The sequence below is a fragment of the Clostridium sp. CTA-19 genome (assembly GCF_054767855.1).
In genome coordinates, this window is record NZ_BAAABH010000012.1 from 57,672 (window position 1) to 98,783 (window position 41,112).

Genomic DNA, 41,112 nt, shown 5'->3' on the forward strand with positions numbered 1-41,112 from the left:
TCAGTTTTAACTTTATTTGTAGCTACTTCGTTCATTTGATTTCTGAACTCTTCTTCATTTGTGTTAGTGAATTGGAAGTATTTTTCAAGAGTTAATCCTTGGTATTGTAATCTTGTTTCTAAATCTTTTAGCATTCCGCTTATTTCTCTATTTACCATTGATTCTGGGATATCTATTGTTGCATTTTCAACAACTGCAGATATAACAGCCTCTTCATATTCTCTTTCAGTTCTTAATTCATTTGATTTATCCAAGTTAGATTTTATATCATTTCTTAACTCTTCTAAAGTCTCAAATTCTGAAACTTCTTTTGCAAATTCATCATCTATTGCTGGTAACTCTTTTGTTTTTACAGCTTTAACTGCAACTTCAAATTTTGCTTCTTTCCCATTTAATTCTTCTATTCCATATTCCTTTGGGAATGTTACATGAACTTCTTTATTGTCTCCAGCTTTTAATCCAACTATCTGATCTTCAAAGTTGTCTATAAATGTACCTGAACCAATTTCTAATTCATAATCTTTTCCTTCTCCACCTTCAAATGGAACTTCTTCTACGAATCCTTTAAAGTCTATAACAGCTATATCTTCTTTTTCAATAGCTTTTTCTTTAACTTCTACTCTAGCATTTTTTTGTTGCATTTCTTTTATTTTATTTTCAACATCTTCATCTGTTGTTTTATATTCGTTTTTCTTAACTTCTAATCCTTTATATTCTCCAAGTTTTACTTCTGGAGCAACTGGTACATTAGCTATGTATATTAAATCTTTTCCTTCTCCAATTTGCTCTATTTCTATTTGTGGGTAATCTACTGGATTTATTTTATTTTCACTTAATGCTACTGGATATGTTTCTCTATAAACTATATCTAATGCATCCTCAAATAAAACTGACTCTCCATAATATTTTTTTACTATTGCATAAGGTGCTTTACCTCTTCTAAATCCTGGTATATTAAACTTCTTAGAGTTTTTTGCAAATGCTTTTTTTACAGCGCTATTAAATTTTTCTGCTTCTACTGTTACTGTTAGTTTTACAACGCTTTTTGGTAAATTTTCCACTTTAACGTTCATTTTTCTTTTTCCTCCTACTATATATAAATGAATATTAACCTAATAAATTATAACACATATTATTCAAATTAGGTAGATTAATTATTAACTTGTTCTAATTATAACAAACTAATATTATATTGTTTAATAGATTTTCTATTTATTTTTCAATCATAGTTTATAATTTGAAATTTATCAAGCTTTTTCAAATTATACAATATTTTTATATCTAATTACAAGATTATTTACAATTTTTCCTATTAATAAATTATATTACCTTGTGAATCTATAAATAAAACTTTATCATCTATGTTTATAACCAACCCTTTTTCTTGTATATTACCCATCTTTATATTTTTTCCATAAATTTCATAATGTGGATTTCTATTAAGAGAATTGATATCTAAAGTCCATATATATTGATTTTTTTCTGAAATTACCCAAGGTAGGTAACTTGTATATGCTATTAAATTATTATTTATAAACTTTGGATTATCAGCCCAAATATAATCTTGATTTTCTGATATAACTTTATCTTTTGAAAAAGATATATTTTCATCAGAAATATATTCCTTTTGGGTTACATCTTTAATGTTTCCATTCCAATCAACTAAATACATATTTTGACTATCTTTATTCAAAATAACTATATTTTTTCCATTAGGACTTACATCCCCTTTTAAACTTTCAATACCTTCAAAAGAAATAATTTTTTCTTTTTTACTATCTAATTTTAATTTTAATTTTTTTCCTTCTATTAATACATCTTTTATCAATTCTTTTTCATTCTGTGGACTATCCTCTTTGCTTACATTTTTATTAGAATCATCATTTTCTTTAACCACATCGTCTTTATTTTCGTCTTTATTTTCATCTTTAGATACATTAATATTGGATTTTACTATATTAGCAACTTTATCTTTTATAGGTGTGCTTAAAAAAATTATTGCACCAACTAAAAAAGCACAAGCTAATATTAAAATTATGTATTTTCTTCTTTTTATTTTTTTCATTTGCTTTTCATAATTTTTACTAAACATACTTGGCTTTCTTCTACCCAATTTTAATACCTCCTAAGAAATATTTAAAATTTATTTAAATATTCATATTATTCACTCATTTAATCAATGCTTATATTTAAGTTTTAAACTTTTCTTTTCTTATTATACCTTATTTTAATATAATTAGTATATTTATGTCTAAAATTTTATCTCTACACTATTTTACCCATAATAGATAAATTTAAAATAATATTAACATATATAAACTTATTACCAAATTACTTATATTGTGTTAAATTTTACTTATTTTTTTAACTGTTATCTCTTTTGAAATCAATAAAATTATTCTTTAAATATTATACTATTTTAAAATTTATCATTAGATTTCAAGGTAATACTTAATTCTAGGTTGAAACTTATTATTAAAAATAACTTTTACCTGTTATATTAATTGTATTAGTTTTTTTCAAACTGTTATATTTTTTTATTGCGTTTTTTTTAACAATCTGTTCATTTATCAAGCTATTCTTTTACATTTAAAAACATTTTTTCCTTATTTATGATTTAATTTAATAAATTTTGATATTACCTTTACTCCATTTTTCCCTATTTTCCTAAAGTTTTACATTGTTTTTGCATTGAATAATAATTGTTATTTGAAATTATTTTTTCTGACAATTTGAAAACATATTGATTTATTTCTGTATTAGTAATACAATTGTAACAGAAGCAAAACTTAAATATAAATTACAACAAAAAAAGTTATTATCATTATATTTTATTTCTTTAAAATGTGATGATTTAAACCGTAATCACTTGTAATATATTAAGGAGGAATAGTAAATGTTTAAACAATGGGAAAATTTCAAAGGTGAGCTTTGGAAAGAAGAAATTAACGTTAGAGATTTCATTCAAAAAAACTATTCATTATATGAGGGAGACGAGTCTTTCTTAGTTGGAATGACTCCAAAGACTGAAAAAGTTTGGGAAAAAGCTCATGCTCTAATAATAGAAGAAATAAAAAAAGGTATAATTGATGTAGAGGTTAATGAAGTTTCTGGAATTAACAATTTTGCACCAGGATATATCGACAAAGATAATGAAGTAATCGTTGGATTACAAACAGATGCTCCACTTAAGAGAATTGTTAACCCATTCGGAGGATTCAGAATGGTTGAGCAATCACTAGAAGCATATGGATACAAATTAAATGAAGATATTACAAAATACTTCAATAAATATAGAAAAACTCACAACCAAGGTGTTTTTGATGCTTATAGTAAAGAAACAAGAGCTGCTAGAAGTGTTGGTTTATTAACTGGTCTTCCAGATGCTTATGGTAGAGGAAGAATTATAGGTGACTACAGAAGAATTGCTCTTTATGGAATAGATTTCTTAATAGAGCAAAAGAAAGCTGACTTAAATGCTTTAGTAGGACCTGCTTTAGAAGAATTACTAAGAAAAAGAGAAGAAGTTAATGAGCAAATAAGAGCTCTTAGTGAAATAAAAGCTATGGCTTCATCTTATGGAGTAGATATATCTAAGCCATCTTCAAATGCTAAAGAAGCAGTTCAAGCTGTATACTTTGGATATTTAGCTGCTATAAAAGAGAATAATGGTGCTGCAATGTCTTTAGGCAGAACAAGCACATTCCTTGATATATACATGGAAAGAGATTTAGAAGCAGGAGTTATAACTGAAGCTGAAGCTCAAGAAATAATTGATCAATTCATAATCAAATTAAGACTTGCTAGACACTTAAGAACTCCTGAATATAATGAATTATTTGCTGGAGATCCTAACTGGATAACTGAGTCTATCGCTGGAGTATCTGTAAATGGTCAGCCATTAGTAACTAAAAACTCTTTCAGATACTTACACACATTAACTAACCTAGATCCAGCACCAGAACCAAATATGACAGTTTTATGGTCTGAAAAATTACCTAAGAACTTCAAAGAGTACTGTGCTAAAATGTCAATTCAAACTGGAGCAATCCAATATGAGAATGATGATATAATGAGACCAATATACGGAGATGACTATGGTATAGCTTGCTGTGTATCTGCTATGGAGATTGGTAAGAGAATGCAGTTCTTCGGAGCTAGAGTAAACTTAGCTAAAGCTTTACTATACACTATCAACGGCGGAGTTGATGAGAAAAAAGGAAAAGTTGTAATCGAAGGATTAAACAAAATAACTGATGAAGTACTTGATTACAAAACAATCAAAGCTGCTTACTTCAATGTTTTAGAATACATTGCTGAGTTATATGTAAACACAATGAACACAATTCACTTCATGCATGATAAATATGCTTATGAAGCTGGACAAATGGCATTACATGACACTGATATTAAGAGATTCATGGCATTCGGAGTTGCTGGATTATCAGTTGTTGCTGACTCATTAAGTGCTATAAAATATGCTAAAGTTAAACCTATAAGAAATGAAGAAGGAATAGCTATGGACTTCGAAATCGAAGGAGACTTCCCTAAATACGGAAATGACGATGATAGAGTTGACGATTTAGCAGTAGAATTATTAAATGTATTCTCTGAAATGTTAAAGAAACACCCAACTTACAGAGATGCTGAACATTCTTTATCTGCATTAACAATAACTTCTAACGTTGTTTATGGTAAGAAAACAGGAGCTACTCCAGACGGAAGAAAATCTGGTGAAGCATTTGCTCCAGGAGCTAACCCAATGCATGGAAGAGATTGTAACGGTGCTTTAGCATCATTAAACTCAGTTGCTAAATTACCATATAGAAATGCTTGCCAAGACGGTATTTCTAACACATTCTCTATAATTCCAGATGCACTTGGAAAAACTGAAGATGAAAGAAAAATCAACTTAGCATCAATCATGGATGGATACTTCTCTCAAAGTGCGTTCCACCTAAACGTTAACGTATTAAATAGAGAAACTCTATTAGATGCTATGGAGAATCCAGATAAATATCCAACTCTAACAATCAGAGTTTCTGGATATGCAGTTAACTTCAATAGACTAACTAAAGCTCAACAATTAGAAGTTATAAGCAGAACATTCCACAAATCAATCTAATTTAATATTACTATGACTATTATCAGAGTTGCTTGTATTTAAAGCAACTCTGATATATTAAAAAAGTTATTATATAAAGAAGCTAAAAACTTAGATGCTTTTAAGTTAAAATGGCTTTTTATTTTTTAAAATTTTTATGTATAAATGGATACTCTTTATCCCTACAATATTTTAATAGTTTTTTTAATATATCTCAATAACACATATAAAACTAATAAAGCCTTATAAGGAGAAGAATAATTATGGTAAAAGGAAAAATTCATTCAATTGAAAGTATGGGACTTGTTGATGGTCCAGGTATAAGAGTTGTAGTATTTATGCAAGGTTGTAAATTAAGATGTGCTTATTGCCACAATCCAGACACATGGACCTTAAATGGTGGCGAAGAAATGACTGCTGATGATTTAGTAGCTAAAGTTGAGAGATTTAAGCCATTTTTTCAAAGATCTGGTGGTGGCATTACATTTTCTGGTGGTGACCCTCTAGTTCAACCTGAATTCTTACTAGAAGCTCTAAAAAAATGTAAAGCTAAGGGTATACATACAACAATAGATACTGCTGGATATGGCAATGGAAATTATGAAGAAATTTTAAAGTATACTGATTTAGTTTTGCTTGATTTAAAACATGAAGATAGTGATGGATATTTAACATTGACTGGCTCTAACACCGAAGGAGTTAACTTATTTATAAAAGCACTTAAAAATAGTGATTGTAGAGTTTGGATAAGACATGTTGTAGTTCCTGGGTATACTGACTCAATAGAACATATGGATAAATTAGCTAAAATAATAAATGAGGAAATACCTAATGTTGACAGAATAGATCTTTTACCTTATCACCTTCTTGGAGTGAATAAGTACGAAGTTTTAGGTATAAAATATAAACTTGATGGTGTTCCTCCAATGGATAAAGAAAGAAATACTGAATTACAAAATTATTTAGTTTCTAAAGTTAATTTTGATAAAAAATAAAGGAGCATATCGCTTCTTTATTTTTTTATTTTAAATACCGGTTTAAGTTTTCCACATTATCAACAGTTTTATCCACATTTTGGTAATATTTTTTAATATTTTATAATATAATATTTATTTACTTATTTTATTCTTTATGAGATAATGATATAAATACATGCCCATTTTTTGAATAATCACATAATTTATTTCTACATTTAAGGGGGATTTTATTAATGAGAAATAATTCTACAAATTTTGAAGGTTTTCTTGAGACTAGAAAAATACCGATGAATAAAGGAATGAATATAGATAATGTAACTATTTTTTCTTTTCCAGAAAAATTAACTATAAATGGTGTTGAAAGACCGGTTTTAGGTGGAGGAATTGAAAAAAGAGCTGTTATTTCATTAACTGATGATGATACCTTAGCTGATATTTATATATTTCATATCACAAGTATCCCACAAGAAGATAACAAAATTGAACTTTATAAGCTATTTAATGAATTAAATTCAACATATAAATATATATCATTTTATGAAAATGATAACGTAGTTAATGCTAAATCTAGCATACCTTTTAACAATAATTTCAATGCAGAAATAGTTTTTGAAACATTAACTGTAATGTTCCATGCAATCGAAGAAGAATATGAAAAAATAAGATCTTCTATTAATTTAAAAAGTAAAATAGTAAACTTAAAGCAATAAAAGGGAGGATAATCCTCTCTTTTATTGCTTATTTTCTGCCATAAATTCTTCAATTTCCTCTACTTCTTTTATTATATCTTTAGATAAATTAATACATCCATCTTTAGTTATTAATAAATCATCTTCTATTCTTACTCCTATTCCTTCTTCTTCTATATAAATTCCTGGTTCATTTGTTATAACTGTACCTTCTTCTAAAACTTTGTCATATGTTCCTACATCATGAGTATCTAAACCTAAGTAGTGTCCAATTGAATGGAAATAGTATTTTCTTACTTCTGACTTATCTTTTATGAGCCCTAACTCTACACAACCCTTTCCTAGTTCATCCATAGCTACTTTTTCTAAATCAGCCATTTTTATTCCTGCTTTAGCGGTTGCCTCAACCTTTTTCATTGCACTTAATACTGCATTGTAAACTGCCTTTTGTCTTTCTGTAAACTTACCACTGGCTGGAAAAGTACGTGAAATATCACCATTGTATAATTTATATTGTGCTCCTAAATCTAGCAACACTAGGCTATCTTTTTCTATTTTACAATTATTTTCTACATAATGAAGTATAGTCCCATTTATACCTGAACCTATAATAGTATCAAATGCAGTATGTCTTATACCTCTTTTCCTTAGCTCATAATCAAAATGTGCTTCTAATTCACATTCTGATATTTCTTCTTTACTATTCTTAAATATAGAATATATACCTTCTTTAGTTATTTTTATGGCTTCTTTTATTAACTCCACTTCTTCTGGTTTTTTTACAACTCTTAAATCTGCTATTTTGCCGTATACATTTTTCACTGTAAGATAAGGATATTTTTTTATAATGTCTATAGCAAACTCATTCGATTTTGTAGATATTGTATCATACTCTCTTTTTTCTAAATCTAAATAAATTGTTTCATAGCAGCAACTACTTACACGACCTATCCTTGAAAAATCTTCTTTAAAGTTATCATTATATTTAATGTTGTCTATTCCTGTTATTTCTTTACTTTCTTCTATAGTAGGTTTTTTTCCTATCCATTTAATCATTTCCGGGTCTTGTCTTTCAATATAAAAATTTTCTATAATTTTACCATTTTCTTTTAATACCATGTAAATTGCATTTTCTCTTTGGAACCCAGTAATATAGTAAAAATTTCTATTAGGTTCAAATCTATACTTATAATCTGCTGATTTAAAAGGAGAATCTCCTGAGAATAGTACTGTTATTGAATTATCATTCAATTCTTCTAAAAATTGTTTCCTATTTTTTTTAAAAAATTCTTTATTCATTTTAACCCTCCAAATACAAAATATAATTTTCTAAATATACTTTATATTTAATTATAACACTATGTATTCGTTAAATTAACAGAAAATTTTTTATTTTATAAATTACTACATTTATGCAATAAAAAAACATCTTAAAATAAATTATTTTTATTTTAAGATGTTTTTATTAAATTTAAATTTTAAATTAATTCACTAATAAAACATAACAAAGTCTGGTATTTCTATAACTTCGTTTTCTTTTCCTTTTTCATATTTTTTCTTTAAGTCTATTATTTTATTATAATTTTCCGTTATTGTTTTTACTGTATATTCATCATGCTCTTCTTTTAAACTTTTAAATGCTAATTCTATATTTTTAAATGATTTTTCTATATCCCCTTCTACAGTAATATAATAACAACCCAAGTTATTTAAAGTTAATATATTACTTTTATCTAATTCATAAGCTTCATTAATTTCTTTTATAGCCTCATCTTGTCTCTTTGATATAACATAAGTAGTTCCCAATGTTCTATGATATTTTATATTCTTACTATCCTTTTCAATACATATATTTAACATCTCTATAGCCTCATTATAATTATGATTTGATAAATATACTAATGCTGTTTGATATTTAAGTTCTAAATCATCTTCATTAAACACCTGAGCTATTTTAAAGTGTTCTAAAGCATTAACACTATTGTTCATACTATATAAATTATAATAACCACTATTAACATATGTTAAGGGATTATATGGTTCATAGTATATTGCATAATGTAAATATGGAATTGCTTTATTAGGTTCACCTTTCATTTCTAATATATCCGGAGCTAATTTAGTATATAGTGGCAAATATTTTTCATTTTGTTTTATTGCGATCTTAAAATATTTAATTGCCTTTTCTATATCATTTTTGTTTAACCAATAACAAGCTGTTAAATAATTTACTTTATAATTATCACTATGATTATTTAATAAATCATATATTATCTTCTCTTCTTTATCAAATTCGCATTTATTATTTAAAAGTTCTACCATTAATAATTGAGGAATTATAAAGTTGTTTTCTATCTTCATACCTCCTATTTCATTTAATAAATCTTCACCTTTATTTAAATCAATATTTGATACATATATTTTAATCAATGCTAATTTATAAAATAATTCACTATTATTTTCATTTGCTAAATTGATAAGTTCATTTAAAAGATTTCCATTAGACATATATGCCTCATATACAACATCATATATTTTCATCTCATTTTTATCTAATTCATAAGCTTCAATTAATGTTGAAAATGCACTTTTTGAATCATTTAGCTGAAAATACATCATTGCCTTATCACAGAGCTCAGATGCTGTAAAACTTTTAGTAGCATAACTATCTATTATTTTTTTTGCATTTATACTATCTCCATGAAATAAATATATGGCAAAAGCCACTCTCTTTATGTCATTATTTTCAGGATACATATCTAAATCTTCTTTTGCATGCTTAAAAATTTCAGTGTAATCCTCTTCGCTAATTCTATTTTCAACAAATTTTTCTTTTAAATTTAAAAATTCATTATTTAATAAAATTGAGTGAGCATCTCCACTTTTATCTTCTTTTTCCATTGCAACTTTCATATATTTTTCGGCATTTTCATTGTCATCTTGTAGTAAATATAATTCACTTATCTTTGCTGGCCAAATTGCTGACCTTTTATCCGTTTTATTTATTGATTCATAAACTTTTATGGATTCTTCAAAGTTAGATGAATAAAAATATTCATTTCCTTTTTCACTATATTTTTTTAAATCGGTTTTATTTTTTACAATTAATACGATTAATATAGCTAATAGGCCTATTATAGCAACGAGTAGCATATTTTTATTGCCATATAGCTTTTTCCTCATAAAAAACCTCCTTATAAACATTAAATCAACATTATTTTACCAAAGCTACATAAAAAAATCCACTTGTTTAACTTACCATATACTATTGAGTGCATATTTTTTATTAGATGTTTAATTTTTATTAAACATTCTCAAAAACTTCATAGTATAGAAAAGCTTTTTATAAAATGTTATAATACTCGTATATATAATTTAGTTATCAATTATTAGTATTTTATTTGAAAATTTCACATTTTATTATTTACATATTTTTTAAAATAGTATATTGTAAAAGACAAATATAATTTGTAATCTAAAGATAATTTAAGTTAAGGGAGTGTTTAAAATTAAGATTAATTCTTTTTTAAGTATAATTACAGCGAAAACCGCTAAATTTCTTTCTAAGTTGCTTTCTAAAGGGGGTTCAAACTTTCCAGGTGCAGTTGCGCTAAAGTTTGACAAACACATTTTAAAAACAGTGGCTAAAGACTACAATGTTATACTAGTTACTGGAACAAATGGTAAAACAACAACTACTAATATGATCTATAACATAATAAAAAGTGATAACAATCATGTTATCACTAATAATACAGGTGCTAATATGGTTGCAGGAATTACTTCTTGCTTTATTGATAATTATAAATTCTTTAAGAGTAATAAAGATAAATATGCTGTTATTGAAGTTGACGAAGCTTATGTACCAATAGTAACTGAAGATGTTAAGCCTAAAATTATAACTGTAACTAATCTATTTAGAGATCAATTAGATAGATATGGTGAAATTCATACTACATTTTCTAAAATATTTAACGGTGTTGAAAAAACTCCTGATACTACTTTAGTATTAAATGGTGATGAATCTCTTTTTGGAAAATTAGATGTAAAAAACCCTGTTATTTATTATGGTTTTGAAGTTCCTATAAATAAAGATATAACTCTTTCTATGAACTCTGATAATAAATTCTGTAAATGTTGTAAGTCACCTTATAAATATGAATTTGTAACTTATAATCATTTAGGATATTATTACTGTGAAAATTGCGGATATAAACGTCCCGACCTAAAATATAAAGTTGAAGAAATTTTAGATTTAAATCCAAAAGGCTCTACAGTCATTGTAAACAATAATCAACTTACTATAAATCAAGCCGGAGAATATAACATTTACAATGGTCTGTGTGCTTATTCTATCGGAAAAGAATTAGGTATAGATGATAAAATTATATTTTCTTCACTTGAAAATCAATCTACAAGTTTTGGAAGACAAGAAACAATAAACATAGATGGAAAAGAAGTCAAAATAATTTTAGTTAAAAATCCTGCTGGATATGATCAAGCGGTAAATACAATAATGTTAGATAAAAAAGAAATTAATCTTGCTTTATTGCTTAATGACAAGTATGCAGATGGTCGAGATGTTTCTTGGATATGGGATGTAAACTTTGAAAAATTAAATGAATTAGATATAAATAATATTTTAATTTCTGGAACTAGATTATATGATATGGCTGTAAGATTAAAAATAGCTGGATTTGATACTAATAAATTTACATTATGTGATGACGGAGATAGACTAATAGAACATATAAAATCTTTAGATACTGAAACTACTTATATTTTAGCTACTTATACAGCTATGCTTAATATAAGAAAAACTCTTCACAACAAAGGTTATATCGATAAAATATGGTAAGGCAAGGTGATTTAATGGAACTAAATATATGTCATTTGTATCCTGATTTGTTAAATGTTTATGGTGATGTTGGTAATGTTTTAATTTTAAAGCATAGAGCTAATCAAAGGGACATAAAAGTTAATATAATAAATGTTTCTGTTGGTGATGAATTTGAGGCAGATAAATATGATATAGTATTTTTTGGCGGTGGCCAAGACTATGAACAATCAATTGTATCCACCGATTTAATAAATTATAAAAAAGATAGTATTAAATCTTATATAGAAAATGGGAAAGTATTCTTATGTATTTGTGGTGGTTACCAACTTTTAGGTAAATATTATACAACACCTGAAGGTGACAAATTAGAAGGTCTAGGCGCTCTAGATATATATACTGAAGCTGGTAATACGAGATTTATAGGCAATACAGTTATATATAATGAAGAGTTTGATGAAACCTATGTAGGCTTTGAGAATCATTCAGGAAGAACTTATACAAATGGATTAAAACCACTTGGTTCAGTAAAAGCAGGTTATGGTAATAATGGTGACGATAAAAAAGAAGGTTGCATCTACAAAAATACATACTGCACTTACTTCCATGGTAGTTTATTATCAAAAAATCCTGAACTAGCAGACAGACTGCTTAAAATTGCTTTAGATAATAAATATAAAGATGCTGAAGTTGCTTTAACAAAATTAGATGATACTTTCGAAATTAAAGCTAAAGAATTTATTATTGATAGAGAACTAAACAAATAACAAAAAGCTATGAAATTAAATTAATTTCATAGCTTTTTCTAATTAAATTTTTTTCTCTAATTGCATTGCTAAATTTAAAAATTTTATTGATTCAGATACTTCCCCTAACTTATGATACATGTTTCCCATTTGTAAATATCTTTTATATATTTTATCCTTATAACCACACTTTAACAGTGCATCTAATGATAAATTCATATATGTTTCTGAAGCAGCATAGTCTCCTTCTAACTGTAATAATATAGCTTTATAATAATATGCACTCTCTATAAATTTGGAACTATCTAAATTTATAGCATAAGTTAAAAGTTCATTTGAAACTTCTTTTGCCAATCCTAACATTTTATTTTCAATTAATGCTTCTAAATTTGCTATTAAAAATATACATAGCTTTTCTTTATTTTCCCTTGGAAATATTTTCAAACTCTCTCTAATACAATTTTCTCCCAAATCTATTTTTTTATTTCTTATTAAAACTTCTCCAAAATTATGCAAACAACTAGCATATTTCTCGTAATCATTTTTATATAGCTTAAAAACCTTATTTTTATATGCCTCAAATTCATCATAATTTTCTAAATGTAATGCTAATAAGCTACATAAATTATATATTGCTCCTTCAATTTTTTTATTTTCACAATATTTAATCATAGATTTTAGTTCTTCACAAATTTCTGACGCCTTTTCATATTCACTTAACATCATATAAGCTGAACCTTCATTATAAGTTGTTCTTATAAGATCCAGTTTGTCTTCTACATCTAATTCTTTTAATCTAGTTCTTACGCTATTGTAATAGCTTATAGCTTGTCTTTGTTCTCCATTTAAAGATAAATACACGCCTACATCAACATAATATTTTAGTTGATATAATTCATTGTGCGCCCTTTTACAAAAATCATAATATCGCGGTATAAGTTTTCTTAACTCATCAAAATTACGTTTAAATATATGCGCAGAAAAGAACAAATGCATTATTTCACAACATAACTCATAATAAGCATATTTTTCAGCGTACTCTAGATTATATTCAATATCATCAAAATACTCGTCATAATAATTATTGGTTTCTTTACAGCTTCGAAAAACTTCAATATTGTCTATTAACTGCTTTTTTACATCATGTTTTAAATAGTTAATATCTAATTCTAACTTTTCACTTATATATTCTAATATCCATTCTTCAGCATCTACTTTATTATTCTCTATACAACTCATTTTAGAAACTGAAATTTTCTCTTCACAAATTTCTTTTAAAGTTAACCCCTTGTATATTCTTGACCTTTTTATTTTCTCTCCTATAGATAATATTTCTGATGTCATCTTCTCACCTACTCACTAATTCTCTAAAAAATTTAATTCATTTAAAACTTTTATACCATCATTTAAACATTTCTCAGCTTCATTTTCTCGGCCATTATCCACATAAAATTTCCCTAATATTAAAGATATTTCTGCATATTCTTTTAAGAAGTTCAATTTCTTTACGTAATTAAGAGTTTGAATCAAAGTATTTTCTGCACTTTCTAGCTTTCCTTCTAATAATTCCACTTTATATTTTAATAAGTAGTAATCACATAAAGATTTTTCTTCTCCTTTTTCTATGTGCATTAATATTTCATCTAAAGTTTCTTTTGCTTTAGTTTCATTTTTTAGTTTTATATAGTTATCACAAATATTACATAGTGTTTCTATTATTTTAGAATCTTTAGTCTTCTCCCTCATATCCTTTGCCCTATATAAATGATCAAAAGATTGTTCTAGACTATTAAAATCTGAAAATATTTTTCCTAAATTATTTTCTATTTTTGAAAAGTAATAATTATCCTTTAGCCCACTAAATATCTTTAAACTATATTCTGAATATTTAATAGCCTCATTAATATTATTATTTTCGCAATATTGTTGTGCTAACTCTAACATCTTTTTACCATACTTTTTTTTGTTGTCTAAATTTTTAAAGGTCTCCTCGGCTCTTAAAGCATATTCATAAGACTTGTCCATTTCTCCTATTTTAAAATACGTTAATGATATATAATAATTAATTTCTCCAATTAAAAAATCATTGCCTATATTACTATCTTCATACACTTTTTCTGCCTGTTGAAAATAACTATAAGCTGAATGATATGCTTTTAACTCTAAAGTTATTTTACCTAATAATATGAATGTAGCTATTATGTTATCTACTGAATTATTCTTTATAAAAATATTATTTGAAGTAAGTAAATCCTCTTGAGCCTTATCATACTCACCCTTTTTAGTATGAATGAGACCTTTTAAATATAAATTTTTCCCCTTTTGCATCTCTAATTTATATTCTTCTGCATATTTTATAGATATTTCTATATGATTTTGAGCCTCTTCTAATTCTCCAATTAATATTTTAGACTCAGCTATATTTTCATAATAGGTACATATTTTTTGAGCTTGTGTTTCCTCTGTTTCCATTAGATACTCTACTGTTACATCTAAAGCACTTGCTAAATATTCTAATAAATCCATGCTTGGATTAGACTTTCCTGATTCTACTAAACTTATCTGTCCTGCAGTTATTCTATCCCCTGCTAAGTTCTTTAATGTTAAATCTAGCTGTTTCCTTCTAAGCTTAACTTTCTCTCCCAAAGATAATATCTTCATAAATCACGCACCCTTTACAAGTAATTTATTATTGTTAATTGACCATTATTAACATAATTTTTAGTTATTTTATATTAATTTTATAATTTATTGAATTTTATAAATTTTCATATTTAATTATAACATATGTATAAAAGATTTCCTAAGAATATATAGAAATTTTAACAATTTTTGTAGATTTTCTGAACTTATTCTTTAAATTTATATTTTTATAAAGAAACATCTGATTTTTTCATAAAATTTATAGATAAACTATTATTTTATGAAATAAATATATTAAAAGATATATATTTATTACATAAAATATTATAGTAGCACAAAATATTTAATCCATTTTTAAGATTCTAAAATTAATTATAACAATTTTTTAGTTTTTTTTATGTTTTTTTACAAATTATAATTAAATTATAATTTATTTGTTATATTTATTATTATAAACTATTTTATTAACTTTTTGTTAATATGTTTAAAATTAAAAATACTTTTAAATTTTAAATTTAAAAGTATTTTTATTATATATGATATTTTTAATCCAATAATAGCATAGCATTATTATAAAATGTATCTATCATACTTTTAGTAACTTTCATACATCTTTTTATTTTTCTTTTTGTTCTTCTATTTATATTAGGTTTCATAGATTCTATAGCTACCATAGTCACTGTTGCAGTCAAAACCATTTTTGCCATCACTTTTATTAATTTCAACTTTATCCCTCCTAAAAAATTTAATACATATCAAATCTAATAGTACTATTTTGTACGATTTTATCAAATTAATTCCTAAATAAATAAAATTTAAAATTAATAACCTAAGTTTTAATTATACTATGATTTATTGAATCCAATATAAGCTAAACATTTCATATAATATTTAATTAGTAATTTTTTTATACACTTCAAATCCACCTTTTAAATTTTTTACATTAAATCCTTTATCTAAAAGAAAAAGTGTTGCTCCAATACTAACTTTTCCGCTATTGCAATAAACTACAATTTCTTTATCTATATCTAAATTATCTGCCTCTATAGCTAAATTGGACATGGGAATGTTTATCGCTCCTTTAATATGATCTTCATTATATTGAACTCTACTTCTAACATCCAATACAACTATATTTTCTTTGCTAATTATTTTTTCCATCAATTGTTTAACGTCTATATTATTCATATGTTACCATCCACCTTATACTTTTATTATTCATTATCTAATTTAACAAATTCTATTAGCAAATTAATTAGCTCCTGTTTTTTTAGTTTATTAAGTTTTGACTTTAATTTGTCTGTCCCTAAATTCAAATAAATTTCTTTTATTTCTTTTCTTTTAATTATTAACTCATTTCTATCTAACATATCTATTGAATTTTCTATTTCTATATTATTTTCTTTGGACGGTTCCTTAATATTTTTTATATTAAAATGATACCTTTCATTAGTTATCCCTTTTAATTTTATTTCTTCTTCTATACCACTTACAGCTATTTCATTTTCTTTTATATATTTATTTACTGCATCAGTTAATGGCACTCCAATTGCTTTTTTAGCTATACTATCAGTTATTTCATTGTATACATCCCCTGTATGGCTATCAACTTTTACAAATACAATTTCTATTTTATCTTCATTAATATATTTATTTATAGCATTATAATACTCTTTTGATGATGAATCTTTTCTCTCCCAAGTTCCTAATGCATGATGATATATTCCTTCATAATCATGAAATATAACTATTTTTTTTTCTCCTTTTAACTTAGCATATTCTACTGCTTGTATCGTAGCCTTTAGTTCTCCTGCAATTTGTCTTATTTGTTTTTGAGATGTATCCTCTGATGCACCACTTTCCATATACTCTATAACATTATTTTTAACTGCCACTAACCCATAAGAAAATTTTTCACTACTTGAATTATAACTTCCATCTACATATATATGTAATATATCCATTGGATATTTATCTACCCCTTTTTTTAAAAGTTTTTTATCATTACTCAAATAGTCTTTTGCCTCTTGTAATATTTCAAAACTCTTATACTGTGCTCCTTTTACGCCCTTTATTAACCTTGAACATTCATTCCAATTGTCTACTATGATGTTTTTCACTTCACAATTTTTCAAATTATCATATCCATATTTAATTGCATATACTTTTTTTATTTTTGCCATATTCTAGCTCCTTACTTATAACATTTTCTATATGGTATTTTAATATATTTACATAAATGCTCCAATAATAATAACATCAGTTTTCCTTAATAAGTTTATTTCATAATAACTTCCTAGTACTTTTTCATTATTTTCACACATAACTCTTATTATTGGTCTATCCGGAAACCCCTGATTTTGTCTTACTACAAACCCACTATAGCCATTAGAAAGTTTTACTCTACAGCCTAAGGGATAAATAGAAAATACATTTTTAAATTTTTTAACAACATCTTTATCAAAACTTGTTCCTGATCCTGATAATATCATTTCATAAGCATCTGCTGGATTAAATTTTTTTCTATAACTTCTATCACTAGTTAACGCATCAAACACGTCACAAACCGCTGTTATTTTGCTGTATATACTTATTTGTTCATCTTTTAACCCATATGGGTATCCAGAACCATCTATTTTTTCATGATGTTCTAATATAACCCGTAACGCTGAATTTGATATATTAAAGCTTTTTTTTATGGCCTCTCCACCATATATAGGATGCTTTTTTATTTCTTCAAATTCTTCCTTTGTTAATGGACCTTTTTTGTCTATTATATTTATAGGAACCTTTACTTTTCCTATATCATGTAATGTACTGCCTATAACTAATTCATTCAACATATCCCTATTCATTCTAAATGCTAACCCCATAAATGCAGCATTAGCACCTGTATCTACGCTATGAAGCATAGTATAATTATCATGTGTCTTTATCTCATATAGACTCTTATTTATGTCTTTTAACTCAACTATATAGTCTATCATTTCTTTAACACTTTCAACATATTCCTTCACATGTGTTTGGGGTAATGATCCCACATTTTTCATAACCTTCCCTAAACACTTAATTATATCTTGTTTTAACCCACTCAACATTGTATCTTCTATTTCTATATCTTCCAGTCTTTCATCTTTTACATATATATATATAACGCCTAAAGATTCAAGTCTATTTATATATTGATTTGTTAGTTTTACTCCTGATTTCAATAAAATCCTTCCACTTGTATCCAATATGCTTTTCCCTAATATTTCATTTTCTTTCACATTGGTTATTAACTCAAAACGCATACCATTCCCCTACTCATATTTATATATTTCACAAATAAAAAATAGTAAAAGATAGCAGTAACTCTACTATCTTTTATTGTCTATTATAATATGTCTAATAATTATTCTATTATTGTTTTCTTAACTTTTTTCTTTCAATAATAATTATTATAAAAGTTATTATTGCTCCAACGATTCCACCTATTATATGAGCTGTTATATCTATATTAGGCACAAAAAAACCTATTAATAAATTTACAACTATTACTTCTGTTATTCCTCTTAATACAGTTTTCCCAAAGATTTTTTTATTTAAAAATACAATAATTAATAAAGAACCTAAAAGTCCAAATATAGCTCCAGATGCACCTACAGATATACCTACTCCAAGTTTTACATTAGCAACTACATAACTTCCATATGATGCAAAAATCAAAGATAAAATATATATTATTATAAATTTGCCTTTTCCTAATATTTTTTCAACAATACTTCCTATGGCATTCAATGCAATCATATTCAATGTTAAATGCAATATTGATGCATGTAAAAATCCAGCAGTAAACAGCCTATAATATTCTCCATTTTTAACCAAAAGATTCACCATGCCACCAAGTACAATAATTGCTCTCGTATCTATATTTAATATTCCACCATGAAAATAATAAAAAGACGTAAATGCAGTGATAATATACATAATAATGTTTATCATTATCAGTAAATATGTTACACTAGGACCTTTTTTAAAATTTTCTAGGACCTGCTCTTTGTTTACTTTCATACACTCACTCCTAAATTTTGATATTATAATAAATCTTTATCCTATAAATGCTCTTTCAATAGAACATCATAACTAAACTACAGCTACAATAACTAAATTTAGTTCTTTTAATAAATCAATTTCATAAAACTTGATGGGCATTCCAGTTTTATAATCATATAACATCCTAATAATTGGTCTATCAGGAAAATTTTCATTTTGTTTTATTACATACCCTTCTCTTCCATCTGATAATTTTACACAACTCCCTAATGGATAAACAGAAAACACTTTTCTAAAGGTTCTTACAACATCTTCATCAAAACTTCTTCCAGAATCCGATAATATAAGTTCATAAGCCTCCTTAGGTGAAAATCTTTTTCTATAGCTTCTATCACTACTTACAGCATCATAAACATCACATACAGATACAATTTTAGCTTTTTTATTTATTTGTAAATCACTTAACCCATATGGATACCCTTTTCCATTAACTTTTTCATGATGTTGCTCTACAATTTTTAATGCACTTTCTGGTATAGCTATATTTTTTCCTAAGATTTCTATGCCATATAATGGATGTTTTTTTATTTCTTCAAATTCCTCTGCCGTTAATGGACCTTTCTTATCTATTACTGATATTGGAACTTTTACTTTCCCAACATCATGGAGTATACCACCTACTACCAAATCATTTAATTCATTTTTCTTAAGTCCAATACCAATTCCCATAAATGCCGCCATCACACCAGTATCTACACTATGTATCATAGTATAATTATCATAGGTCTTAATATCAAATAAACTTTTATTTATATCTCCATCATCTAATATATAGTTAATTAAATCTGTCACCCTATTTAAATATTCTTTTGTGGTTGTTTTATTAAACATTCCTACATTATTCATAACTTTATTCAAAGATTTAACCGTGTCTTGTTTTAATACATTTAATTTACAGTCTTCAACATCTACATCATCTAACCTTTTATCTTCAATGTATATATAATAAACTCCTAATTTTTCAAGATTCTTTATGTATCTTTTTGTCAATTTAACTCCAGATTTTAATAGTATTCTACCATCATTATCAAATACAGTTTTACCTAAAACCTCCGAGTCGGTTACATTTCCAATATACTCTAAACGCATCTTTCCCCTACCCTAACACCTTTAAATTTATTTTTAACCTATTTTCATAGTTTCTATTTCACTAAAAGCTTTCTCCATCTCTTGTTTTATTAATAAACATATTTTTTCTAATTTTTCTTTTATTATTTCATGTTCTTCATCATATTGGAATTTAATTATCCATGTAGGGTTATATTCTTCATCGTACACCTCTATATTAAATCCTTTCTCTTCAAATTTATCTTCATTAAAAACATCATATATCGCTGTGTATTCCCACTCTTCTACATCCTTTTGGGTATCGAAGTATAAATTTATTTCGTCACCATCATAAAATAATTTGGTAACATATTCAGCCCCTTCCCCCACTTCATAACTTCCTAATTCCTTAACTAAATAATTTGTTTCTTTTTCTCTTTCCATAAGTACTAAAGATGAAAATTCCATTTAAAATACCTTCCTTTATGCATATTTTGTATTATATTTAATATTATATTTAATGTGAAAATTATATTAGAGGTGATTTTTATACGTCTCAAACTTAATAACAGTTATAAATTAAATAAGTATATCCTTATAACATTATTTTTAATTGTAATACTATTTCTTTCATTAACTGTTTATAATAATTATTGTGAAAATAATTGCAAAGATATAAACTATGCCATAAAAAAATATACCACTAAAGGTCTATTTAATAAATATAAACTATTCAAACTTGAAAGTTCTACTATAGAGTTTATGGATAATCGTATTGCAATTGTTAAAGTAACAGGAATTATTGATAAAGCACCTTATAACATTATTGAATACAAACTAGAACTTCAACTAAATAAAAATGGTATATGGAAGGTAGTTCAATACTATCTTCCTTAAATAAATTTTTACTTCTCACTTATTTTATTACATTCCTTACATATTCCATTTTTTACATTTATACATTGATCTGTAATTATTACACCTGTTTTCAATCTAATATATTCCCTAAGCTTAGGCATAGGACATTCAATTTCAAAAGCTTTATTACATCTCTCACAAATTATAGTGTGCATATGAATATCCTCTTGAATAGAATAAACATATATATTATTGTCTAAAATATCTTTTTCAATTATATTTTTATTTACTAATACATCTAAATTTCTGTATACAGTTGATAAATCTATTCCTATTAATGTTTTTCTAATATTTTCCCATATTTCATTAGCAGATAAACATTTATCTGATTTAAAAAGCAACTCTAATATACTAACTCTAGCCTTTGTAACTTTTAAATTTTTTTCTTTAAGATCTTTACATACATCCAATATATCACCTTAATTCTTTTTTAAATATATTATTTAACTAATATACTTACAATAATTATATCATTTTAGACATATTTTAAAAATAACAGTTCAAAAATTCCAAGTATATTTGTGTAAATAAACGTTATGGATACCGTTATGTATATTCTTACACATATATTACACAAAATTTCAAAGAACATTAATCTATTATTTAATATTATATAAGGATATAAATTATATTCATTAGTATATTTTACACATCTTTCTTTAACTAAACAACAAATTCCATAATTATAAATTATTATGTTTTTTTACTAATAAAAAATATTAATAAAAAACTGTTTCAAAATAGAAATCTACGTCCTACTTTAAAACAGTCATTATTATATGTACTTATACTATCATCCCTATTATAGCTGCAGTTATTAATGTAGATATAGTTCCCGAAAGCAAAGCTCTTAATCCATTTTTTGTAACTTCTTCTCTTCTTTCAGGTGCTAAAATCGAAAATCCTCCAATTTGGATACCTATAGATGATAAATTAGCAAAATTACATAACGCAACTGATAATACAGCTATAGTTCTTGGTGAAAGTGTATTTATTATAGATGACATATCACTAAATGCAACAAATTCATTTACTGCCATCTTAGTCCCAATCAAAGAAGCAAAACTTGCTGCTTCGCTTGAAGGAATATGGAATAATATACTTAATGGTCTTAGTAAAAATCCCAATATAGATGTTATACTTAACCCTACTACACCCAAAACACTGTTTATCAATGCCATTAATCCTATAAAAGCTATAAGACTAGCACCAACATTTAATGCTAACTGTAATCCTTGACCTGTACCTTCACCTATTGCATCAAATACATTTTTTGCTGTACTATTTTCTATTTTTATATCCTTAATCTCAACATCTTCTGCTTCTGGATATAATATTTTAGAAACCATAAGAGTACTAAATGGAACGGAAAATATAGCTATAAGAAGATACTTTGAATCTATTCCCATCATAGAATATCCTCCAAGTATAGCTGCTGATGCACTACCAAATCCTGCTGCCATTACTGCAAATAATTCAGATTTGGTCATAGATTTCAAATAAGGTTTTATAAGTATAGGTGCTTCTGTACCACCTAAAAATATATTACCTACTGCATTGAAACTTTCACCTAAAGTTGTACCCATAATTTTTGATACCGCTTTACCAACTATATTAACTATAATTGGTAGAATTTTAAGATAATATAGCAAAGAAACTAATGCTGAAGTAAATACTATTAGTCCTAATACATTAATAGCGAATACAAATCCTAAAGATAAATCTCCAAATACAAATTTTATACCCTCAAATCCATTGTTAAATATACTATTTAGTCCATTTGCTATTGCCATCAAAATTTTCTGGCCTATTGACACTTTTAATACAAAAATTGCTAAAAATACTTGAACTAAGATTCCTGGAATAATTATTTTATACTTTATTGCTCTTCTATTATTTGAAAATAAAACAGCTAAACATAATAACAAAATTATAGCAATTAATCCAAATAAAATATTTACCATAAAAATACCTCCTATATTTTAAATAATTTATAAAACTCCACTAACTAAAAAAGATAATAGTTTAAACTATTATCTTTCTTAATTTAAAGTTAGAATTTTAATAATGAAATTCTAACTTATTTTATCACAAAAAAGTTTATTAACCTTATTTTAAAATTATTAAAAAATATAAGAAAAATGAATTTTCATTTAACATTTTAAATATTCAATTTTATCTTAAATAATATAATTTATCTTTATATAAACTATAATTATTTTGCTTCTTTTAATACTTCTACTAAGAAATTAAACATTCTTTCTGTTGAAGATACAATTAAATGTTCACCTGGTGTATGCACATCAAATATATTTGGACCAAAAGAAATCTGATCTAATTCTCCATTAAATTTATCTCCTATTAATCCACACTCAAGCCCAGCATGTATTGCTGTTATTTCTGCTTCTTTATTAAACATTTCTTTATATACTTTTGTAAATATATTTCTTATTGCTGATTCTGATTTATATTGCCATTCTGGATAATCTGCTTGAAAATCAATAGTTCCACCTATCATTTCTGTTAAAACTATCATTTCATCACATATAGCTTTTTTTAATGATTTAACAGAACTTCTTACAGCGCTGTCAAATTTAACAGAGTTGTTTTCAGTTGTAACAACACCTATATTTGTTGAACTCTGAACAAGACCATCTATAGCCATACTCATGGTTTGAACTCCATTAGGAATTAAAAATAACATTCTTAACACTTTTAGAGTTGAATCTAAATCAAAAACTTTTTCTATATTTTCTGTAGATTTTTCACAAATTAATTCTATATCATCATCTATTCCTTGGAATTCATTTTTAAATATTTTAAACCATTCTGAAACTTTGACTTCTACTTTAGATATATCTTCTTTAGAAACTTCTATAGTTGCTTCTGCTTCTCTTGGAATAGCATTCATCTTAGCTCCACCATTTATATCAGCTAATTTGAAATCTATAATAGAATTTAAATCCATTAAAAATCTTCCTATTAATTTATTAGAGTTTCCTCTTTCTTTATTAATCTCCATTCCAGAATGTCCGCCTTTTAATCCTTTTACAGATATTTTCAGCAATTCTTTATCACTACATAATTCTTCTTTTTTAACTGGTATTGAAATATCTACTCTAACACCACCTGAACAACTTACTAAAAATTTACCTTCTTCTTCTGAATCTATATTTATAAGTGTTCTTCCATCTAAATTTTCAGGATTTAAACTCATAGCACCACCCATACCAGTTTCTTCTTCTGTAGTCACTACTAATTCTATTGGTGGATGCTGTATTTCATTTGAATCTAATATTGCTAAACCAAAAGCTACTGCAATTCCATTATCTGCCCCTAATGTAGTTCCATCCGCTTTTAATATATCCCCTTCAATAATAAAGGCAATAGGGTCCTTTTCAAAATCATGTTCTGTGGATTTATTTTTCTCACAAACCATATCCATATGACCTTGAAGTATTATTCCTTTTGAATTTTCATATCCTTTTGTTGCTGGTTTTTTAATTATTATGTTTAAAGCATCATCTTGAATAACTTCTAAATTTCTCTCTTTTGCAAATTTTACAAGCCAATCACTTACTGCTTTTTCATTACCAGATCCTCTTGGAATTTCATTCATTTCTCTAAAAAACTTAAATGCTGAATAAGATTTTAATCCTTTTAATTTATTAATCATTCTCTTCATCCTCTCTTATAAAAAAATCATCTTTAATCCAAATAAAATTAATATCACCCCACCTATATAGTTTGCATATTTACCTATTAAATTTATTCTGCCTAAATATTTTGAAATTATGAAGGATATTACACTCATAATTAAAGCAATGCTTCCAATAATTAAACTATATATCATTAAAATACCATAAGTAATATTTATTAAAGTTATAAAACCTACAACCATTGCATCTATACTCACTGATATTCCAATTATAAAGTATATTTTTCCACTTAGCAGTGGATATTCTCCTTGGTTTTCCATGCCCTCTTTGATCATCATTATACCAACTATAGCTATAACCATTCCACTTATAATAGTTGGTACTGTTATTATATTGTCTGAAAAAGTTTTTCCAAGGCTTCCACCTATGAAGGAAAATAAGAATTGAAAGAAACCAAAGGATAATGTTAAACAACATTTATCTTTCATTTCTACCTTCTCATTTAAACCAATTCCAAATGCTACTGCTGATGCATCTAATCCAACAGCAATGGCTATCCAGAAAAGTTGAATAATGCTCATCTAAGCCTCCATTTAATTAATTAGTAAACATGAAAAACTACGTATATAAGGCTCTAATCTAAAGTTTTATTATATACATCCATAACTCTAGAAATCTTTATATAAATAAAAAACTATATTAGTGACTAGCTTTTTACTATTCTTAATTTAAATCAAAATTTTCATTTATAATTTTTCATTTAAACTTGTATCCCTATATACATATATATATATGTATATTTATTATAATAATAATTATTATGATTTATTGAGTAATTATTGTCAATAATATAATAAAAGTATATAATTTTCCTAGGCTCTTAATAATGAGGTGTTAATTTATGCTTTCAATTTACAAAAGTGAGCTTAGCGGTAATTTAAATAAAATAAATACTATTCAAAATGGATGCTGGATTAATATGATTAACCCCACTGATGAAGAAGCTCATTTTGTATCTAGTAAACTTAATATTCCATTAGATTTTTTAAAAGCAGCGTTAGATGAAGAAGAAGGATCCCGTATTGAAATTGAAGATGGTTGCATTTTAGTTATTATTGATATTCCTATTACTGATATAGATGATAACTCGTTAACTTATGATACTTATCCTTTAGCAATCATACATTCAAAAGATACTATAGTAACTGTATCTCTTAAAGATAGTAATATAATATGTGATTTTGAAAAAGGAAAAATCCAATCTTTTTATTCCTTTAAACGTTCAAGATTTATGTTGCAAATTTTATTTAGAGCAGCTAAATATTTCTTATTATATCTAAGACAAATAAATAAAAAGAGCCTATTAGTAGAAAAGAGTCTTTATAAATCAATAAGAAATAGGGAACTTTTTCAACTTTTATCTTTACAAAAATCACTAGTATATTTTTCAACATCTTTAAAATCTAATGAGGTTACATTGCAAAAGTTACTTAAATTAGAAATGTTAAAAAAATACGATGAAGATACTGATTTATTAGAAGATGTAATAATAGAAACTCGTCAAGCAATTGAAATGTGTAACATATATAGTGATGTTTTAAGCAGTACTACAGAAACTTTTGCTTCTATTATTTCTAACAATCAAAATATGGTTATGAAATTTTTAACATCTGTTACAATTGTACTTTCTATACCAACCCTTATTTCTGGTGTATTTGGTATGAATGTTAGTGGAATCCCATTCACTGATGGTAAATTTGGTTTTTTTATCACTGTATTAATAATATTAGTTATTACTGTATGTGTAGCACTACTTTTCAATAAAAAAGATATGTTTTAATTAATTATAAAAGTTATTTATCCTTAAAATAATTAATTTTTAAAGATAAATAACTTTTATAACTTAAAAGCAGTTTAAATTATAAAAAGCTTTTGCTATAATTGGTATAATATCAAATTCCAAGTTTACTTTTAAAATAATTATTTGAAAACTTGGATACTTAAAATAGTGAGACATCCTCGGAAACGCTTAAAATTCAACACAATATTTTGTATGAAAATATTTTTAAATTATTGAATAAATTTAAATGCGAGATTGTTTTTCTATATTTATCTAATAAATTTTATAAGGAGGTGTACATATTGGTAAATAAAAAACCTATATATTATCTAGTAATTTTAAATCTAATATTATTAGGTATATTTTTATTAACAAAAGTTAATTTCATATTAACTCCACTTGTAAGCTTAAAGGATGCTATGCTGATACCTATGATATTAGCTATATTTCTTTACTATATTCTAAGACCAATAAATAGATTTTTAAAAGATCATAATGTACCTAATGCTTTAGCAACGATTATAACTATAGTTTCTATAATAGTTTTAATTGTTATGATGAGTATATTTACAGGCTCAGTAGTAGCTAATGAGGGCGCTTCACTAATAGAATCTTTAAATCAAACTTTAGAAAATTTGGCTAATAAGTATAGCTATTTATTTCCACAACTAAATGATATTCTTAAATTTAATGATATGCTAAGTAGATTATCATCATTTATAACAACCTCATTTTTAGATATTAGTATGGGTGCCTTTTCTGTAGTTGGCTCTGTAGGTAACTTTTTTGCGCAACTTATATTAATTCCTATAATAATGTTTTACATATTAAAAGATGAATATAGGATATATAACTCCCTTTGCAATTTTTTACCTAGCAAATCTAAAACATTTATCATAAAAATTCTTAAAGACATTGATACTGTTTTAAAACAATACATTTCTGCTCAAGTAATGGTAGCATTTATACTTGGCAGTTTAATGTTTATTGGTTATTTGATACTTGGAATGCCTAACGCTTTCGTATTATCTTTCTTTTCATTTATAACCTCATTTATACCTTTTTTAGGTGCAGTACTTGGAGTATTTCCAGCACTAATCTTAGCATTAGGTATGGGTTTCCCTATGGTTATAAAAGTAGTACTATTAGCGATAATTGTTCAGCAATTAGAGGGAAATGTAATAACTCCTAATATAACAGGAAACCAACTTAACATGTATCCTTTAACAACTATAATTGTTATTACTGCTAGTGTATATTTTGGAGGTTTTTTTGCAGCATTTGTTGCAGTACCTATATATAATATATTTAAAGTTTTAATTATTAACATTTGGAACTTTACAAAACAAACTAAAACTAAAAAGATCTTAGACAATAAGAATTCAATATAAAAAAACAGAATGACTTTTTACTTGTCATTCTGTTTTTTTATTTATATTATAATGCACATCTATCACAAGGATCAGATTTCCCCTTATCTTTTGCTTCTTTTAATGTTCCCATTAATATGTTTTTACTGTTTTTAAGACTAGAACAACCTTTATCTAAATGATATGATTTTCCTTTTTCAGTAAAATAAACCTTCATATCATCTTCATTCTTATTTTCTGATATACTATCTGCCTCTATATCTTTTTCATCATTTTGTTCTAGGTTAACTTTTGCACCTTCACTATAAGTTCCATTATTTTTATCAAAACTAATATTTTTACCATCACTGGTAGCAATTATTGTACCCTCTTCATCTGTTCTATGTACTATAATATCTCTATTTTTCATTTTATTTATAGTTTCTATATGTGGATGACCATAATCATTGTTTTTTTCACAACTTATAATTGCATACTTAGGATTTACCTTATCCAAAAACTTATCACTAGAAGAAGTACGTGATCCATGATGTGCTAACTTTAAAACATCCGCACTTAAATCTATTCCACTTTTAAGCATATCATTTTCTGAAAGAGTTTCTGCATCTCCAGCAAATAGAAAACTTGTATCTTCATATTGAATTTTTATAACTATAGAAGACTCATTGGCATCTTTATAATCTTCTGCTGGTGCAATAATTGTAGCCTTTGCTGAACCTATATTAAAAGTATCCCCTACCTTAGGTGCTATAGGTTTTAATCCCTTTTTATTTAAAGAATTTACAACATCTTTAAAAGTTTTAGTTGTAGCTGTCTTTTTAGGCATATAAACAGTACCAATTTTAAAATTATCTATCACATAATCCAAAGCTCCTATATGGTCTTCATGTGGATGCGTTCCTACTAAATAATCTATTTTTGATACATTCATCTTTTTTAAGTGATTTTCTACTATTTTTCCATCATCATTATTTCCTGCATCAATTAACATAGTCTCATTTCCACATTGTATTAAAATACTGTCTGCTTGTCCTACATCTATAAAACTTACAGTTAAATTATTTTCTTTAGTGTTTTTGTTATCTGAAATATCCCCTTCTATTTCACAACCAATCATTAAAAAACTTACCATAAACACTAATAGCAAGCTTATTATAGTTCTAATTTTCCACTTATTCTTCATTTGTTTAACTCCTCATCTTCCGTATATAATAATTAATTTATCTAAAACATTATATCATAAACCTAATTATATATAATTCTGTTTTTTAAATAGTAAAACCTATAAGTACATTATACGCAGTATATACAAATAATCCTGCTATTATCCAAAATATTACCCATAAAATTAATTTTATATTTATTTTTTTCATAATATCACCTCAAAACAAAAGAAATATACTTAATACAGTATATTTCTTTTATTCGCAAAACATGTTATTTGATTTTAAATAATTTCAAATAGTATAAGGTTGTTTCCTATTATTTCATAACTATTTTCATACTCTTTTTCACTTAAATCCTCTAAATTTATAGCCCTTATTTTATCTTCATATACAGACTCTAATATCATATTATTATCTATAATTTTTATAAACTCTTCTTTTTCCCATTTAGATGCTACTTTTTTATTACTTTTTTCACAATAAAAAACATTTTCTCCTTTTAACTTTTTAAAGATTAATTGTTTACTATTAATGTCATAAACTGTGTATTTTCTGCCTTCTTTGTCTACTTCAATATTATACTCTTTAATCTCACTTATATGAAATTTTTCTTTACCTATTTCATAAATTTTTTCAATATTATTTTTGAAATCAGTGGCTTTAAAATAAATGTTATCATTATCCATTTCTAAAAATCTTACTCCAATATTTTCTGTACACTCCATTATAGGTATTACCTTTAAACTTTCTTCATTATTTTTAACATCTTCTACTAATTGACTCACATTAATTCTCATTAAACTAACACCATAACCATCTTTATGAACATGTAGCTTTACTGAATTATCGTTTATATTTTGATCTGTTTCAAAAACTATCCATTCCTCATTATTATACTTGTAAACTTTAAAATATCCACCATCTTCAAGCCTAATTACATTATCTTTTATAACATATGTCTTTCTTTCAATTAAATCTATTAAATATAAAATTCCATCTTCTTCATATATAGATTCATACATATCTTCATCATCTTTATAATCTTCTCCGTAAGCTAAGACATATCTGCTGTTTAACATATTTATTATTCCACTTTTATCAAAGCTATATAACTTTTCTACAGCACCATCTTGAATAGAAATCTTATAAAAATCATAGTAATTAGAAATTCCTAAAACATTAGTATAAATATATCCATCCTCTACAATAGTACTTAGTGTAGTTGCAAAATCATACATTGGTATGCCGTACTTATTTAGTTTTATAATGCTATCTTTGATCAAATCATATTTATAAAAATTAAGATAGACATTTCCACATTCTTTATTCATATGTCCAAATATAAACTCTTTATCATTTACTTTTGTCACATTTCCAAAGTAGAAGTCGTATTTTCTTAAATCAACTATTTTCATTGACTTCATCCCCTTTATAATATATATTCATTTATATCATTAACATATATTTACTATTTTAAACCATCTATTTTAATTTATTGTAAAAATTTTAATTCACTATATTCTCAAATTTTATTCTAATTTTAAATTTGCTATAATATAAAAAAACTGTTTTAAAGTAACATTTTAATTCTACTTTAAAACAGTTTTTTATAACTATATTTTTAATTGTTTTCTATCATTAAAAAAGTCTTTATAACTCATATATGTAGCTATCATTGTGGATATCGATGATGAAGATAGAATCATAAAAGTAACCATTATTTGAAATTTAATTGCTATAAGTGGAGCAGTACCTGCTAAAATAAGTCCAGTCATCATTCCTGGCAATGAAACTATTCCTAAAGTTTTAGCTGAATCAATAGTTGGAGATAGTGCCATTTTTATGCTTTCTCTCAAAATATCTCTAGACGCTTCTTTAATATCCGCACCTAAAGACAATTTAACTTCTACTTCTGATCTTCTTATATTAAAAGAATTAATTAAATTTCTATAACTTAATCCAATAGCCACCATAGAATTGCTTACCACCATACCTGCTATAGGTATAACTTCATTAGGTCTAAATACTATAGCTTTTGATGCTACAAGTACAGTAATAGTTACTATGGTTCCAGAAACCATAGATATAAAAGATATTAAAACCACATTTTTTATTCCTTCACCTCTTTTTTTAGTGTTTATAGCTGCGTTTATAATCATAATTAATATTAACAAAATTGTAAAAATTGGCTTTTCCAACCCAAATATTATATCTAAAATATACCCCACTATGACCAATTGAATAATTGCTCTTAAAATACTTATCAATATTTCTTTTTCTAAATTTAAATGTTCTTTATAAGATATAAATATAGGTATTGCAACCAAGCATGATGCTATAATAAGTGACATTGTACTCATTATTTAATAACCTCCATTCTATCTATTTTTCCTTCTGAAACCAATATTCTTTTATTAAAAATGCTAGTGCTTTGTTCTAAGCTGTGAGTAACCCATAAAACAGTTAGCCCTTGAATATTTAATTCTTTAATATAATTTTCAACACACTTAGAATTTTCTTTATCTAAAGCTGACGTAGCTTCATCTAATAACACTATTTCGGGTATATAAATTAAATTTCTTATAATTGAAACCCTTTGCTTTTCTCCACCAGATAAATTAACTATATCTTTTTGTAAAAATTCCTCTTCTAGATTAAACTTTTTAAGTAGCTCTATAACCCTATATCTATCAAAAGGTTCTTTACGTACCTTAAATGGAAATTCTAAATTATCATAAACACTTGTACCAAATAAATATGGTAATTGAACACAATAACTTATTTGTTTTCTAATTTCTAAAGGATTATAGTTTAAATAATTCTCTCCTTTAAAATATAATTCCCCTCTATTTATCGGTAATAAGTCCGCACAAATTTTAAGCAATGTACTTTTTCCACTTCCCGATGGCCCTATAATGGATATACAATCCCCTTTATCCACATTAAAGGTTGCTCCATTAAGTATATTAGTATTTTCTCTTTTGTAATGCACATCTTTTACACTTAGTATTTTCATAAGTTCCCCCTGTATTTATTACAATAAATTTAAACATACATTTATTATACATTTATTATCTATAAGTTAAAAATATTGCTTTTTGTGTATTAACAAATTTAAAGCTAAGAATCCTGTCTTTATCTGATTCTTAGCTTTAATATTAGTTATTATAGTTTTTATTGGATTTAAAATTATGTTTTATCAATTATTTTAAATATCTATATGTACACTTAATTACTCATTCCAATAACCATGCCTACTACATAAGGTACTAACCAAACTAACCAAACAAATATACTAAACTTATGAAATGATACTTTTTTATCTTTATCATCTTTATATAAAACCCATGTTGCCCATAAAGCATGAAATAACATTAGAAATATAGCTAAAGCCCCTGTAATGCCATGTATGTTTTGAGATATTGTTGAGATACTGTTTGTTTGAGATTTGGCTATCTGCCCCATGGTTAATGTACCTACTGTATCACATACTAACCCTAACCAAAATATAACCACATGCTTTTTTTGAAGCATTTTAGACTTTCTTTCCCCAAATACACCTGTAGTATAAAATACTAATGCCAATGTAATTGTTATTATTGCAAAAATTAATTTTATATCCATTATTCTTCACTCTCTTTCATTTTTTTAGATAATAATTTAAGAGCTTCTTCTATTTTTTTATGCTCTTCAATACTTAAACTTTCAAATAGCTTATCAAAAGTATTGTTTATAGATGTTCTAAATTCTTTAGCAAACTCTAATCCTTTTTCTGAAAAAACTACATATGTATTTCTTTTATCTTTATCATCTTTAATTTTTTTTACATACCCTGCATTTTCTAACCTTTGTACAATTCCCGAAACAGTTCCTTTTGCTAAAGACATTTCCTCACATAATTGAGAAATAGTAATCTTTTTTTTATGACCTATTAATTTCATTACCATAATCTGTTGATGTGTTAGTCCACATGGTTTTAAACTATTACTAATGCTATTAGTTGTCATTGAATATATTTCTTTAATCAACATGGCTATTTGAAAAGAATTCATAGTGTCTTTCATAAAATACCCTCCTTTTAGTTCGCATAAGAACTAAATAGTTCCTATGCGAACTATTATACTCCTATAATTATTTTAGTCAATATATTTAATGAAATTTCACAGAAACTATTGTATAAAAAAACATCAAAGATTCTTCTTTGATGTTTAACTAATAAATTTCAAATCAATTATTACTATTTTTTAAATTTTCTATTCTATATCCTATTTCTTTATTAGCTAATTTATATCCTTCATAAACCATATCATCTTTTGTAATATTCTTTCCAATTAGTGAATCTATCGTTATTTGATCCCTATTAGGAAAATATTTTTCTAATAACTTTTCTTCTATTTTTTCTTGAGTAGCCAAGGAATAATCATCTAATATGTGTTTAACACTAAATCCTACTTTTCTTAAAGCTCTGCCAACTAATATACTGCGATGACACCTTATAGGATCTTGCATCGCACCTAAAACTGCTACATTATATCCTTTTTCACACCCTAGTTTCAATCTTTCAATTCCTTTTTTAAATTCATCTTCATAAATAACTTTTTCAAAATCTGCATAACCTTCTTTGTTATATGAAGTTTTATTTTCTCTTTTTGCGCTTAACTCTTTTGCCATATAAATATAAATAAAACCTGCATCTTTTAAAGATTTTTCTATAACCTCTTTATTAAATTGAACATTATATTTAGAGTAAGGCGTTCCCCTAATATCTACTACACAATCAATTTTAAAGTATTTTAACATATTTATCAGTTTTTCCATCGTATAATTTGAATGACCAATTGTAAAAATATTCATTGCTATCTCCCTATTATTTTCATATACAACTACTTAATGTGCTATAGGGTTCCAAATTAAATCTTAAACTTATTCATTTATCAAATGAGAAAATTCAAATTAATGTTTTATCAATAACTAACAAATTATTTTAGTTAAAAGTTAAGAGTGAATAGTGATCAGTTGTGGTTATTGCTACTCACTTCGTTCCTAGTAATTCTCAACGTACCTTTTTATAAATTTGCAAAGCAAATTATATTGATAGATTTTTTAAAATCATTTTTAGAAAGTGGTTGCCACTTTCATCCTAAATTCATAATTCTTAACTAAATATATTTGCACTTATTTTTCTCAACTGATAACAAAAATTTGATGAATAAATTTAAATTTGAGCTTGTTTCCCTATATATAAGGTTCTAAAATTATTCATTTATCAAGTTAAAAAACTTAAATTAATATTTGATTATTAATTAATAATTTTTTAGTTTCCCTATAACACTACACAATTTTAATTAAATCTGCTAATTTATAATAATAGTTTTATACAATTATTATTTTTTTATTACTTTTGTTATATTATATTTTATTTTTAAAATTAATTCTATCTCATTAAGTAGAGTGTTATTTTCAATAAATACATTTCAATTAAAATAAGGGCACTTTTCAGTGCCCTTTACGATCAATATATTAAAATTTAAACTCTAGCCTATTTTTCTATTAACTTTAACACACTTTTCTAACGTCCTGCAGTATATACATATTTAAGATCTGAAGCTCCAACTCCAAATGTTGTATTAGACACGCTTTTAACATAATTACGAACATATGTATTTTTAAATCTATAAACCGTTGGACTTATTACACCATTTTCATATATTAACAATTTTTCTGCTTCTTTAAACAGCTCTGTTCTCTTACCTTGGTCAATTGTTTTACTGATTTCATCTATCATTCCATCATATTTTTCATTTGACCATCCAGTATTAGTTACCCCTGCTGTACTAGCCCACATATCAAAGAATGTCATAGGATCATTATAGTCTCCTGTCCATCCCATAGAAGCCATTTGATAATCTTGAGTTGATTCTCTAGTCTGAAATACTGCCCACTCAGTAAATTCAGATTCAATTTTTATGCCTAATACTTTTTCAAAATTTTGCTGTTCAAAATCAGCAAACTCCTTTGATTTAGCATCTGTACCTGATTGTAAAAACTTTATTGTATGTTTAGATGGGTCTGGATCCATACCTTCTTCTTTTAATCCTTCTATTAATAGTGCTTTTGGATCAGGGTTTTCCTTTGATAATTCTTCAACAGGATTATAGTTAACTTTGCTTCTAAACTCTTCCCCTCCAATTTGAACGGCTGGTGGACACCAAGCTAATGCAGGCTCTGCTAGACCTTTATATAATGTTTCACTCATACCTTCTCTATCTGTTGCAAGTATAAATGCTTTCCTTATTTTTTCATTTTTAAAATATGAATCATCCTGATTAAAAAACATATATGCTGATGATGCATCATATCCCTTTATTACTTCATATTGTCCACTTCCATCAAGTTTACTAACCCACTCTGGTTTTGTAACTCCAGCCATGTCTAGTGAACCGTTATAAAGTTCGTTCATTCTAGCTGTTTCTTCTTTTATAATTTTAAATGTTGCTTTTTCTAATTTAACATTTTCAGCATCCCAGTACTGTGGATTCTTTTCTAATTCAACCATATTATTATGAATCCATTGTTTTATAATAAACGGTCCAGAGAATACCATAGTATTTGATTCACTACCATATTTTTCACCACTTTGTTCAACTACATCTTTTCTTTGAGGCTGCATTACTTTAAAATATGTTAAATCTAAAAAATATGGTGTTGGATTCTCTAAAGTAAATTCTATAGTCTTGTCATCTATAACTTTAACTCCAACATCTTCAACTTTTGCTTTTCCTGCATTATATTCAGAAGCATTTTTTATTGGGAATAATAAGAAAGCATATGGTGATCCAATTTCTAAGTTTAATGTTCTAGTTATTCCATAATAATAATCATTTGCTGTTATTGGTTTTCCATCAGACCATTTCATATCCCTTAACTTAAATGTCCATTTTAATCCATCTTCTGATTGTTCCCAACTTTCAGCTCCTGCAGGTTTAACAACTTCTTTGCCATCTTCATCATTTTCAAGTCTAGTTAATCCCTCACCTACATTAGTTAAAATTACAGATGAATAAAGATCACTTGATTTAGATTGATCCAACGTTTTAGGTTCAGCAAGAAGTACTGTATTTAAATACTGCTGTTCGTCCATTTTAACTTCTTGTGAATTAGCATTAGTTTCATCTTTTTCAGTGTTGCTTCCACATCCAACTAATATTGATGATGCTAATGAAAGTGTTAGTATAGTTGCAATTAACTTTTTATTTTTCATAGATAACGTCCCCCTTTTTGTCATAAGTTAACTTATATAAATATTTCTTATTTAATAGATTATATTTTTAATCAAATCTAATCAAGTTTTATTTTTATGAATTTTGAAACAATTTTATAATAAAATTTTATTTTTTTAAATTTTAATGTAATTTAATGTATTTTTATTATTGTTTTTTGCATTTTTTGCAATATATTTTAATATAAATGTCATTTTTATACTTTTCTTCCTTAACAATTTCTTAAAATTTATTGTATTTTTTATAGTATTTTTACTTGTTAAAATACAAAATATTCCTCTAAAGTTATATTAATAAAATAAAAAAATAATTTTACATGGAATTCTGCAACAAGTATATGTTTTTTGAAGTTAAATAAATTTCAAATTTAACTTCAGATTCATAAAGTGGAACATTGTCATATTTTCATGAATATACTACGAATATAGCTTTTAATTGGAGGAATATAATGCATATACTATCTTCACTACTATTTTCTATTTCAGCAAATATAGATAATTTTGCTGTAGGAATAGCTTATGGAATTAAAAAAATTAAAATTAATATATTAAGTAATCTTTTAATAGCTATAATATCAGCTTTAGGGACTTTTCTTTCTATGTCTTTAGGTAAAGCTATAATTCATTTCATTTCAGCTAAGACAGCAAATATACTTGGAAGTGCTATATTAATATTATTAGGATTATGGTTTATATTAGAATTTTTTATAAAATCCTACTTTCAAAAGAAAAAGAAAAAAAATAAATTAGATAATATGATTGGTGAGTACAAAAACATTTTAGACAATCCTGAATTAATCGATAGTGATAATTCTTCATGTATAGATGCTAAAGAATCAATATTACTTGCATTCGCTCTTACCATAAACAACTTAGGCGTTGGAATTGGGGCAAGTATAACAGGTCTTAATATATTTTTAACTACTATTTTCACATTTATATTTAGCTTATTATTTATTACTTTAGGATATTTAATTGGTACTAGTTATCTCTCTAAATTATTTGGAAAGTATGCTTCACTTATATCTGGAGCAATAATTATATTTTTAGGTTGCTATGAATTATTTATTTAAAAATATATATTTTTTCTTGAAAGAAAACAAAAAAACTAATGTAGAAGCACAAGACAATCTTTTATTCGATATATTAATTTTAGTAATGTAACTCACTATATATTAATAAAAATAGGACTTTAAAAAAGTAAACTTTTAAAGTCCTATTTTTATACATTCATTAAAATTTTCAGTTCTTTATCATAAATTTTTTAAGTTACTTATTCTTTCCTATATTAAATTCATTATTTCTATTAATATCTTTAGCCCTATTAATTAATTTATTGTATAAATATATGTCCCTATCACTAAAATACTTTGCATTAAGTTTATCTATTTCAAACCATGCTACAGCACTATTTTCATCATCTTTTACTTTTAATCTTTCCTCTTCACTTACAATAAGAATATATGCTACAGATAGATGTACATGTGTATTAACATATTTCCCATTCTTTATATGTCCATCTACTGGTAAAACATCCAATGATACAATTTCACTTCCAAGTTGCTTTACATTATTAACTCCAGTTTCTTCTTTTGCCTCCTTTATAGCAACATGTAGAAAATCTTTATCTCCATCTACATGCCCTCCTGTCCAGGACCATGTTTTTCTTATATTATGGTGTATCATCAACATCTTGTTTAGATTCTCATTTAATATAAAACCTGAACTTGTAATATGTGCAAACTCATTTTCTCTAACTAAAATATTATGTGGGAATTTTTCTATGTACTGAAGAATTATCTTCTTATCTTGAATCTCTTGTTCATTATTAGGTGTAAATTTTTCAATTTGTTTTTTAAAATTCATTTTCTATCCCCCTATACTCTTATATTATTATAATTATAACATCTTTTACAAGTAGCTTTTACTTTTCTGAAATTCATAAATAAAGACATGTTATTCTAAATTTATTTTTAAAGCTATTTGTTTTTAAACGTTTATAACACAAAAGACCGATAGTTTTATGATTAATCATATAAATTAACTATCAGTCTTATTTGTAGAGCTTTTTATACCTCTGTAAATTCCATATTCTCAATATTTATGGCACACCTAACAGGATTTGATAAATTTAACTTCATTCAAAGCAGATATACTCCTAAAAATTACTGTTTAAGTCATTTTATCATATTATATCTTTAATATATTTAACTCATATTTATATAAATAATTATACAGTGGTTAGGTTAATTATAGAGAAACAAGCTCAAATTTAAATTTATTCAATAACTTTAAAATATTTTTATACAAAAAGTAGTGTTGAATTCTAAGCGATTCAGAGCATGTCTCACTATTTTGGGTATCCAAGTTTTGGAATGGATAACTTTAAGAGTCAACTTTCAACCCTATAACATTCCCAAGTTTTAATGTGAAATGTATAAACTGTTATATTTTTTTATCTCTTATCTCAACTTCTGTTCCTTCTGGTGCTTTTACTTTAAATAAATAGCCATCTTCAACTTTGTATAGTTCTTTCCCATTTTCAATTTTAAATTTATTATAATTTAATTCTTTTATTCTATTATATTCTTTTTCAACATCATTAACTAAAAAACCCATATGGACTATTCCTTTATTTAATGAACTCCAATCTTTTAATGTATCCCCAGTCTTTTCCGTTTGTAGTTCAATCATAAAGTCTTTTAATTGTAACCAGGAATTAAACTTTCTACTATGAAAATTTTTTGTTTCTTTAATTAATCTAAACCCTAAAATTTCAGTATAAAATTTAAGCGACTCCTCGTACCTATCTGTTTGAATACAAATATGATGTATAATTGACATGTTAATACCACCTTTGTTTATTTAAACTTTCTTTTAATCTCTTATTTTTCTAATAATTATCCACCTATACCCTTTCAAATTTTCTTTTATTATATATTTAATATATTCTAAAAAACAACTTGACAACTACTTAGAATATATATTAGAATAATATTAATTTTAAAAAACAAAATAATTTAATTTTCGAATCAAACTTATGTGGTGTTTTTACGTAAGTTTATTTTTTTGCACATTTTCAATTATACTTAAAATTTTGACAGTTGTAAACATTTTTAACTAGCTGAAATTGTATAAAGTGTGTTATCTTAATAATTTGTTTCACTGTTATCTGCTTCTACAGTAATAATTTTATTAGTTAAATTTTATATGTGCCATATATTCTATAAAATATTCCACCTTAAGTACGTTGTACTCTTGAAAATAATTATCAATATATTTTTTATAAAGTTTATAATCCCTCAAAATACGGTAACTCAAGCCTTTTAGTAATTTTTGTCTTAAAAAAATACAGCCAATTTCTAAGTAATTTTTTACTTAAACAATCAACTGTATTCTCCATAGAGCTTTTCACATCTCTGCAAATGCCCTATTTTCAATATTTATGGTACACCTAACAGGATTTGAACCTGCGACAATTGGATTCGAAGTCCACCGCTCTATCCAGCTGAGCTATAGGTGCTTATTTATTTTATATATATATTTTTCTTGCTTAACAATTATGTATAATTTAATACTTTTAGATTAATATGATAATCAATACACATTACTCTTAAACTTCTATTCATAAAGCTATAATCTAAAATACTAATAAATCTTATAAGTATTTATGTAAACTAATAAGCTTTACATTATTTATTATTTACTATTTTTATAATCGTAAACATATTAAAATACTTTAGTTTATAGTATTAACTTCAAGCTTATGTGTTATTTTTAACCCTTATGTAATTATATAAGGTGAATATATATTGAAATAGGTAAGGTATACGTTTATAAATACAAAAAACAAAAAGATTACCAAACTAAAGTAAAACTTTAACTTAGTAATCTTTTTAAACAATTTGGAGCGGGTGAAGGGAATCGAACCCTCGTAACTAGCTTGGAAGGCTAGCACTCTACCATTGAGTTACACCCGCATATTTTATAAAAGTGGTCGGGGTGACAGGGATTGAACCTGCGACCTCATGGTCCCAAACCACGCGCGCTCCCATCTGCGCCACACCCCGATATTTTAGTTTTAAATGGTGCGCCATCAGGGGCTCGAACCCTGGGCTCCTTGATTAAGAGTCAAGTGCTCTACCAACTGAGCTAATGGCACACACTGTGTTGATTCACTTCAATCTCTTATCTTTCGTTTAAATGGTGCGCCATCAGGGTTTCGAACCCTGGGCCCCTTGATTAAGAGTCAAGTGCTCTTCCAGCTGAGCTAATGGCACTTATTACAAAGTCCATCATCTGTTCCTTTAAAATCCTTTATCCTTTTGTATATGGTGCGTTTTAAGGGATTCGAACCCCTGGCCCACGCCTTAGAAGGGCGTTGCTCTATCCAACTGAGCTAAAAACGCATAYTTGGAGCGGGTGAAGGGAATCGAACCCTCGTAACTAGCTTGGAAGGCTAGCACTCTACCATTGAGTTACACCCGCATATTGGAGCGGAAGACGAGATTCGAACTCGCGACGTTCACCTTGGCAAGGTGACGCTCTACCACTGAGCCACTCCCGCTTATTTAATTGGTGCAGATGAAGGGAGTCGAACCCCCACGCCAAAGGCGCTAGATCCTAAGTCTAGTGCGTCTGCCAATTCCGCCACATCTGCATAATTTGGTGGCTCACCGGGGAATCGAACCCCGGACACCATGATTAAAAGTCATGTGCTCTACCGACTGAGCTAGTGAACC

At 26.1% G+C, this 41,112-nt stretch carries 36 protein-coding genes and 10 tRNA genes (1 of these 46 cut by a window edge); 9 read left to right on the forward strand and 37 right to left on the reverse strand.

Annotation, left to right across the window (positions count from 1 at the left end; genetic code table 11):
* Positions 1–1,073, reverse strand: partial view of a trigger factor gene (gene tig, locus ACYUE0_RS08530; RefSeq protein WP_061995529.1) — the 5' portion only. Its footprint begins 220 nt before the window's first position; 1,073 of the gene's 1,293 nt are visible here — the first part of the coding sequence; it begins with the start codon at positions 1,071–1,073; its stop codon lies off the left edge, out of view.
* Between the two features lie 239 nt (positions 1,074–1,312).
* The gene (locus tag ACYUE0_RS08535) at positions 1,313–2,113 is read right to left on the reverse strand and encodes a hypothetical protein (RefSeq protein WP_460270217.1); all 801 of its coding nucleotides are present in this window, start codon (positions 2,111–2,113) and stop codon (positions 1,313–1,315) included.
* Between the two features lie 783 nt (positions 2,114–2,896).
* On the opposite strand from ACYUE0_RS08535, the gene pflB reads away from it, so the two are divergent.
* The 3 genes from pflB (at position 2,897) to ACYUE0_RS08550 (ending at position 6,791) form a co-directional block, all read left to right on the forward strand.
* Entirely contained in the window at positions 2,897–5,125 is a 2,229-nt protein-coding gene (pflB, locus tag ACYUE0_RS08540) for a formate C-acetyltransferase (protein WP_061995531.1), read from the forward strand.
* A 242-nt stretch (positions 5,126–5,367) separates the two neighbouring features.
* A complete protein-coding gene (gene pflA, locus ACYUE0_RS08545) occupies positions 5,368–6,099 on the forward strand; it encodes a pyruvate formate-lyase-activating protein (RefSeq protein WP_061995532.1) in 732 nt (243 codons plus the stop codon).
* A 215-nt stretch (positions 6,100–6,314) separates the two neighbouring features.
* A complete protein-coding gene (locus ACYUE0_RS08550) occupies positions 6,315–6,791 on the forward strand; it encodes a YbjN domain-containing protein (protein WP_061995533.1) in 477 nt (158 codons plus the stop codon).
* Between the two features lie 21 nt (positions 6,792–6,812).
* On the opposite strand, the gene ACYUE0_RS08555 is transcribed toward ACYUE0_RS08550, so the two are convergent.
* Positions 6,813–8,069 carry an aminopeptidase P family protein gene (locus ACYUE0_RS08555; RefSeq protein ID WP_460270218.1) on the reverse strand — a complete coding sequence of 419 codons (1,257 nt, stop codon included), beginning with the start codon at positions 8,067–8,069 and terminating at the stop codon, positions 6,813–6,815.
* A gap of 192 nt (positions 8,070–8,261) precedes the next feature.
* On the reverse strand, positions 8,262–9,953 hold the full coding sequence (locus tag ACYUE0_RS08560) for a tetratricopeptide repeat protein (protein ID WP_460270219.1): 1,692 nt from the start codon (positions 9,951–9,953) through the stop codon (positions 8,262–8,264).
* A 316-nt stretch (positions 9,954–10,269) separates the two neighbouring features.
* Between ACYUE0_RS08560 and ACYUE0_RS08565 the strand changes: the two genes are divergently transcribed.
* Positions 10,270–11,628: a Mur ligase family protein gene (locus tag ACYUE0_RS08565; protein WP_061995536.1), complete on the forward strand. Its 1,359-nt coding sequence runs from the start codon at positions 10,270–10,272 to the stop codon at positions 11,626–11,628.
* 14 nt (positions 11,629–11,642) lie between these two features.
* Complete coding sequence (locus tag ACYUE0_RS08570) at positions 11,643–12,374, forward strand: type 1 glutamine amidotransferase (protein ID WP_199869747.1); 732 nt, start codon at positions 11,643–11,645, stop codon at positions 12,372–12,374.
* A gap of 42 nt (positions 12,375–12,416) precedes the next feature.
* Here ACYUE0_RS08570 and ACYUE0_RS08575 read toward each other — a convergent pair whose 3' ends face one another.
* From ACYUE0_RS08575 to ACYUE0_RS08615, 9 genes are all read right to left on the reverse strand, one after another.
* Positions 12,417–13,697, reverse strand: coding sequence for a helix-turn-helix domain-containing protein (locus tag ACYUE0_RS08575; protein ID WP_061995538.1), 1,281 nt, complete (start codon positions 13,695–13,697; stop codon positions 12,417–12,419).
* A gap of 15 nt (positions 13,698–13,712) precedes the next feature.
* Positions 13,713–15,014, reverse strand: coding sequence for a helix-turn-helix domain-containing protein (locus tag ACYUE0_RS08580; RefSeq protein ID WP_061995539.1), 1,302 nt, complete (start codon positions 15,012–15,014; stop codon positions 13,713–13,715).
* 527 nt (positions 15,015–15,541) lie between these two features.
* Positions 15,542–15,721, reverse strand: a complete 180-nt coding sequence (locus ACYUE0_RS08585; protein ID WP_061995540.1) for a hypothetical protein — start codon at positions 15,719–15,721, stop codon at positions 15,542–15,544.
* A 166-nt stretch (positions 15,722–15,887) separates the two neighbouring features.
* Positions 15,888–16,184 (reverse strand): rhodanese-like domain-containing protein, encoded by a 297-nt coding sequence (locus ACYUE0_RS08590; protein WP_061995541.1) that lies wholly within the window; start codon positions 16,182–16,184, stop codon positions 15,888–15,890.
* Between the two features lie 26 nt (positions 16,185–16,210).
* Positions 16,211–17,179 (reverse strand): ribonuclease H1 domain-containing protein, encoded by a 969-nt coding sequence (locus ACYUE0_RS08595; RefSeq protein ID WP_460270220.1) that lies wholly within the window; start codon positions 17,177–17,179, stop codon positions 16,211–16,213.
* A gap of 48 nt (positions 17,180–17,227) precedes the next feature.
* Positions 17,228–18,289: an HD-GYP domain-containing protein gene (locus ACYUE0_RS08600; protein ID WP_061995543.1), complete on the reverse strand. Its 1,062-nt coding sequence runs from the start codon at positions 18,287–18,289 to the stop codon at positions 17,228–17,230.
* A gap of 109 nt (positions 18,290–18,398) precedes the next feature.
* Positions 18,399–19,049 carry a rhomboid family intramembrane serine protease gene (locus tag ACYUE0_RS08605; RefSeq protein ID WP_460270222.1) on the reverse strand — a complete coding sequence of 217 codons (651 nt, stop codon included), beginning with the start codon at positions 19,047–19,049 and terminating at the stop codon, positions 18,399–18,401.
* A 72-nt stretch (positions 19,050–19,121) separates the two neighbouring features.
* On the reverse strand, positions 19,122–20,180 hold the full coding sequence (locus tag ACYUE0_RS08610; RefSeq protein WP_460270224.1) for an HD-GYP domain-containing protein: 1,059 nt from the start codon (positions 20,178–20,180) through the stop codon (positions 19,122–19,124).
* 33 nt (positions 20,181–20,213) lie between these two features.
* Complete coding sequence (locus ACYUE0_RS08615; protein WP_460270225.1) at positions 20,214–20,606, reverse strand: DUF6762 family protein; 393 nt, start codon at positions 20,604–20,606, stop codon at positions 20,214–20,216.
* Positions 20,607–20,900: 294 nt separating this feature from the next.
* Between ACYUE0_RS08615 and ACYUE0_RS08620 the strand changes: the two genes are divergently transcribed.
* Positions 20,901–21,035 (forward strand): hypothetical protein, encoded by a 135-nt coding sequence (locus ACYUE0_RS08620; protein ID WP_460270227.1) that lies wholly within the window; start codon positions 20,901–20,903, stop codon positions 21,033–21,035.
* An 8-nt stretch (positions 21,036–21,043) separates the two neighbouring features.
* Here ACYUE0_RS08620 and ACYUE0_RS08625 read toward each other — a convergent pair whose 3' ends face one another.
* From ACYUE0_RS08625 to ACYUE0_RS08640, 4 genes are all read right to left on the reverse strand, one after another.
* Complete coding sequence (locus ACYUE0_RS08625) at positions 21,044–21,466, reverse strand: Fur family transcriptional regulator (RefSeq protein ID WP_460270228.1); 423 nt, start codon at positions 21,464–21,466, stop codon at positions 21,044–21,046.
* A gap of 375 nt (positions 21,467–21,841) precedes the next feature.
* A complete protein-coding gene (locus tag ACYUE0_RS08630) occupies positions 21,842–23,020 on the reverse strand; it encodes a NupC/NupG family nucleoside CNT transporter (protein WP_460270229.1) in 1,179 nt (392 codons plus the stop codon).
* Between the two features lie 251 nt (positions 23,021–23,271).
* Complete coding sequence (locus ACYUE0_RS08635) at positions 23,272–24,732, reverse strand: aminoacyl-histidine dipeptidase (protein WP_460270230.1); 1,461 nt, start codon at positions 24,730–24,732, stop codon at positions 23,272–23,274.
* 15 nt (positions 24,733–24,747) lie between these two features.
* Entirely contained in the window at positions 24,748–25,296 is a 549-nt protein-coding gene (locus ACYUE0_RS08640) for a manganese efflux pump (RefSeq protein WP_460270231.1), read from the reverse strand.
* A 320-nt stretch (positions 25,297–25,616) separates the two neighbouring features.
* Between ACYUE0_RS08640 and ACYUE0_RS08645 the strand changes: the two genes are divergently transcribed.
* Together ACYUE0_RS08645 and ACYUE0_RS08650 are read left to right on the forward strand one after the other, a co-directional pair.
* Positions 25,617–26,555 carry a magnesium transporter CorA family protein gene (locus ACYUE0_RS08645; RefSeq protein ID WP_061995550.1) on the forward strand — a complete coding sequence of 313 codons (939 nt, stop codon included), beginning with the start codon at positions 25,617–25,619 and terminating at the stop codon, positions 26,553–26,555.
* Positions 26,556–26,848: 293 nt separating this feature from the next.
* The gene (locus tag ACYUE0_RS08650) at positions 26,849–27,946 is read left to right on the forward strand and encodes an AI-2E family transporter (protein ID WP_460270232.1); all 1,098 of its coding nucleotides are present in this window, start codon (positions 26,849–26,851) and stop codon (positions 27,944–27,946) included.
* A gap of 46 nt (positions 27,947–27,992) precedes the next feature.
* On the opposite strand, the gene ACYUE0_RS08655 is transcribed toward ACYUE0_RS08650, so the two are convergent.
* The 8 genes from ACYUE0_RS08655 to ACYUE0_RS08690 form a co-directional block, all read right to left on the reverse strand.
* Positions 27,993–29,108: a ComEC/Rec2 family competence protein gene (locus ACYUE0_RS08655; protein ID WP_460270234.1), complete on the reverse strand. Its 1,116-nt coding sequence runs from the start codon at positions 29,106–29,108 to the stop codon at positions 27,993–27,995.
* A gap of 264 nt (positions 29,109–29,372) precedes the next feature.
* Positions 29,373–30,506: a hypothetical protein gene (locus ACYUE0_RS08660; RefSeq protein WP_460270236.1), complete on the reverse strand. Its 1,134-nt coding sequence runs from the start codon at positions 30,504–30,506 to the stop codon at positions 29,373–29,375.
* Positions 30,507–30,704: 198 nt separating this feature from the next.
* Entirely contained in the window at positions 30,705–31,451 is a 747-nt protein-coding gene (locus tag ACYUE0_RS08665) for an ABC transporter permease (protein WP_460270237.1), read from the reverse strand.
* Positions 31,451–32,107: an ABC transporter ATP-binding protein gene (locus ACYUE0_RS08670; RefSeq protein ID WP_061995555.1), complete on the reverse strand. Its 657-nt coding sequence runs from the start codon at positions 32,105–32,107 to the stop codon at positions 31,451–31,453. The genes ACYUE0_RS08665 and ACYUE0_RS08670 overlap by 1 nt, the downstream gene beginning before the upstream one ends.
* A gap of 212 nt (positions 32,108–32,319) precedes the next feature.
* Positions 32,320–32,715: an HsmA family protein gene (locus ACYUE0_RS08675; protein ID WP_061995556.1), complete on the reverse strand. Its 396-nt coding sequence runs from the start codon at positions 32,713–32,715 to the stop codon at positions 32,320–32,322.
* Positions 32,715–33,155 (reverse strand): MarR family winged helix-turn-helix transcriptional regulator, encoded by a 441-nt coding sequence (locus ACYUE0_RS08680; protein WP_061995557.1) that lies wholly within the window; start codon positions 33,153–33,155, stop codon positions 32,715–32,717. The genes ACYUE0_RS08675 and ACYUE0_RS08680 overlap by 1 nt, the downstream gene beginning before the upstream one ends.
* 163 nt (positions 33,156–33,318) lie before the next feature.
* A complete protein-coding gene (locus ACYUE0_RS08685; RefSeq protein ID WP_199869737.1) occupies positions 33,319–33,945 on the reverse strand; it encodes a DUF488 domain-containing protein in 627 nt (208 codons plus the stop codon).
* A gap of 715 nt (positions 33,946–34,660) precedes the next feature.
* Entirely contained in the window at positions 34,661–36,352 is a 1,692-nt protein-coding gene (locus ACYUE0_RS08690) for a peptide ABC transporter substrate-binding protein (RefSeq protein WP_460270238.1), read from the reverse strand.
* A 467-nt stretch (positions 36,353–36,819) separates the two neighbouring features.
* Between ACYUE0_RS08690 and ytaF the strand changes: the two genes are divergently transcribed.
* Positions 36,820–37,443, forward strand: a complete 624-nt coding sequence (gene ytaF / locus ACYUE0_RS08695) for a sporulation membrane protein YtaF (protein ID WP_061996990.1) — start codon at positions 36,820–36,822, stop codon at positions 37,441–37,443.
* Positions 37,444–37,639: 196 nt separating this feature from the next.
* On the opposite strand, the gene ACYUE0_RS08700 is transcribed toward ytaF, so the two are convergent.
* From ACYUE0_RS08700 to ACYUE0_RS08755, 12 genes are all read right to left on the reverse strand, one after another.
* Positions 37,640–38,236, reverse strand: a complete 597-nt coding sequence (locus tag ACYUE0_RS08700) for an NUDIX hydrolase (protein WP_460270239.1) — start codon at positions 38,234–38,236, stop codon at positions 37,640–37,642.
* A gap of 579 nt (positions 38,237–38,815) precedes the next feature.
* Positions 38,816–39,214, reverse strand: coding sequence for a VOC family protein (locus ACYUE0_RS08705; RefSeq protein ID WP_460270240.1), 399 nt, complete (start codon positions 39,212–39,214; stop codon positions 38,816–38,818).
* Between the two features lie 602 nt (positions 39,215–39,816).
* Positions 39,817–39,893: transfer RNA gene (locus tag ACYUE0_RS08710), tRNA-Arg, on the reverse strand.
* Between the two features lie 383 nt (positions 39,894–40,276).
* Positions 40,277–40,350 (reverse strand) — tRNA-Gly (locus ACYUE0_RS08715).
* Between the two features lie 14 nt (positions 40,351–40,364).
* Positions 40,365–40,440 (reverse strand) — tRNA-Pro (locus ACYUE0_RS08720).
* Positions 40,441–40,456: 16 nt separating this feature from the next.
* Positions 40,457–40,532, reverse strand: a tRNA-Lys gene (locus ACYUE0_RS08725).
* Between the two features lie 42 nt (positions 40,533–40,574).
* Positions 40,575–40,650: transfer RNA gene (locus tag ACYUE0_RS08730), tRNA-Lys, on the reverse strand.
* A 52-nt stretch (positions 40,651–40,702) separates the two neighbouring features.
* Positions 40,703–40,779, reverse strand: a tRNA-Arg gene (locus ACYUE0_RS08735).
* Between the two features lie 5 nt (positions 40,780–40,784).
* Positions 40,785–40,858: transfer RNA gene (locus ACYUE0_RS08740), tRNA-Gly, on the reverse strand.
* A gap of 4 nt (positions 40,859–40,862) precedes the next feature.
* Positions 40,863–40,937 (reverse strand) — tRNA-Gly (locus tag ACYUE0_RS08745).
* Between the two features lie 9 nt (positions 40,938–40,946).
* Positions 40,947–41,030 (reverse strand) — tRNA-Leu (locus ACYUE0_RS08750).
* Positions 41,031–41,036: 6 nt separating this feature from the next.
* A tRNA-Lys gene (locus tag ACYUE0_RS08755) sits at positions 41,037–41,112 on the reverse strand.

Coding starts and splice junctions, on each gene's coding strand:
- ACYUE0_RS08645 (WP_061995550.1), top strand. CDS start 25,617: ATGCTTTCAATTTACAAAAGTGAGCTTAGCGGTAATTTAAATAAAATA.
- ACYUE0_RS08620 (WP_460270227.1), top strand. CDS start 20,901: ATGGATAATCGTATTGCAATTGTTAAAGTAACAGGAATTATTGATAAA.
- ACYUE0_RS08595 (WP_460270220.1), bottom strand. CDS start 17,179: ATGGCAAAAATAAAAAAAGTATATGCAATTAAATATGGATATGATAAT.
- ACYUE0_RS08700 (WP_460270239.1), bottom strand. CDS start 38,236: ATGAATTTTAAAAAACAAATTGAAAAATTTACACCTAATAATGAACAA.
- ACYUE0_RS08575 (WP_061995538.1), bottom strand. CDS start 13,697: ATGACATCAGAAATATTATCTATAGGAGAGAAAATAAAAAGGTCAAGA.
- ACYUE0_RS08605 (WP_460270222.1), bottom strand. CDS start 19,049: ATGAAAGTAAACAAAGAGCAGGTCCTAGAAAATTTTAAAAAAGGTCCT.
- ACYUE0_RS08685 (WP_199869737.1), bottom strand. CDS start 33,945: ATGAATATTTTTACAATTGGTCATTCAAATTATACGATGGAAAAACTG.
- pflA (WP_061995532.1), top strand. CDS start 5,368: ATGGTAAAAGGAAAAATTCATTCAATTGAAAGTATGGGACTTGTTGAT.
- pflB (WP_061995531.1), top strand. CDS start 2,897: ATGTTTAAACAATGGGAAAATTTCAAAGGTGAGCTTTGGAAAGAAGAA.
- ACYUE0_RS08550 (WP_061995533.1), top strand. CDS start 6,315: ATGAGAAATAATTCTACAAATTTTGAAGGTTTTCTTGAGACTAGAAAA.
- ACYUE0_RS08555 (WP_460270218.1), bottom strand. CDS start 8,069: ATGAATAAAGAATTTTTTAAAAAAAATAGGAAACAATTTTTAGAAGAA.
- ACYUE0_RS08675 (WP_061995556.1), bottom strand. CDS start 32,715: ATGGATATAAAATTAATTTTTGCAATAATAACAATTACATTGGCATTA.
- ACYUE0_RS08690 (WP_460270238.1), bottom strand. CDS start 36,352: ATGAAAAATAAAAAGTTAATTGCAACTATACTAACACTTTCATTAGCA.
- ACYUE0_RS08680 (WP_061995557.1), bottom strand. CDS start 33,155: ATGAAAGACACTATGAATTCTTTTCAAATAGCCATGTTGATTAAAGAA.
- ACYUE0_RS08655 (WP_460270234.1), bottom strand. CDS start 29,108: ATGAAGAATAAGTGGAAAATTAGAACTATAATAAGCTTGCTATTAGTG.
- ACYUE0_RS08560 (WP_460270219.1), bottom strand. CDS start 9,953: ATGAGGAAAAAGCTATATGGCAATAAAAATATGCTACTCGTTGCTATA.
- ACYUE0_RS08660 (WP_460270236.1), bottom strand. CDS start 30,506: ATGAAAATAGTTGATTTAAGAAAATACGACTTCTACTTTGGAAATGTG.
- ACYUE0_RS08705 (WP_460270240.1), bottom strand. CDS start 39,214: ATGTCAATTATACATCATATTTGTATTCAAACAGATAGGTACGAGGAG.
- ACYUE0_RS08580 (WP_061995539.1), bottom strand. CDS start 15,014: ATGAAGATATTATCTTTGGGAGAGAAAGTTAAGCTTAGAAGGAAACAG.
- ACYUE0_RS08670 (WP_061995555.1), bottom strand. CDS start 32,107: ATGAAAATACTAAGTGTAAAAGATGTGCATTACAAAAGAGAAAATACT.
- ACYUE0_RS08640 (WP_460270231.1), bottom strand. CDS start 25,296: ATGAGCATTATTCAACTTTTCTGGATAGCCATTGCTGTTGGATTAGAT.
- ACYUE0_RS08610 (WP_460270224.1), bottom strand. CDS start 20,180: ATGCGTTTAGAGTATATTGGAAATGTAACCGACTCGGAGGTTTTAGGT.
- ACYUE0_RS08615 (WP_460270225.1), bottom strand. CDS start 20,606: ATGGAATTTTCATCTTTAGTACTTATGGAAAGAGAAAAAGAAACAAAT.
- ACYUE0_RS08590 (WP_061995541.1), bottom strand. CDS start 16,184: ATGAATAATATAGACGTTAAACAATTGATGGAAAAAATAATTAGCAAA.
- ACYUE0_RS08630 (WP_460270229.1), bottom strand. CDS start 23,020: ATGGTAAATATTTTATTTGGATTAATTGCTATAATTTTGTTATTATGT.
- ytaF (WP_061996990.1), top strand. CDS start 36,820: ATGCATATACTATCTTCACTACTATTTTCTATTTCAGCAAATATAGAT.
- ACYUE0_RS08665 (WP_460270237.1), bottom strand. CDS start 31,451: ATGAGTACAATGTCACTTATTATAGCATCATGCTTGGTTGCAATACCT.
- ACYUE0_RS08570 (WP_199869747.1), top strand. CDS start 11,643: ATGGAACTAAATATATGTCATTTGTATCCTGATTTGTTAAATGTTTAT.
- ACYUE0_RS08600 (WP_061995543.1), bottom strand. CDS start 18,289: ATGCGTTTTGAGTTAATAACCAATGTGAAAGAAAATGAAATATTAGGG.
- ACYUE0_RS08635 (WP_460270230.1), bottom strand. CDS start 24,732: ATGATTAATAAATTAAAAGGATTAAAATCTTATTCAGCATTTAAGTTT.